Origin of the sequence: Paenibacillus sp. E194 (genome assembly GCF_000935845.1) — a bacterium.
Lineage (GTDB): Bacteria > Bacillota > Bacilli > Paenibacillales > Paenibacillaceae > Paenibacillus_B > Paenibacillus_B alvei_B.
Genome location: NZ_JMDX01000023.1, coordinates 1 through 40,466, shown reverse-complemented (window position 1 = coordinate 40,466; position 40,466 = coordinate 1). Strand labels below are relative to the sequence as shown.

At 47.6% G+C, this 40,466-nt stretch carries 39 protein-coding genes and 1 pseudogene; 16 read left to right on the top strand and 24 right to left on the bottom strand.

What is annotated here, in order from left to right; genetic code table 11:
* Positions 1 to 31: 31 nt before the first annotated feature.
* The 5 genes from AZ66_RS05260 to AZ66_RS05240 form a co-directional block, all read right to left on the bottom strand.
* Positions 32 to 1,264, bottom strand: a complete 1,233-nt coding sequence (locus tag AZ66_RS05260; protein ID WP_044353881.1) for an aminopeptidase — start codon at positions 1,262 to 1,264, stop codon at positions 32 to 34.
* A gap of 177 nt (positions 1,265 to 1,441) precedes the next feature.
* Complete coding sequence (locus AZ66_RS05255; RefSeq protein WP_044353880.1) at positions 1,442 to 1,654, bottom strand: hypothetical protein; 213 nt, start codon at positions 1,652 to 1,654, stop codon at positions 1,442 to 1,444.
* A gap of 129 nt (positions 1,655 to 1,783) precedes the next feature.
* Entirely contained in the window at positions 1,784 to 3,193 is a 1,410-nt protein-coding gene (locus AZ66_RS05250; RefSeq protein ID WP_044353879.1) for a DUF4179 domain-containing protein, read from the bottom strand.
* A complete protein-coding gene (locus tag AZ66_RS05245; RefSeq protein WP_044353878.1) occupies positions 3,193 to 3,726 on the bottom strand; it encodes an RNA polymerase sigma factor in 534 nt (177 codons plus the stop codon). Before AZ66_RS05245 ends, AZ66_RS05250 begins: the two co-directional genes overlap by 1 nt.
* A gap of 397 nt (positions 3,727 to 4,123) precedes the next feature.
* The gene (locus AZ66_RS05240) at positions 4,124 to 4,867 is read right to left on the bottom strand and encodes a hypothetical protein (protein WP_044353876.1); all 744 of its coding nucleotides are present in this window, start codon (positions 4,865 to 4,867) and stop codon (positions 4,124 to 4,126) included.
* Positions 4,868 to 5,031: 164 nt separating this feature from the next.
* Between AZ66_RS05240 and AZ66_RS05235 the strand changes: the two genes are divergently transcribed.
* Complete coding sequence (locus tag AZ66_RS05235; RefSeq protein ID WP_044353875.1) at positions 5,032 to 5,502, top strand: GNAT family N-acetyltransferase; 471 nt, start codon at positions 5,032 to 5,034, stop codon at positions 5,500 to 5,502.
* A gap of 129 nt (positions 5,503 to 5,631) precedes the next feature.
* On the opposite strand, the gene AZ66_RS05230 is transcribed toward AZ66_RS05235, so the two are convergent.
* Entirely contained in the window at positions 5,632 to 6,669 is a 1,038-nt protein-coding gene (locus AZ66_RS05230; protein WP_044353874.1) for an RluA family pseudouridine synthase, read from the bottom strand.
* Positions 6,670 to 6,937: 268 nt separating this feature from the next.
* Here AZ66_RS05230 and recQ point away from each other — a divergent pair.
* The 4 genes and pseudogenes from recQ (at position 6,938) to AZ66_RS05210 (ending at position 12,695) form a co-directional block, all read left to right on the top strand.
* Positions 6,938 to 8,754: pseudogene (gene recQ / locus AZ66_RS05225) on the top strand (DNA helicase RecQ).
* 77 nt (positions 8,755 to 8,831) lie between these two features.
* The gene (csaA, locus tag AZ66_RS05220) at positions 8,832 to 9,194 is read left to right on the top strand and encodes a chaperone CsaA (protein ID WP_044353888.1); all 363 of its coding nucleotides are present in this window, start codon (positions 8,832 to 8,834) and stop codon (positions 9,192 to 9,194) included.
* Positions 9,195 to 9,688: 494 nt separating this feature from the next.
* Positions 9,689 to 11,494: a B12-binding domain-containing radical SAM protein gene (locus AZ66_RS05215; protein ID WP_044353873.1), complete on the top strand. Its 1,806-nt coding sequence runs from the start codon at positions 9,689 to 9,691 to the stop codon at positions 11,492 to 11,494.
* Positions 11,495 to 11,750: 256 nt separating this feature from the next.
* A complete protein-coding gene (locus tag AZ66_RS05210; RefSeq protein WP_044353887.1) occupies positions 11,751 to 12,695 on the top strand; it encodes a DUF2167 domain-containing protein in 945 nt (314 codons plus the stop codon).
* A gap of 111 nt (positions 12,696 to 12,806) precedes the next feature.
* Here AZ66_RS05210 and AZ66_RS05205 read toward each other — a convergent pair whose 3' ends face one another.
* From AZ66_RS05205 to AZ66_RS05180, 6 genes are all read right to left on the bottom strand, one after another.
* Positions 12,807 to 13,538 carry an ABC transporter permease gene (locus AZ66_RS05205; RefSeq protein ID WP_044353886.1) on the bottom strand — a complete coding sequence of 244 codons (732 nt, stop codon included), beginning with the start codon at positions 13,536 to 13,538 and terminating at the stop codon, positions 12,807 to 12,809.
* Position 13,539: 1 nt separating this feature from the next.
* The gene (locus tag AZ66_RS05200; protein WP_044353872.1) at positions 13,540 to 14,253 is read right to left on the bottom strand and encodes an ABC transporter permease; all 714 of its coding nucleotides are present in this window, start codon (positions 14,251 to 14,253) and stop codon (positions 13,540 to 13,542) included.
* Entirely contained in the window at positions 14,250 to 15,164 is a 915-nt protein-coding gene (locus tag AZ66_RS05195) for an ABC transporter ATP-binding protein (protein ID WP_044353871.1), read from the bottom strand. The genes AZ66_RS05200 and AZ66_RS05195 overlap by 4 nt, the downstream gene beginning before the upstream one ends.
* 251 nt (positions 15,165 to 15,415) lie before the next feature.
* Positions 15,416 to 16,801: a sensor histidine kinase gene (locus AZ66_RS05190; RefSeq protein WP_044353869.1), complete on the bottom strand. Its 1,386-nt coding sequence runs from the start codon at positions 16,799 to 16,801 to the stop codon at positions 15,416 to 15,418.
* Positions 16,798 to 17,472 (bottom strand): response regulator transcription factor, encoded by a 675-nt coding sequence (locus AZ66_RS05185; protein WP_044353868.1) that lies wholly within the window; start codon positions 17,470 to 17,472, stop codon positions 16,798 to 16,800. Before AZ66_RS05185 ends, AZ66_RS05190 begins: the two co-directional genes overlap by 4 nt.
* Before the next feature lie 161 nt (positions 17,473 to 17,633).
* Positions 17,634 to 18,860 carry an MFS transporter gene (locus AZ66_RS05180; protein WP_044353867.1) on the bottom strand — a complete coding sequence of 409 codons (1,227 nt, stop codon included), beginning with the start codon at positions 18,858 to 18,860 and terminating at the stop codon, positions 17,634 to 17,636.
* A gap of 204 nt (positions 18,861 to 19,064) precedes the next feature.
* On the opposite strand from AZ66_RS05180, the gene AZ66_RS05175 reads away from it, so the two are divergent.
* Positions 19,065 to 19,370: an ArsR/SmtB family transcription factor gene (locus AZ66_RS05175; protein ID WP_044353866.1), complete on the top strand. Its 306-nt coding sequence runs from the start codon at positions 19,065 to 19,067 to the stop codon at positions 19,368 to 19,370.
* Positions 19,371 to 19,599: 229 nt separating this feature from the next.
* Here AZ66_RS05175 and AZ66_RS05170 read toward each other — a convergent pair whose 3' ends face one another.
* Positions 19,600 to 20,421, bottom strand: a complete 822-nt coding sequence (locus tag AZ66_RS05170; RefSeq protein ID WP_044353865.1) for a CPBP family intramembrane glutamic endopeptidase — start codon at positions 20,419 to 20,421, stop codon at positions 19,600 to 19,602.
* 187 nt (positions 20,422 to 20,608) lie between these two features.
* Between AZ66_RS05170 and AZ66_RS05165 the strand changes: the two genes are divergently transcribed.
* Positions 20,609 to 22,462, top strand: coding sequence for a helix-turn-helix transcriptional regulator (locus AZ66_RS05165; RefSeq protein ID WP_044353864.1), 1,854 nt, complete (start codon positions 20,609 to 20,611; stop codon positions 22,460 to 22,462).
* A gap of 54 nt (positions 22,463 to 22,516) precedes the next feature.
* Here the strand turns inward: AZ66_RS05165 and AZ66_RS05160 are convergent, their stop codons facing one another.
* The 5 genes from AZ66_RS05160 to AZ66_RS05140 all read right to left on the bottom strand — a co-directional run bounded on the left by AZ66_RS05160 (position 22,517) and on the right by AZ66_RS05140 (position 26,221).
* The gene (locus AZ66_RS05160) at positions 22,517 to 23,029 is read right to left on the bottom strand and encodes an aminoacyl-tRNA deacylase (RefSeq protein ID WP_082061462.1); all 513 of its coding nucleotides are present in this window, start codon (positions 23,027 to 23,029) and stop codon (positions 22,517 to 22,519) included.
* Positions 23,030 to 23,171: 142 nt separating this feature from the next.
* Positions 23,172 to 24,140: a type I phosphomannose isomerase catalytic subunit gene (locus AZ66_RS05155; protein WP_044353863.1), complete on the bottom strand. Its 969-nt coding sequence runs from the start codon at positions 24,138 to 24,140 to the stop codon at positions 23,172 to 23,174.
* Positions 24,141 to 24,161: 21 nt separating this feature from the next.
* Positions 24,162 to 24,557: a VOC family protein gene (locus AZ66_RS05150; protein WP_044353862.1), complete on the bottom strand. Its 396-nt coding sequence runs from the start codon at positions 24,555 to 24,557 to the stop codon at positions 24,162 to 24,164.
* Between the two features lie 106 nt (positions 24,558 to 24,663).
* Positions 24,664 to 25,251 carry a class I SAM-dependent methyltransferase gene (locus AZ66_RS05145; protein ID WP_044353861.1) on the bottom strand — a complete coding sequence of 196 codons (588 nt, stop codon included), beginning with the start codon at positions 25,249 to 25,251 and terminating at the stop codon, positions 24,664 to 24,666.
* Between the two features lies 1 nt (position 25,252).
* Complete coding sequence (locus tag AZ66_RS05140; protein WP_044353860.1) at positions 25,253 to 26,221, bottom strand: TIGR01212 family radical SAM protein; 969 nt, start codon at positions 26,219 to 26,221, stop codon at positions 25,253 to 25,255.
* A gap of 231 nt (positions 26,222 to 26,452) precedes the next feature.
* Here AZ66_RS05140 and trmB point away from each other — a divergent pair, with 231 nt between their 5' ends.
* Complete coding sequence (trmB, locus tag AZ66_RS05135) at positions 26,453 to 27,175, top strand: tRNA (guanosine(46)-N7)-methyltransferase TrmB (RefSeq protein WP_021262110.1); 723 nt, start codon at positions 26,453 to 26,455, stop codon at positions 27,173 to 27,175.
* Between the two features lie 103 nt (positions 27,176 to 27,278).
* Here trmB and AZ66_RS05130 read toward each other — a convergent pair whose 3' ends face one another.
* Both AZ66_RS05130 and AZ66_RS05125 read right to left on the bottom strand, forming a co-directional pair.
* Complete coding sequence (locus AZ66_RS05130) at positions 27,279 to 28,469, bottom strand: UDP-N-acetylglucosamine--LPS N-acetylglucosamine transferase (RefSeq protein ID WP_044353883.1); 1,191 nt, start codon at positions 28,467 to 28,469, stop codon at positions 27,279 to 27,281.
* A gap of 86 nt (positions 28,470 to 28,555) precedes the next feature.
* The gene (locus tag AZ66_RS05125; protein ID WP_021254458.1) at positions 28,556 to 29,089 is read right to left on the bottom strand and encodes a phosphatase PAP2 family protein; all 534 of its coding nucleotides are present in this window, start codon (positions 29,087 to 29,089) and stop codon (positions 28,556 to 28,558) included.
* A gap of 850 nt (positions 29,090 to 29,939) precedes the next feature.
* Here AZ66_RS05125 and AZ66_RS05120 point away from each other — a divergent pair.
* The 4 genes from AZ66_RS05120 (at position 29,940) to rplT (ending at position 32,634) form a co-directional block, all read left to right on the top strand.
* Positions 29,940 to 31,178 carry a glycosyltransferase family 2 protein gene (locus tag AZ66_RS05120; protein WP_021254459.1) on the top strand — a complete coding sequence of 413 codons (1,239 nt, stop codon included), beginning with the start codon at positions 29,940 to 29,942 and terminating at the stop codon, positions 31,176 to 31,178.
* A gap of 286 nt (positions 31,179 to 31,464) precedes the next feature.
* On the top strand, positions 31,465 to 31,965 hold the full coding sequence (gene infC / locus AZ66_RS05115; RefSeq protein WP_044353859.1) for a translation initiation factor IF-3: 501 nt from the start codon (positions 31,465 to 31,467) through the stop codon (positions 31,963 to 31,965).
* A gap of 64 nt (positions 31,966 to 32,029) precedes the next feature.
* Entirely contained in the window at positions 32,030 to 32,230 is a 201-nt protein-coding gene (gene rpmI / locus AZ66_RS05110) for a 50S ribosomal protein L35 (protein ID WP_005548700.1), read from the top strand.
* Between the two features lie 44 nt (positions 32,231 to 32,274).
* Entirely contained in the window at positions 32,275 to 32,634 is a 360-nt protein-coding gene (gene rplT, locus AZ66_RS05105; protein ID WP_021254461.1) for a 50S ribosomal protein L20, read from the top strand.
* A gap of 141 nt (positions 32,635 to 32,775) precedes the next feature.
* Here the strand turns inward: rplT and AZ66_RS05100 are convergent, their stop codons facing one another.
* From AZ66_RS05100 to AZ66_RS30405, 3 genes are all read right to left on the bottom strand, one after another.
* Positions 32,776 to 33,330, bottom strand: coding sequence for an acyl-CoA thioesterase (locus AZ66_RS05100; protein WP_082061460.1), 555 nt, complete (start codon positions 33,328 to 33,330; stop codon positions 32,776 to 32,778).
* A 214-nt stretch (positions 33,331 to 33,544) separates the two neighbouring features.
* Entirely contained in the window at positions 33,545 to 34,708 is a 1,164-nt protein-coding gene (locus AZ66_RS29645; protein ID WP_052648401.1) for an RsiV family protein, read from the bottom strand.
* A 290-nt stretch (positions 34,709 to 34,998) separates the two neighbouring features.
* Positions 34,999 to 35,154 (bottom strand): DUF1540 domain-containing protein, encoded by a 156-nt coding sequence (locus AZ66_RS30405; protein WP_005548696.1) that lies wholly within the window; start codon positions 35,152 to 35,154, stop codon positions 34,999 to 35,001.
* Positions 35,155 to 35,305: 151 nt separating this feature from the next.
* Here AZ66_RS30405 and AZ66_RS05090 point away from each other — a divergent pair, with 151 nt between their 5' ends.
* The 3 genes from AZ66_RS05090 to AZ66_RS05080 all read left to right on the top strand — a co-directional run bounded on the left by AZ66_RS05090 (position 35,306) and on the right by AZ66_RS05080 (position 38,498).
* Entirely contained in the window at positions 35,306 to 36,370 is a 1,065-nt protein-coding gene (locus AZ66_RS05090) for a nucleoid-associated protein (RefSeq protein WP_021262106.1), read from the top strand.
* 276 nt (positions 36,371 to 36,646) lie between these two features.
* Entirely contained in the window at positions 36,647 to 38,071 is a 1,425-nt protein-coding gene (locus AZ66_RS05085) for an extracellular solute-binding protein (protein ID WP_044353857.1), read from the top strand.
* Between the two features lie 94 nt (positions 38,072 to 38,165).
* Positions 38,166 to 38,498 carry a hypothetical protein gene (locus tag AZ66_RS05080; RefSeq protein ID WP_082061458.1) on the top strand — a complete coding sequence of 111 codons (333 nt, stop codon included), beginning with the start codon at positions 38,166 to 38,168 and terminating at the stop codon, positions 38,496 to 38,498.
* A gap of 101 nt (positions 38,499 to 38,599) precedes the next feature.
* Here the strand turns inward: AZ66_RS05080 and AZ66_RS05075 are convergent, their stop codons facing one another.
* Positions 38,600 to 39,037 (bottom strand): GNAT family N-acetyltransferase, encoded by a 438-nt coding sequence (locus AZ66_RS05075; RefSeq protein WP_021262103.1) that lies wholly within the window; start codon positions 39,035 to 39,037, stop codon positions 38,600 to 38,602.
* A 306-nt stretch (positions 39,038 to 39,343) separates the two neighbouring features.
* Between AZ66_RS05075 and AZ66_RS05070 the strand changes: the two genes are divergently transcribed.
* Positions 39,344 to 40,466 (top strand): ABC transporter substrate-binding protein (locus tag AZ66_RS05070; protein WP_044353855.1); only part of this gene is annotated, 1,123 nt, incomplete at its 3' end.

The following is a 40,466-nucleotide window of genomic DNA, read 5'->3' as shown; positions in this document are numbered from 1 at the left end:
ATTATAGGACAGCCCCTTTGCTTGCTCAATATCAGATTGCCCAGTTGCCCTTGCGGAAGATTGGCTCTGTTGTGCCATCCTTAAGAATGCCGTCGATGTCCATGTCCGCAGAGCCGATCATGAAGTCCACGTGCGTAATGCTGCGGTTCACGCCGCTCTCTTCCAGCTCTTCCTGAGACATCTTCGTTCCGCCTTCTACATTGAACGCATAGCCGCTTCCGATTGCCAAGTGGTTGGATGCATTCTCATCGAACAACGTGTTGTAGAACAAGATGTTCGATTCAGAGATTGGGGATTGATGCGGTACAAGCGCCACTTCACCCAAGAAGTGCGAGCCTTTGTCTGTGTCGACGAGCTGCTGCAGAATTTCTTGGCCTTGTTCAGCTTCTACCTTCACGATACGGCCATTTTCGAACGTGATCTTGAAGTTGTCGATCAGGTTGCCACCATAGCTAAGCGGCTTCGTGCTGGACACATAGCCGTTTACGCCCAGCTTATGAGGCACCGTGAATACTTCTTCTGTTGGCATGTTCGCCATGAACGGCACGTCCTTCTCGTTGACGCTGCCAGCGCCTACCCACAGATGCTTCTCAGGCAATTCGATCGTCAAGTCCGTTCCAGGAGCTGTATAGTGCAGCTTGTGGAAGTGCTTGCCGTTCAATACTTCAACTTTCTTATGCAATGTTTCGTTATGTTCCGTCCAAGCTTGAACCGGGTTGTCGGAATTCAGGCGAATGGATTGGAAGATCGCATCCCACAGCTTCTCTACTGCTTCTTCTACAGCTACGCCAGGGAACACTTTGGCAGCCCAATCGCGGGAAGAAGCTGCAACAACTGTCCAGCTTACTTTGTTCGCTTGTACGCAGCGGCGGAAGTGCTCCAGTGCTTGTCCAGATGCCTTTTGGTTATTGCCGATCCGCTGTGGATCCACACCCTTCAGCAAGTCTGGGCTGGAGGAGACGATAGAGATGAATGCAGCACCTTTATCCACGAAGGTATTGCGCTTCAATGCTTCCCATTCCGGGAATTGAGTGAACACGTCGTCTGATGCCTTCTCGAATTTCAAGCGAGTTGTAGCCTCATCCGACCAATCGATATGTACGTTGCGTGCGCCTGCTTCATATGCCTTGCTGGCAACGAGGCGGGCCAGTGGAGCGACTTCGATAGAACTGTTAACGAATACATCTTGATCCTTCTGTACGTTGACGCCGACCTTTACGATAAGTTCAGCATACTTTTCTAATTGCTGCTCGAAATTTACCATGGGTAGCCACCTCTGTTCCTTGAATTCATAAATCTGAAGTCATTCCTCAGTATGTTCTCAATATACCATTATTGGAGGGGTTGCAGCAAAGTTTCCGGTGCAATAGTCTGTAGGCTGTAACATGAAAAAGGGGCTGAACCTCAGAACATGAATTCTGAGATCCCCCCCTCTGCAGGCTTACACACCCATACGCTTGCGTTGATTGTTAATCTTCTTCGTATTCTGGCTCTTCATTGTTGGTTGGCCAGATTCCTGATGCTTGTGCACGCCTTGCGATTTCCCTTGGGCCTGCTTCTTCTGCTGCAGCATGCGCTTCGCGGCATCCGCCAAGCTCACTTTCTTGCTCTCCGCAGCCTCAGCATTCCCCTGGTTCTCCATGTGCTCAGTCATCGTATCACCCCCGTGCGGCAAATAGATCGGTAAGATGTTAACTCCATCTCATCCCCATTATGAATGATTCTAACTGAAATGAATAGTAGGAGTTGTCGAAACTTACTTCTCTTTGTACTTTATCGGATTTTACCGTATTGGGATTTGGAATTCAAGCTCCTTATAAAAGGTCGCTTTGCGGAGCTTGCTTGAATACAGCTTAATAGGTATGTCTTTTTGGAACGGATATTCGCCAACGTACGAATATACGCTGTTGTTCACACGCAGCAGCTTGGAATTGTCGCTAAATACTCGTTTTCCGTCTTGGATGAAATCCATGGCAAGGTTCTGGCCTACAGGGTCGTTGCCGTTCACATCATATTGAATAATGACTCTGTCCTCTTCGAATGCCATGCTGTTCACTGTAACGGAGCCAACCTCTCCCTGCTGCAGCGTCAGTGGAAGCGCATTTGGATTCAGCGTGATCGCTGCATTGCCATACCGTCTCCCGGATTTATAGGGCTTAAATATGAGCGTCTTGGAGCGTTCGGGTATTGGATCATACTTTTTCGTATGTATCATCTCTGCAATATTCGTTTGCATTTGATTGCCTGGCCCGCCTGAACCGCCTGCAGATGAAATAATATATCCGTACTCATCCACAACCATATAGTCGCTGTTGAATCCGCTCCAGCTAGAAGAAGTCGATGGGTAGGCTTCTGCGGTCATGAATCGAATCTCGGTTCCTAGCGGCGAAGTAACGACGGACTGAAGCGTGATGGAGCCAATGCCGTCAGGCGCCTTATTGGTCTTATTAATAGGCATTTTTTTCGTCAGGGACGCATTCCATTTGACGGGAATTTGGAACTTCCAGTTTCCTTCCACATCTCCGACCTTCTTAATCGTGATCGGCAGCGGGAATTCTTTCGATATTTTGGCGTCTCGATCCGGTTCCGTGCCGAGTATCGACTCGAACGATAATATTCCGATGTTTTGCGTTGAGGTTTCCGAGCGCACATTTGACCAAGCATGGGACCAAATATCCAGCGCATGTGTTGGATCCTCCTGAGTCCTGCTCTTCACAATTTCATATCTGTCCGACCGATCCAAAATAATAGGAAGCTTGCTCGTCGAGCTTTCCTGTATGCCAAGCTTAATTTCCACGCCGTCATACAACACCTCGGTAATGGTCAGCGTAATGCCTTGATCCGTTGCGCTCAGATTAACGGGAAGGGACAATCCTTTCCGATTCGCATCCTGCAAGGCTTTATCGCCGAGTGCTTCAAAGATTTGACCGATGAACGGCACCTTTCTGAGCGTCTCAGCCATAGCGGGTGAAATGAATCCGGAAGCTAATGTTCCCCCGATTGCGAGCACGACCGCGGCCGCAACGAACCAAGATTTCCGATGGCGGGAATGAGTCCGATGCTGCATCGGCATTGATTCTGTCTCCAGCAATTGCAGCGTTTGCTCCAAACGTGATCGTACGAGCTCTGGGATTTCGGAGCTGAGATTTCCGGTTAGGTGCGTACGGATTTGTTCGTCGATATTCGAATTCATTAAATCATTAGCTCCTTTCCATTCTCACGTGAGATATGAAGCATGTCCGCGAGCTTGTTTCTGGCGCGGAACAGGCGAGACTTCACGGTGCCGACAGGCTGATCCAGCATATCGGCTACCTCCTTAAGCGGCAAATCCTCAATATAGAACAGTGTTACAACGATTCGAAGGTCTTCTTCTAGCGCATTGACGATTTCCAGTGTTTCGATATGTTCATACTCGCTAGCTTCGGCTTTCGAATGCTGGAGCTCAACGAAGGGTACGGTTTGTTTTTTCTTTCGCAGCAATGTTCGGCATTCATTCACAAGGATGCGGACGAGCCAGGTTTTGAAATATTTCGGCTCGCGCAGCGAATGAATGGAGCGATATGCTTTGAGCACAGCTTCTTGTATGGCATCTGCGCAATCTTCATCGGAATGTACAATCGACTTGGCCACTCTGTATAGGGGGGCTTCATAGGTGCGAATGAGCGTGCCAAATGCGTCCTTGTCCCCTTTGCAAGCTCGTGCTGCGAGTTGTTCTGGCTGCTGCACAGTAATGATCTCCTTTTTTTATAATGGGGCCAAGGCCCATATCATGGTGCGAGATAGAGGTCGTGACACAAACCCTATTTGCTTGATTCATTTGTTCAAGATTCTGTTGGAGCAGTAAGGGACATGCTCCAGAACTTTCCTTTTTGATTGATCTTACCATAGACGCTCGGCTTTCCTTGTTTCGCGAATGTATACTGCTCTTGCTTGACGTGAACCTGGTAGCCTTTCAAGTCTATGCCGAAATATTGCTTGACCATTGGAGCAGCCGCAGCAATGGCTTTGTCACTCGTATAAAAAGGCTTGGCGAAAGCCTTTTTACGTGCTTCTTCTGATGCATAATGGGTAAATTCCTCATAGTTGACAAAGGACGTCAGCTTGCCTGTAGCAGCATTGACTTTTACCAGATAACGGCCGCTTTCATCGGAGAATGAGGCTGTTTTTGGTTTTCTGCTTGCATGTCTATGTACATCTGGACGAAATTGCGAAGCTGCTTGTTTTTGTCTGCTGACAGGGATTGAATTGTTTTCTTGGCTAGCGCACTCCATTTTGAATCGATTTTCGCCAAGGCATAATCCGTTGACACGTACGTTGCTTTGCCTGTGACTGCATCAACCATGCCTGAAATATTGCTGCCGTCGTTGAAGGTCCAATGGTTCATGTCTTTATCGGCTTTGACACGAGTAATTTGCGTAATCTTGAATTTCTGTTGTGTATCCAAGCTTTTCATTGCTTTTTGGATCACGGACTGAAGCGAAGTATCGAGCTCTTGCCATGTGAAGTTGATTTCGCATGCTAAAATATCGCCCTTTGCCTTGCCGATCATGACGCGCGCCCGCTTGTCTTTGTCTTCGATTAACAATCGATCCTCTCCGAGATATTCATAGCCTGCCTCGGCACCACTGTGCAAAGTAGTTAGTTCCATCGTTCTTTTAGGAGCTAGCTCCTGCAGGGCCTTCTTTGCTTTTTCGATCATTGCGGGATCAAGGTTATCCAATGCCGATGCTTCGATTGTAGTTTTTTTTGCAGCTTCGTTTGTCGGCTGTTCCGCCGCATATGCGGTATGAAGCGTAAAGTTAGCTGGTAGGCTTGTGCTGAGCAAGCTTGCAGTGATAGCAGCAAGCATGAATGTATAAGATTTCATAATGAATCCTCCTGAATCGATTGGTTTTGGTTGATGTACCCATTAGATGGCTTGAAGTGGAGGGGAGGTTCACGAGAAATTAAAAAATGATTAATATATAGAATAAAGGTGAACGATGGGATTCTAGTTTTGGTAGACTTGTATCGGAAGGAGTCTGGAAAATCATGCATATACGATCATTTGAAAGAGAAGATATCGCGCAGATTGTCGCCTTATTCTTCGATACGGTACACACCGTGAACGCAAAAGATTATACCGCTGCACAATTACAAGCCTGGGCGCCGGCGGATGAACAGGTAGAGAAGCTGGCACGCTGGGCAGAGTCGTTAAGCCAGCACATGACGTATGTAGCGATTCGGGACGGCGAATTGGTCGGATTTAGTGATATGGATGCTGGCGGGTATTTGGATCGGCTCTATATTCATAAGGATGTTCAGAAGCAAGGTGTTGCAACAGCATTGTTGTCCAAGTTGGAGCAGGAAGCGAGGAAGCTGGGGCTGTCCGAAATAAGAACAGATGCAAGTATTACGGCAGTTCCCTTCTTCGAGCGGCACGGGTTCTGCATCCTTCAAGCTCAGACGGTGCAGCGCAGAGGAGTTGACTTGGTGAATTACAAGATGAGCAAGCGATTGTAACTCAGGTCAACAGAAGAGAAAAGGCCCAACAATTATAGGAAAGAAAATAGCCGCTCCCTTAATTGTAAGGTGAACGGCTATTTGTGTTGTTCGTTTGCGATATTATATCGTAATCTAATTTGAGAAAATTTAGCGGCGATCTTTTCTGATTGGAGCAGAGCCGTCCTGTTGCAATAAGCGGGTAAACGGCTTCGGAATGCCCGTATCGAATCGCATTGGTGAGCCCGTAGTCGGATGGGTAAATGCCAGTATGCGGGCATGCAGGCCAAGTCGTCCTAGTCCTCTTGATTTGGCGCCGTACTTCTTGTCACCTACGATCGGATGACCGAGATCCTCCATGTGAACGCGGATCTGATTTTTCCGCCCTGTTTCGAGATGAACCTCCAGTAGGGAGTAAGCGCTATTCGCTTCCAGTGTTTTGTAGTGCGTAACCGCATGCTGGCCATCGTTCTGATACGGACTGGAATACATTTTCAGTGTTTTCATTTCCTTCAGCCAGGAGGAAATGGTGCCTTCCGGCTGGCGAACCTTGCCTTCAACTAGCGCAACATAGGAACGTTCCTGTACGATCTCTTTCCAATTATTTTGCAGCTGCTGCTTGATGTCTTCCTTCTTAGCGAACATCATGACCCCGGACGTATCCCGATCGAGACGATGCACGACAAATATCCGGTTGCTCGGATGCTGCAAGCGAACATGCGTCGTTAGCTGGTGGTAGGCAGTCAACTCCTTCTCCTGCTCGGAGGCAATAGACAGCAGACCGGCTTCCTTGTTGATGACAATAATATCGTCGTCCTCATGCAGTATCGACAAACCTACAAATGGAGGAGCTTCAATGATTTTCTCCTTCGACAAGCTTACAACTTGTCCAATCTGGAGCGGATGATTATAGGCAGTTACGGCTTGTCCGTTGACAGAGATTTGACCGCGGGCAAGTGTGGATTTGATGGAGTTGCGCCCCATATTTTCTACCGTATTTAGTAAGAAGCTGAGCAGTTCGGCCGGTTCCTGCACCGTATATTCACGAGCCTTCGGCGGTGTCCGATGGGTTGGGGTGGTTGGTTTGACTGACTTGGTTGCTTTAGCTGATTTGGCTGGCTGATAAGCTTTCGTCGGCTGATTCTTCTGCGGGCCTTTTCTCGGTTTATGGTTCTCTCGCTTACGCATTGGTAAGACCTCCTTGATGAGTAGACAACTATACAGAACAGTGCGCTTCACAGATGGCGCTGATGGCGCGCTGTAGGATATGTTTTATGGAATGCTATCACTATAGCAGAAAGTTTGGGCAGATTCTATTCAGATTAGGCGAAAAAACATACATAGGGGTAGGAGACAGTGAAGTGGGAGCTATTACCTCGTGTGAAAAGCCCATGTTATAATGAAGGACAGGAACAATAGGTTGCCGCAAGGGAACGGGGAAAAGGAGTCTACGTACATGTTTACAATGGACCAAGCGCGAAGCGCATTACAGCGAGTATATGGCTACGATGGCTTCCGCGATGGACAACGGAAAATTATCGAACATCTTGCCGAAGGCAAGGACACGGTGGGGATTATGCCGACCGGCGGGGGAAAGTCAATTTGTTATCAGATTCCAGCAATGCTGCTGACTGGGGTAACGCTGGTAATCTCGCCGCTTATTTCATTAATGAAGGATCAGGTGGATGCGCTGCACAGCTTGGGGGTCAAGGCTGGATTCATTAATAGCACGCTTGAGATGGGGAAGCAGGCCGTCTCATGTGGCAGGCGCAGGAAGGGCGCATTAAGCTGCTCTATGTAGCGCCTGAGCGGTTAGAGACAGAATGGTTCCGGGAACGCGCGAAATCCATTCCAATATCGATGATTGCGGTAGACGAAGCCCACTGCGTCTCGCAATGGGGACATGATTTTCGTCCAAGCTATCGGACAATTGCACCTTTCATTCAGGAACTTGTGCAGAGTGGCCGCGAGCGTCCGATTGTGGCGGCATTTACAGCAACAGCAACGCCAGAAGTAACAGAGGATCTCATTCATTCCTTGGAACTGCTGGAACCCGAACTTGTCGTTACGGGATTCAAGCGGGATAATTTGGCGTTTACGGTGCTGCGCGGCGAGGAGCGGAAGGCGTTCACGCTTGATTATGTCCGGCAGCGGTCGAGCGAATCAGGCATTATTTATGCGTCGACGCGGAAGGAAGTCGAGGACATCTATGACATGCTGAGACGTGCAGGAATAGCCGCTGGCCGCTATCATGCTGGACTCGAAGATGAGGAGCGGGCGAAAATGCAGGAAGCCTTCCTCTATGATGATGTGCGTGTCATTGCAGCGACGAACGCGTTCGGCATGGGCATCGACAAATCCAACGTACGGTACGTGCTGCATTACAACATGCCGAAGCATATGGAAGCCTATGTGCAGGAGGCAGGACGCGCGGGACGCGATAGTGAGCCGAGCGAATGCGTGCTATTGTTCCATCCGCAGGATATATTGACGCAGAAGTTCTTCATCGAACAAAGCGAGGCGACTCCAGAACGGAAGGCGCATGAATATAAGAAGCTGCAAGTCATGATTGATTATTGCTATACGACCGGCTGTCTGCAAAATTATATGGTTCGTTATTTTGGAGAAGAGGGAGAGCAGCCATGCGGCGTATGCGGCAACTGCAAGGACGAGCGTGAATCGATTGATATCACGATTGAAGCGCAGAAGATCTTCTCCTGCATTTATCGGATGCGTGAGCGGTTCGGCGTATCTATGGTCGCTTCCGTACTGAAGGGGTCGCGCAACAAGAAGGTCATGCAGTATGGATTTGAGAAGCTGTCTACGCATGGCGAAATGCGGCATTTGGCGGAGAAGGAAATTTCGGATCTCATCTATGTTCTTATAGCCGAGGGATACTTGCAGCTTAGCGAAGGGCAGTATCCGGTCGTTCGGCTGCTGCCGCTGGCAGCGGATGTATTGAAGGGCAAGCGAACCGTTGAACAGCGGGTTGCGAAGTCGTTGAAACCGAAGGCGGGCACTGTCATTGATGAGACGATATTTGAGCAGCTGCGTCTCATTCGGCGCGAGTTGGCAAGCCAAGCTGGAGTACCGCCTTACATTGTGTTTAATGACAGCACGCTGCGGGAATTGGCGGAGCTGCAGCCGACGACCGAAGCGGGCATGCTCCGTATTAAAGGGGTAGGGGAAGCGAAGCTGAAGCAGTTCGGCATGCCGTTCCTTGAATTTTTCCAGCAGCGGGAAGAAGAAGCGGGTCGCTACGATATGGAATAGGGTTAGGGATTGCAGATATAGACGAATGGGCTATGGGAACAACGAATGGATAGCGATGAATAAGGAGCTGAAGCATGATGCACGAGTTGAATCTGGATCAGATCAAGGATGAAGCAAGCATTCAGGATTTTATGAAACTAGATATACGTGTTGGAACGATCGTAGAGGCAGAACCGTTTGACAAGGCGCGCAAGCCCGCGATTAAGCTGTCAATCGATTTTGGGCATCTCGGAACGAAGCGCTCAAGTGCGCAAATCACGGCTCGTTATACACCGGACAAGTTGTTAGGAAGACAGGTCGTTGCTATCGTGAATTTCCCGCCGCGCCGTATCGCCGGCTTCGACTCTGAAGTGCTCGTATTGGGTGGAGTGCCTGGGGAAGGCGATGTTGTTCTACTAAATACAGATGAGATCATTCCGAACGGCACACCAATTGCATAAATGGAGGGATAGATCCGTATCACTACGATACGGAGTATCTCTTGTAATGTAGCAGAGCCTTAATCTTGCTTAGGTTGATTTGAAATACAGAGAAGAGGTACACGATGTTGGGTAATGATCAAGAGCTTGCTCATTTTTTAGTAGATGCGAAGCAGCGCACGTATGCTGCAGCGGATAATAACACATCTGTACAAACGGAATTACCTGGATCCGTATAGTTGGAATACCGCAATGGAGACTGCGTATATCGGGATATTTACTTTGGCCAAGGGAGATCGTAGGGTTTACGAGCTGCGCTATAGTGGTGGTATGATTCGATAACCATTTTCGATTGCACTGACACAGAATAAAGCAAGCTGCCTGCAGCTTGCTTTTCTGTTCAAGGTGGTTTCTTGGATGCATGTCGAGATCTGCCTTTACTTTGGTTATAATGGTAGAGGCTGATCGAGCAGCTCGATCACGTAAGGGTAGTGTCTGATGAGAGGAAGGTTTAGATGAAAGTCGTACTTGCAACATTAAATGCTAAATATATTCATACCTCGCTGGCGATACGCTGCTTGAAGGCGCATTGCGAAGGCGAGTTCGATGTCGACATTGCCGAATATACAATTAAGGATCCGGTGATGAATATCGTCTCGGATCTGTACCAGCGAGAGCCGGATGTGATCGGGTTCTCCTGCTATATATGGAACATCGAGGAGACGATTAAGGTCGTCAACATGCTGCGCAAGGTGCGGCCGGAGATCCGCATCGTACTTGGCGGCCCCGAGGTGTCTTATGACACGAAGGAATGGATGGAGCGGCTGTCGGATGTTGACTTCATCGTCATGGGTGAAGGAGAGGAGACGCTGCTTCATTTGCTGAGGGAGATCGAAGGCGAAGGGAAGTATCATTTCGTATTCGGGGTAGCGTATCGGAAGCAGGGCGAGGTAGTGCTCAATCCGCCACGGCCGAAGCTGGACTTGAATGAGATTCCGTCTCCCCACCGCTTTGCGGAGGATATTCCGAGCCTTGGCAAGCGTGTTGTCTACTTCGAGACAAGCCGTGGCTGTCCGTTCAGCTGCCAATTTTGCTTATCCAGTATCGAGGTTGGCGTTCGCTATTTCGATATTGAACGGACGAAGGCGGACATCTTGTACTTAATCGATAATGGGGCGAAGCTCATTAAGTTCGTCGATCGGACGTTCAACATCAAGCGCGATTACGCAATGGAAATGTTCCAGTTCCTCATTGAGAACCATCGCGGCTGTGTATTCCAATTTGAGATCACGGCGGATATTATGCGTCCAGAGGTGCTTGACTACTTGGCTGAGCATGCACCACCCGGCGTATTCCGCTTTGAGATCGGCGTCCAATCGACGAACGATCCAACGAATGAGCTTGTGAAGCGGCGCCAGAACTTCACGAAGCTGACCCGAACCGTCATGAAGGTGAAGGACAGCGGTAAGATCGATCAACACTTGGATCTAATCGCAGGGCTGCCGCTTGAGGATTACAATACATTCCGCAAAACATTCAACGATGTATTTGCACTGCGTCCAGAGGAATTGCAGCTCGGATTCTTGAAGATGCTGCGTGGTACAGGACTTCGTCTGGATGCTGAGAAGTACGGCTATGTCTTCATGGACCATGCACCGTACGAAATGCTGTCGAATGATGCGCTTCCGTTCCGTGATGTCGTGCGATTGAAGCGTCTGGAAGACGTACTGGAAAAGTATTGGAACGCGCATCGCATGGATCGGACGATGGAGTATTTGATGCATACCGAATTCGACTCACCGTTTGATTTCTTCCAAGCATTCGGCGACTTCTGGGAAGCAAATGGCTGGCAGAAGATTGGACATCAATTAGAAGATTTGTTCGTAAGACTGCATGCCTTTTTAACCGCGCATGGACTCAAAAAGCCGCATGTGGCATTGGGGTTAATGAAGCTCGACTACTTCATGAACCAGAAGTATAAGCCGCGCAAAGTATGGTGGATCAAACAGCTTCAGAAAGAGGAGGCTTCGCGCGTTCTGCAATGGGCGGCAGGACAGGCTGAGCTTGTGTCTGAGCAATTCGCAGCTCTAGGTCTTTCGGAGAAGGACCTGCATAAGCACGCTGTTGTAGAGATGATCCCGCATGAGGCAGTTGTTCGCAGCCGTTCACTCGGAATGTCCCAACATACGGAACATGGTTTCGAGACAACCGACGAGGGGTTAACAGATGAAGTGTACGGCATTTTCTTGTATCAGCAGACAGATGATGAAAAACCGTTGCTATTTACGGTGAACCAATCCCGTATGATCTTAAATAAATAGGACTTTAGGAGCAATCTTGGGTGGTAGACCTAAGATTGCTTTTTTTATCTCTTCTCATCAAGTCCTATCAGCGAAAACTAAATAGTCATGGGGATGATTGGAAATGAAAAACGTACCAAAAGTCTCATGAAAATCACATTTTAACCTCATGTGAATGATGAAGGTAGGCATATGTACTTATTTTCATACATTCTTTCTTCCGGTATAGTTTGTCGAGAGAAAAATAGAGAGAGATTCTAGGAGGTAAAAGATTGTGATGAAATGGTTCAAAAAAACAGCTGTCATAATGGGATGTGCTGCACTTCTTATGACGGGATCGATGCCAGCGCATGCTGAGGGAACTGCGAACTACATTGTTGGTGCAGGACAGGCGGTAGAGCTTGATCAAGGAATTGCGACAGTGACCTTGAAAAAAGGAATGGAATACATAAATGGCACGGAAACGAAAGCCATGATTACGAGAAATGGCGGAAAACCTTCCGGCTCCGAAATCGGTACGGTTATACCAGAAGACGGCCGCTGGTTTTTGTATTTTGAATACACCGATTCCGGACATATCAAAGATAGCGATAAAAATGAGATCGATGCAGATGAACTGCTGAAGAGTTACAAAGACGGACAAGAAGAAGCAAATAAAGAAATGACCCCTGAAAATCATCTATTTGTGGATGGTTGGGACGTAGCTCCTAAATATGATGAAACAGCACGTAGAGTTGTATGGTCGCTATTACTGCATGACAAAGACAATGCCTCAATGGTCAATTATAACGAGCGTATATTGACGCGAGAGGGTTATGTGTCGGCGATCTTGGTCTGTGATCCCAAAAAGGTAGAAGCATCGCGTAAGGAAATGAATGATCTGGTCTTGTCTACGCTGAAAATCAAAGAAGGCAAGCGCTATGAGGATTTCAATGAATCGACGGATAAGGTGGCGGAGTATGGCTTGGCTGGACTTATCCTTGGCGGAGCGGGTGTTGCCGTTGCCAAAAAAGTTGGATTAATCGCATTGGCGCTCGGCTTGTTCAAAAAGTTCTGGATCGTTATTGTGGCTGTCATTGCTGGTGTGTGGAAGCTCTTAACAGGCAAGAAGCGCAACAAGGAGCAGGAAGAAGAGGAAGTGCAATCTGCTGCAGGTGATGAACAATCGGCTTCTCAGCAGTCCTCGCAGCAGCCTCCATCTCAACAGCCGCCAATGTCATAAATTCAAAATGAACAGGATCGTATCCTATATGGAAAGAGGCAGACTAGACGATGATGTCTATCTGCCTCTTTTTTTCTACGTATTTACAAGATGCAGGATGTCCTCATAAAGCTACATGTCTTTGCGGTTGAAATAAATAAGACCACTAAGTAGAAAGAGCAGGAATCCACCGACAATGACGAACAAAAGTGTGCCGAGCGAGACATTGAATGCCCCGTATTTCTCCACGCCGTTCATTGCGAGTGCAGGCTGTGCCCAAGGATACCATGGGCCGTACTTTTCCAAATTGACGATGAGCATATTCGGCAGTGTCAGCATCACGTTAATAGCAAGCGGAGCCGCGAAGCTTGACCATGATACGGACACGAACAGCTGAAGCGCGGCAACAGGCAATGTAGCCAGCCAGCCATTGGAGAAGGCTCTCAGAAGTTCAGTCCAAGGGATAGGTGCTGTATATCCTTTTAATAAGCCGACAGCAATTGCACCTAGCAGGAACAGTACTTGTGTTAGTCCCAGCAGCAGTGTAACATGGGCGAATTTCGCCATGTATAGGCTGGAGCGGGACACAGGCAAGGAAAGCATTTGTTTCCAACCGCCTCCCGCGTGCTCGTACCGGCATATAAATGCAGAGAACACGCCAGCCAACAGCGGTAAGAACAACATCGCGTGCGCGATTGACATCGTCGACCATAAATAGAGCCACTGGATTTCGGGCGGCTGCTGCTCGGAAATGAATAGGCCGACGAGCATGGCCAGCAGAGGACTGATCAGGGTAAGCAGTCCAATATGGGATTTGCCCAACTTTAAACGTTCAGATTGAAATAATCGCAGCCATGTTGCCACATCAATCCACATCCCTTCTAATGAAGTGAACAAGGCTGAACAGAAAGACGACGAAGCCGATCAAGATACCTGCGATGACGGAGTACTCTGGAATATTGGCTTCATTTACAAGCAGCGGCCACTTGTACGGCATCCAATCCGGCATTCTAATCGAATACACGGATACGATCGTGCCTAGAATTCCGCAAGTAAGTGGAATGGCTTGGTTGCTGATAACGGTAGATAACCATAGCTGCAGTGCGAGTATGGGCATAGCCGCTAAGAATGGATAGAAGCTGTTCATGAGCAGCAATGACCAAGGAATATTTGTGCCGAAGCCGAGAAGAAGGCCGAGCAGTACAGATCCGATAGCAAGCAGCAGCGATGCGGTGAACATCATGAACAAGCTCAGGATATATTTAGATGTGAAAATACTGAACCGTGACACAGGAAGCGCGAGCAACTGCTTCCATGAGCTTTGGCGATGCTCGATACTTGCAATTAAAGAAGTAACTAGCGTTATGCCGAACAATAGGGCTAGAACGGCCAATAATTTAATGTCGCTAAGCAGCCCGAACCATACTTGATCTTTCAGCTTGGATACGAGGTAGTCATAACGCAAGCTGTAATTGAGTGCCTGCAGGCTGATAACACCGAATGGGCCTAGGACAATGAGCAGCCATATCCATGTATGGCGTATTTTCACAAAGTCAGATGACAGCAGCTTCCCGATCATCGATTGTTCCCCTCTCCAGTCATTGAGAGGAAGATCTCTTCCAGCGACTGCCGCTGCTCTTCTACTCGATACACGGACAGTTGGTTATGGACGAGCAGATCGACGACGGAGGCAACCTGACTGTCTGGCATGTAGTTCATCAAGACGCGTCCTTCCTGCTGCTCTACAGCACATCCAGATGCAGCGAGCAGATTCGCTGCCTTGACAGGATTCGAGACCGCGAATCGAATACGATGCTGCGCCTGATCCTGTAATACGCTGATGGAATCCTGAAAGACCATACGTCCATGCTGAATAATGCCTACGCGCGTAGCCATCTGTTCAATCTCACTCAATAGATGACTGGATACAAGAACCGTAATGCCGTGCTGATGGGGAAGGCTCTTAATCAGCTCTCTAATTTCCAGAATCCCAGAGGGATCAAGGCCATTGGTCGGCTCATCCAAGATGAGCAGCTCTGGACTGCCCAGCATAGCTGCGGCGATGCCAAGCCGCTGCTTCATGCCAAGTGAATACCCCTTAACTGGGCGATTGGAATCGTTTGTAAGACGAACGATGGCAAGCACTTCATCGATCCGCGACTTCGGCACATCGATAATTCTGCGTATGGCCTCTAGGTTGTCCCGACCAGTCAGATGAGCATAGTACGATGGATATTCAACCAGCGATCCGACCTTGCGCAAGATTTCTAGCCGATGGGAGTGCAAGTTCTTGTTGAATATTTGAATGTTGCCCTTCGTGGGGCGAATAAGTCCAAGCAGCATGCGGATCGTCGTTGTCTTGCCTGCGCCGTTCGGGCCAAGGAAGCCGTATATATCCCCGCGTTTAATCGTAAGCCGAAGCTGATCGACTGCTCGGCGGTCGCCATATGTTTTCGTCAACCCTTCGGTTTGAATGATTGTTTCACTCAACGTATATCACCTCGTCAGTTAACGATACAGGTCGAAGGTTAAAACAAAGGCGGCTGCTTGTTTAAATTCTGTTTAAGAAAGGATCTGTTTAAAAAAGGAGAAGAAGCCCATGAACATGATCGCGTCCATGGGCGTAGTAGGGGATGTACATTTATTCATAAGGATACTTTCGGTTAGTTCGGCTTTCCGCAGTGGAAGTAATTTATGTTGGTCTGGATTCTGGATTCGTTACAGTTGGGTTCAATTGATTCTTATGTTACATAAGGTTTAGCCTTCATAGGCTCTATCCTCATCCTTGTTCCTTCTGAACTGCTCGTTACTTCCCATTGCAGCTGCATTTCTGCGGTCATCAACTCGACAATCGTCAGCCCAAGGCCAACGCCTTTACTAGTGGACGCAGCGCTCATACCGGGTCCGTGATCCTCAATCACAATTGCAGTCTTCTCTCCATGCCCATGAATCGCAATTCCAATATATCGCCCTTCTGCGGCATGGCGCACAATATTTTGAAATAAATTATCGAGGATGCGCGTCATCCACTGTGAATCGACCCTCCAAGTAACGGGCTGCTCCGGGAGCTCAATATGAATCTCAAAGCCTTCTTTCTCCCAAATCGGGTACCAGCTTGCCGCAGAAGTTCGGACAAGCCGCAGCATATCCGTTGCTTCCATCTTCAGCGAATACTTGTGAGCAGACAGCAGCGTGTACGCCAATAAATTATCAACAAGCTGTCCCAAATCATTGACTTTCTTATCGATAAGAACAAGCGACTGTTGACCTTGCTCAGACAATGGCTCTCGTTGGAGCGAGTGGGCATGTCCCCGAATCGTGGTTAGCGGTGTTCGAAGATCATGGGACAAATTAGCGATCAGTTCCTTGCGCAGAGTTTCTTCCTCTTGTTCCCGTTGACGGCTGGAGGTGAGCTGCTTGATCATTTGGTTGAAGGTATGCTCCAATTGACCAATTTCATCCCACTTCGTTATCTCGATTGGCGAAGGCAAGCCATTTGTGTTATCGGGAACCATCGCCTTGCCTAACCGCACAAGCCGACCCCGAAGCCTGTAGAAGAACCACCAAGAGGCAACTGTAAATAGACCAAACACGAGGGTGATGACGATAAGAGCGTGTGTTGTGCTGTATCCCGCTCTATCTGTTACCATCAAATTTCGAGCGATTTGCATAACCATGAATCCTTGCTTCGGATCCTGCCCGATAAAAGCTACGACGGTGAACGGATCTCCATCGTAGCTCTTCTTCATAAAGGTAATGGCGTCCCCAGCATTCCATTGTGCTGGCAGGCTGGGCTGTACAGGAAGCTGAAGGCGAGTAGTACCGCTGTTATCTACCCAGAATAATTTGGCCTCCGGGTACTCCTTCTTCAGCTCATGCAGTCTTTGTTCAATCGCGGCACGGTCGGCTTGCTTGAATTGAGCAGCTTCTTGGTGCCACCGCTCTTCCAAATTAGCTGCTACCGCATAACGATTTTCGACGGGTTCCCCCCCATTCTGCAAGAGAGATACATAATACAGAATTGTAGAGGTTAATGGAAAAATAATTGGCCAGATCATGAGCGCGACAAATACAAGCGTCAAATACCGGATCAGCAGTGATTTGCGAAGTGGAATACGGGAATTCATAGCTTCACCCGATATCCGATGCCGCGAATCGTTTCAATAATTTCTGGCTGGCCTGGATCGTTCTCGATTTTCTCCCGCAGATGTCGAATATGAACCATGAGTGTCTTATCGCCCTCCATGTAGGGTTCGCCCCAGACGCTCTCATAAATTTGTTCCTTCGTTAAGATCTGATTGGCATGACGCAGCATGAAGGTAAATATATGATGCTGCTTGCCTGTCAGTGTGATTTCTTCACCGGTCAAGGCATGCACAATGTGATTATCGTGCAGCGAAATACGCAGATGCTTCAATTCGATGGAAGCAGGGTACTGCTTCTCGAAGCGTCGCAGCAGTACCTCCACTCTTGCAGCAAGCTCATCCGGATGGAACGGCTTCGTTACGTAGTCATCGGCGAATTGCAGCCCCTGAAGCTTGTCGTCAATAGACGTGCGAGCTGACAGCAGCAAGATGGGCGTACTTGGATATTCGCGTTTCAGACGCTGTCCCACCGTAAATCCGTCCAATCCGGGAAGCATCACATCAAGTATGATCAGATCGCTATCAGGTGCGTGCACCAGTGCATGTTCACCGGACAGCAGCCACATCACCTGATAGCCTTTATCTTGCAAATAACTGCTGGCCCATGTCCCGATTTCTTTGTCATCTTCTATGTATAACAGCCGTTGACTCATTATGAACGATCTCTCCCTATCGTGTCTTCGTGTCATTGAACATTATAGCTTAAATGAAACCAGATGATAGAGAAAGAATGCAATAGTTGGACGATAGCCGTGTAGTTCATACTAGATTCATCAGCCCTCGCTACTAGTACCGAATAGGAGGCAGGTAGAATCTATTTCTGCTGCATCGCCGCCTGACTATTAATCGGCTGCGGGTTGTGCAGCAGGCTGCGGAAGATAAACAGGGATGCTGTATAGCACAGCATCGTAACAACTACGATGGAAGCAAACCCTGCAACGCGTACATAGAGAATACCAGCCAGAACGGATCCAAGCATCGTTGCAAAATACATTGTGCTGTTCGCCAGCGCGGATACGGTTCCACGTGCATTCGGCTGATCCTTCTGAAGAGTTCCCATTAAGAGAGGGAACAGCATGCCGCCGCACAAGGCGATCAGCGCATAAGCGATACTAATGAATGCAATAAGTTGGCTGGTCATGACGATCACATACATCGCGATCATGCCAAGGAGTGAATATGTAACAGTTCGCCGAATGCCGAGCGTGCGTTCCACCCTCGAGACGAGAATACTGCCGAACAAATTGCCGATCCCAAAGCCAAGGATGAATAGTCCCGTTTGCTGTACAGTAAGAGAGAAGTCATCAGCGAGCCAATTCCCCAGATAAGAGAAGGTAGAAAAAGTACCTAGTTGATATAAAAAATATCCGAGAAAAGCAAAGGTGGTGCTGCGGCGCGAGAAAAGAGCACGATATTGTCGTCCAAGAGAGCTCAGTGAACTTCGTTGTTTCGTCGCTGATGGGATAGAAGGGAGCTTTAGCGCCAATATGATGGTAATGAGCAGCGCAGTTACTCCGATGGCATAGAAGGGCAGTCTCCAACTGCTCGCGGCAAGCAGGCTGCCAAGAGGTACGCCGAGACATTGCGAGACGGCTAAGCCAGCAGTTGCGGCGCCCATCGCTTTGACGATTTTGTGGGGTGCTACTAATTGAGGGATGGATGCCCATATTTGCGGCGAGGCGATTGCCGCGCTTATTCCCGCCAAGGCGCGGTAGGCGAAGAAGAGGGTGAAGCTTGTTGTTGAACCGCACAGTGCTGTGAACAGAGAGAATCCCAGCATCCCTCCAAGGAGACAAGACTTGCGATCCAGTCCGTCGGATAGCGGTCCGGCGATTAGGGCGAAAAGGGCGTATCCGAGTGCATAAGCAGAAATAAGCCATCCTGATTGTTCGACAGAGATATGTAGAACTTCCCGTAGTGTTGGCAGCATAGGAGAGACGATAAAGGTATCTGTACCGATGATGAACATCGTGGCAAAGAATAAAGACATAATAGTACGGAATGATGATGCGGCAAGCGGTTGATTCATCGTGTTGCTCATTGTAATTGGCCTCCTGTAATGAATACGCGATCTCATGCGGCAATGATGTACGCAAGGGATCGTTTTTAATCGAGATGATTCATAGGTTGCAAATGATAATGAAATAGGTAAGATTCACTGAATATGAAGGTGCGCACCTTTGTTCAATAGTTCGAGTGTAATCGAACTATTGAATGATGTCAATCATTTCGGTACAATAATGACATGAGAACATTATTTCATCCCGATATCGAACATATTGAACTTTCGCAAGTGTTCTATGCGCTCAGCGAGCCGATTCGAATGAGTATCGTGCTGCAATTGATGAGCATTCCGGAGCAAACCTGCGGGGGATTCGATTTATCACTGTCCAAGTCTACCATGTCCCATCATTTCAAAGTACTGCGCGAAGCAGGCATTATTCGAACTAGAATGGAGGGAACACAGCGATTCATCTGTTTGCGCAAGGATGAGCTCGAAGCACGCTTTCCTGGTTTAATGCAAGTAATCCTGACCCAAGCCAAGGTATGACGTCGTAGTTCGGCTAATAGAGGAAGGGAATCGCAAAGTGTTAAAGTTGAAGTGCTGAGCCCCGCATGGGTATGAAAATTCATGAACAAAGACGCCTCCATCCCACAAGTATAGTGGTTTTGGAGGCGTCTTTGTTTATCTGTCATGAACTCTCTTGTTACTACTCTCTTGTTACTACTCTCTTATTAATGCTCCCTTGGAACATCAGCTGTTCAGTTATTTTAGGTGTTTATGATTGAAAATTGGCACCGTGGCGGCGTAAGCGCTGCATGATCCATACCGTAAGCAGCATATAACAGAGAATGACAACGCTGCTGTTGTCTCCTGCTACATATACAGCTATGCCTGAAGTCGGAACCGCAATGCTGCGCAGAACACTCCACATTACATTATGTGCCGAGTGGAAGATAGAAGCTGTCCATACACTGGATGAGCGCAATCGAATATAACCGATGACAGGGCCTAGGAACAGGCAGGATACGACAATGAATAGGCATGCAAGAATCGGATTTTGATCTTGGTGGTAGATGGGAGACAGCAATATAATCGGGATATGCCATAGTCCGTGAATCAGGCCGGTGGCGAATAACGCTTTTCTCTCTCCCAAGCTATTTACAAGAAGCGGAAGCAAATAACCTCTCCAGCCAAGTTCTTCACCAAGTGAGCTTGTAAGTACGGCGCCGACAAATTGTATCGCAACTACGATTGGGAAGGCCGTCCAATCATAGCCTGAATAGTTAGACGGGACCTCGAAGTCTAGTACACCAACGCCCAAGGCGGATCCATAGCTCAGCGCTACAATGACAGATGGAACCGTGATGCAAAGGAGCCACCATTTGAACCCGAATTTTCGTAATCCAAGCGCGGCCCATCCGGATCGCGACCGGCCGTCTTTCGTCACCAAGAGGAGCATAATGAAGGCAGCCACTGTTGGTGTGAGCATGTACAGTAAGAAATTGGTGTTCGGAACGATACTGAAGCCTATAGCGAGAATGAAGACGATTGCTGTGTAAATCAGCGCTTTTGTATGGCTGTGTAAATTTGAAAACATGCTGCATTCCTCCGGTTTCGCTTTTTTTCATGGGCCTATCATATTACAATAAGGATGGTGCTCCCAGTGAGGAACATCTGAAATGCTGTCATATGAATATCCTATTTTGGATGTGTAGAGGTTATCAGGAACATAACTGGCTGAGTGTACAGAGAAGTATGTTACTTACATAGAAAGAGGCAAGTGAATGGAACAACGACAATGGCATTGGATCGACACAGCTCTAATGGGCTTATACATTCTCTGGATTGTATCAGGGGTAGTTTATATTGCCATATCACCGGACTTTAGTACGATTCATACCGGACGTACAGTCGTACCGTTTATATTGTGTTCTGCGCTGCCTTTGTGGTTCTGGAGACCTGGCAGCATTCACCCGTCGAAATTTATTGCCTCGGAAATAATTTTGTCGGGAGGCATTAACATTTCCATGCATTTGTCGATGCCTGTTTATCTCGACAATATGGTGCTGCCCGCACTTCTCATTGGATTTATGACGTCAAGGAAGAATGTATGGTGGGGAGGTTCGCTCGTCGGACTTTTTCCTTTCATTGGTTTATGGAGTGGCAAGTTATCTTGGCTTCAGGCTTTGGACTCGTCTGTAAATCATTTCATATTGTTCGGGATCGGTGTTGGCTTTCATGTGTTCCTGCATTCGCAACGAAGAATGAAGCAGCTGCTTCAAGAGAATGAGCATCAATTCAATATTATTCGTCAATATGCGGAGCAAGTGGAGCGTCTTACCGTTCAGGAGGAGCGCAATCGCGTAGCTGGCGAATTGCATGATACATTAGGTCATTCCCATGCATCGATTGTTATGGGGTTGGAATCGGTCAAGGTTCTTATGGGGGACGACCCTGAACAAGCAAAAAGTAGGCTTGAGAGTGTGATTGTACACGCACGGAGCAGCTTTGAAAAGATACGACATCACATTCATGGTATCGCTCCTTCTGAAGAAGGGGAGAGAACATTGGATGAGGTATTGAAGCACTTGCTGGACACGCTTGGCAATCAAACTGGTATTGCATGTAATCTCAAAACAGAAGGCATCATCTACTCTATTCCTTATGCACACCGTATGGTATTAGAGCGTTGTGTGCAGGAAGCCGCTACAAATGCAGTGCGTCATGGTAGAGCATCATCGATCAAAGTTAACCTTGTCTATGACGAGACAGAAGTATGCTTATCGATTCGGGACAATGGGCTAGGCAATGAGAAGCTAGCCTTTGGCTATGGTCTGTCATCAATGCAGGATCGCCTGCATGCTTATGGTGGACACTTATTGGTGCGTACTTCATTAGGGAACGGCATGGAAATTGTATGCAGGATTCCGCGCAAGTTGCATATAGAGGGTGATCAGCCGATCCGCTTGCTCATTGCTGATGATGAGCAGCTCTTTTGTGAGAGTTTGTGCTATTTATTCAGCCAAGAAGATGATGTCTATGTCATAGGTGCAGCGGTGGATGGGAAGGAAGCGGTTGAATATATGGAGTGCGAGCATCCTGATGTCGTGCTCATGGATATTCGAATGCCGCGAATGGATGGCTTGGCTGCTGTTCGTGTGATGAAGGAGCGATGGCCGGATGTGAAGATCATTCTGCTGACTACGATTGAGGAATCAGATTATGCCGTTCAAGCGATTGATGCGGGAGCGGAAGCGTATCTGCTAAAGTCCATGCATCCGAAGGAGCTGCTTGCCAGCGTCCGTCTTGTACATCAAGGGGGAACGCTCCTATCGCAGCCGATCGCACGATTGATGACCGATCAATTAATGCAAATGGATCACACTGAGGATCGAAGTGAAATGGCAGGGAGTATGGGGCCATGCATGGAAAGCAGTGAAGATCCATTCGGCTTAACTGAACGTGAGAAGCAGGTGCTCTATTATTTGGCACAAGGAAAGAAATACCGTGAAATTGCTCAGATTCTCTATTTGTCCGAAGGAACGATCCGTAATCATATCTCAAGCCTATATGCCAAGATGGGAGTAAACAACCGGATGTCTGCTGCGAATGCAGCACGGAAAGCACGTCTTGTATAAAATGAGAGAAAGCGCTTAGTGAAGTCACTAGGCGCTTATTTGTATATTGGACAGTTATTTTCGTACTCGTGCTACAATGGCTTGATTGACACGCATCATTTCTTGGACGGAGATTCGCGTCAGTGAATAGGGGGAGCCCCCGCCTGTATATACGAATTCCTGTTCCAGAACCTTCGGATCGATAAGAAATGTGGCTGTGAAGCCAAAGGAAGGAATCCCGCCGGCAGGATATCCGGCTAGCTGAAGCATTTCTTGCTCGAGCGCCAAGCGTGGAGGGGGAATAAGCAGTGCCTTGCCAACTCTGCTGGTGCTTGCGCGGTCTTCGCCCTTGACGATGGCTACAAGTAAGTGACCTTCACCATCGATCATGCAGACATTTTTAACAAAATCAGCTTTATCGGCTTGCACCGCTTGAGCAGCATCCTCAACGGAATGGCACAGTTGATGTAGACGCAGATGTTCAGCAGCTATTTGATTCGCGCGGAGATAGGAAATAAGCTTGTTATCATATTCATTTGTTGACTGTGGTGGTTCCGAATTTGCTAGATATTCCTTATTCTCATTCATTTATGTTCCTCCATTCAAAAGGAAAAGAGCTCGTGTAAATGCAAGTGAACGTGTAAGTGAAGTGTAGGTGTAGGTCGCTTGCTAATAAAAAGGCATCCGGTCTCCCCGTAAGGAATCGGATGCCGAGCCAATTATGCGCGCATTAAGGAGCAACAGAGCGCAATACAGTGCAGTTGCCATCAAGCGTATATTCACCAAGGTTGGCAGGAAGCAGGAAGCATTCGCCTGCTTTGAATGCGATCTGCTCGTTAGCAGTTGTGAGTGTACCTGTTCCTTCGCACACAACAAGAATGACGAAGCTCTCTTCAGTTGTAGCGAGCGCCCATGGCTTCTCAACGATGCCTTTTTCTACACGGAAGTACGGAGACTCCGCGAGCACCAGCCACTCATTAGCGACAGTGCCATTTGTAGACATGCGGGTTGCGCCAGCGCCTTCGTACGCAATGACATTCAAGGAATCCTCAATATGCAGTTCACGCGGCTTGCCGTCGAGACCTGGACGATTGTAGTCGTACAGTCGGTAAGTCGTATCGGAGTTCTGTTGGATCTCAGCGACTACGACGCCCGCACATAGTGCGTGAACCGTACCAGCTGGAATGTAGAAGGTGTCTCCGGCTTGTACAGAAACTTCTTGGAGAACCTCCATAATGCGGCCTTCTTCAATCGCCTCTGCCATTGCTACGCGATCAATGCCTTCTTTCAAACCGTAAATGATTTTCGCGCCTGGCTTCGCGTCCAGCACATACCACATCTCTGTCTTGCCCAGTTCGCCTTGCGGCAGACCTTCATACGTGTCAGTAGGGTGTACCTGAACAGAGAGATCATCATTGCAGTCCAACAGCTTGATAAGCAGTGGGAATCGGCCGTTCTTCTCAGAGAAGCCCTTGGAGCCGAACCATTCTTTGTCGTATTGTTCACGTACTTCGTCCAAGCCAAGTCCAGCCAGTTCACCGTTAACGACCTTCGTCGTACCATTCGGATGATCGCCGATCATCCAACCTTCACCAATATGTCCTTCTGGCAAATCCAATCCGAATTGCGTCAGAGCACGGCCGCCCCATACGCGTTCTTTAAATTCTGGTTGAAATTTCAATGGATAAGGTCTTGTCATGTTCTCTCACTCCCGAGTTGTCTAGTATCTAGTTGATTGGAAAAACTCAAGTCTCTCGCCGTCCGGACCCTTAAAGAAAAAATAGCGGCTGCCGTTCGGCAAGGTAACCAGTTCTTCATCAATAAGCTCAACTTGAGGCAGGCTCTTCATTCGAGCCAACTCAGCCTCTATATCGTCAACAGTGAAGGCGATATGGTGAACCCTGCCTTCTTCCGTTAAGCTTCCAGGATAACCTTCTACAAGTTCAACTTCCGTTTCGTCAGCACCGTCCCATCCGAGAAAGGCGAGGCGAATGACACTATTCGTATGGAGAAGGGTTCCTTTCAGCTTCAAGCCGATGACTTCTTCATAGAATCGAATGGATAGTTCTATATTGCGAACCATGATCCCAACGTGCTCCATTTTGCGAACTGCCATTTCACAACAACTCCTTCAATATGGTGAACAGGATGGTGGGACAGATATCGAAGCGGAAGCTGCAATCGCCAATCCAAGTGGGAAAGGCTCTACACGCGATCAGATGTTATTTGCGTTTCTCCACCGCTATGACATATGGTGCATCTGGACGCTGCAGCATTCGATAAATAACGGCTTGCCCAAGACGCGCCGGAAGAGACTCCGCCCAAGCTCGAACTTGTTCGGCTTCGTCATCGCCGCCGCTGTGTCCGGGATAGAGTACAATACTAAGCACTCCGCCAGGCCGCAGCATGGATAAACCGTTGTCGAGTGCTGTAAGTGTCGTCTCAGGGACGGTCATAATGCGCTTATCTGCTTCATTCGTAGGCAAATACCCAAGATTGAACATGATGGCAGCGGTTGTACCGGACCATTCTTCGCCCAGCACCTCATTCATGGCATGATGGCTGGCTTGAAGCAATCTGACATGTGCGTATTCGTCTTCGCCCAGCTCACGATGAAGCCGCTTACGAGTCAGCTCAAGCGCTTCATCCTGAACATCGAAGGCGGCTACTGAGCCGCGCGATCCAGTAAGGCGGGCGAGGAATAGGGTATCTACTCCTGTTCCCATCGTTGCATCAATTACGCGTTCACCGGACTGCACGCGCTCTTTCACTACTTGCTGAGCATAGCCGAGTACGGATAGAAATCCCATCTTATGACTCCCTCCAATACTTGCCCTGCCATGTGTTGCGCCGTTTCAGCTCCGCATCGATGCCATTGAGCACTTCCCATTTTTTCATGCTCCACATCGGACCAATAATTAAGTCCCGCGGTGCGTCACCTGTAACGCGGTGGACGATCATCTCCGGAGGAAGCATTTCAAGCGAATCGACGATAAGCTTGATATACTCATCCATCTCCAGAAAGCGCAGCAATCCAGCTTCATATTGCTTCACCATCGGCGTCTTGCGCATGAGATGTAGCAGATGAAGCTTAATGCCCTGCACACCCATCTGAGCGACAGCTTGGGCCGTCTCGAGCATCATACTATGCGTCTCTTGCGGTAGTCCGTAGATGATGTGGGTGCAGACACGAATATTATGCTTGCGCAGTTTCTCTACGGCTTCGATGTAGCATGCCGTGTCATGCGCGCGGTTAATAAGCTGAGATGTCGATTCATGAATCGTCTGAAGTCCCATCTCGATCCATAAATACGTGCGCTTATTAAGCTCTGCCAAGTATTCGACAACATCGTCCGGCAAACAGTCAGGCCGTGTCGCAATGGACAAGCCGACGACACCAGGCTGCTCAAGAATGACTTCGAAGTAATCTCGCAATACGTCCACTGGTGCATACGTATTCGTATAAGCTTGAAAATAGCCGATATATTTGGCGTTTGGCCATTTCGCATGTTGTCTGTCTCGAATGGTGTTGAATTGAGTGACCAGATCGTCGCGCCGACGACCAGCGAAATCTCCGGAACCACGCGAGCTGCAGAACGTACAGCCGCCAATCGCGATGCTTCCGTCCCGATTCGGACAGGTAAACCCAGCATCGAGCATCACTTTGAATACCTTTTCTCCGAATTGCTCGCGCATCTCATAATTCCATGTATGAAACCGCTTGTCTCCCCACAAGAGGGGGGAAGTCGATTGTGTGTGTATTAAGCCGTCCAATGGCATACAAGCCCTTTCAATTGCAGTGTAAGTTGATTGTTATGCAAAACGTGCGCCGTCCATAACGGAAGCTTATTGATAACAATCCCATTGTATTATTGTAGCAGATTTAGCCGTAAAAGCGAAGACAGCGGGCAGCTCTGTTGTTCTTATTTGCCTGCATCGCCGTCTTTACTTTTTATCGCTGGTCATGCACAATAAGGGCTTGGAGCATAATCAGTATGGAGGAAAGTACACATGCGCTTACGTGGCAAAAGAGGAGCAAAAGAGCTGCTTGCAGAGCAAACCGACTTGGTCGTGCTTGAGCCGGAGCAGTTGAAGGGCAAATGGAGTGAGGCGTTCGGAAATGACCGCCCCATATATGTTGAGCTGGGAATGGGAAAAGGGCAATTCATCAGTAAGATGAGCTTGAAATACCCAGACATCAACTTCATCGGTGTGGATATGTACGATGAGTTGATCGCTCGTGGATGTGAGAAGGCTCGCTTATTTCGAGAAGAAGCAGGAATGCAGGAAGCGTCCAACCTGAGACTAGTGCGCGCGAATGTCGAATTTTTGGAGCAAATTTTCGCAGAAGGCGAACTTGAGCGCGTATACTTGAACTTCAGTGATCCGTGGCCGAAGAAGAAGCACGCACGCCGTCGCTTGACTCATTCGCGTCTTGTTGAGAAGTATCGTTACGCGTTGAGCGATACAGGTGAGATTCATTTCAAAACGGACTCAGAGACATTGTTCGAGTTTTCCTTGAACTCCTTCGCAGAGATGGGGCTTCAAATGCGGAATATCTCCTTGAACCTGCATCGTGATGGTATCAATGAAGAGCATGTCATGACAGAGTACGAAGAGAAATTTATGGGCAAAGGCATGAATATTCATCGTGTCGAGGTGCTCGTTGGGGATCAAGCATACAAGCAGTACCGCTCTTCCTTGCCTCACAATGAGCCTTACAAATCCCGTTAATTCCGGGTCGCAATCATATATGGATGATCAAAAAAGCCGCTATTCTGCATGAATGATGGATGACAGTGCTTCATCATTCGCATGCTTGATAGCGGCTTTACTATTATTCGATTGAAGTAAATGGCACATTCATCATTTGTAGGATTGCTTCCGCACATACCTTAGGATGATAACGTGATGCCTTCTGCTCATGCTCTAAGCGGCGTGCGGAGACCTCATCGTAATGATGTACAAGAAGATTCATCCATTTCGTAATCGTATGTGCAGACTCGATCGACTCGCCATATCCCTTCTCCGTGAAGTAGTGGGCATTCTCTTCCTCTTGGCCGGGAAGCGGCTGATAGAAGAGCATCGGAATCCCCTTGGCCAGCGCCTCGGTACAAGTCATCCCGCCTGGCTTAGTAACAAGCAGGTCGGACACATCCATCAATTGGTCAACTTCCTTGGTGTAACCCATCAGATGAATATTCTCATACTGGAAGCGAGGATTCTCCAGCATACGACGGCGAAGTTTCTCATTATTCCCGATACAAAAAATAAACTGTACATCTTTGCGCCAGCGGGTGAGCAGCTCTGTGGATTGTGTCGAATCCATCATTCCCCAGCCGCCGCCCATGACGAGTACAGTCGGCATGTCTTTCAGCCCGAAGCGAGCGCGGATGGATGATTTGCCCATTCCATCATGCGGCTCCCAGAAATTCGGATGGACAGGAATCCCTGTCACTTGTATGGAATCGCTGCTTACGCCATGCAGTTCTAGCTTCTCCTTCACCTCTGGCGTTGAGACGAAATAGCGATTCACAGCCGGACTCACCCAGGCTGCATGCGCATCATAATCGGTAATGACCGTACAGAGCGGGACATTGAGTCCAAGTCGACGCAATCGGGAAATGACAGCGCTTGGGATCGGATGAGTGCATACGATCATATCAGGCTTAAGCTGGCGCATAACGGACATAGCATGAGTGTAGAATACCCGGTGCAGCGCCATTGTAGTCAGTCGATTTAGCGATCTATTATACTGCGTCTTATACATAAAGCCTACCAGCTTCGGCTGTACAAGCACAGTCTTGCGATATGCTTCTATAATGAGCGGAGCTGTCTTGGGGTTAAGGAAGCTCCCAAGCTCCATCACACGAGTTTGCACATGCGGAGACAGCTTGCGAAGGCTGACAGCAAGTGCATGGGCAGCTTGGGTGTGGCCAGCTCCGAAACGCTCTGACAGCAGCAGGATACGCTTCTTTCCTTCGTGCTCGGCACCAAGAGTGATGCCGGAAGGAAGTGTAAATGTCATTGCTTGATGCACGGTATTTCACCCTTTTAATCGATCTTCTAGATATATCATAATTTCTATTACCCTACTATACCCGATGTCCGCAATTACACAATAGGCCATAAAGCAACGGTGCTTACGGCAGCGCCTGTACCGATGAATGCACCAGCAAGACAGTCGGATGGATAGTGAAGTCCTAAGTACATACGGGACAGTGCGACGATACATGCAATCGGCAGAAGTCCCCATGACAGAGTCGGATTAGCTATTATGAGCGGGACAACGACTGAGAATATGGCTGTCGTATGTCCAGAAGGAAATGAATGGTCAACAAGCGGCTTGCGGAATGTGCGTATATTAGGCAATGCTAAGTGTGGACGCACACGCGGATACCACTTCTTAATTAAGGCGACAGGCAGATGGCTAACGGCAAGTGCAGCAACACATTGCCAGCCAACGATATTCCATGGATTAGGCGCCAGCCAGGCAAGCAGCAAGGTAAAGGCAATCGTAAAGGTTGCCCCGCCCAGATGGGTCAATGTATACAATATAATATTCATGCTCCGGTGATGCAGCCGGTGATTAATCCAAAAGAATAATTGACGCTCACGATTACCCAGCCACGCGATAACACGGGTCATGTCGGTTCCTCCGTTATCCGGTATTTAATAATATGATCGTAACAGCGTAACATTAACAGAAGATGATGGGTTTGTGAATTTTATCTGAAGTCGCTACAAGTTCAAAGAGCATCTTTAATCATATTTTCAAATGCCGAGCATTTCAACAAGTTATTCCTATTTTACCTTGAAGTGATACTGCCTGCAAAATCGCGAATTACGCACGTAGAATGCCTATTTCTTCGATTATCTTCCTGTAGTGCCCTATAATGAAAGGTGTAGCATGTACGGTAGGATTATGCGGTGAATCCGCTATGACAGAGGTTATGGATGGTAATGGTTCTATACATTAGCATCTTTGGCAATGCTGTATGAAGATAATGCCAGAGACATGTTTTCCATATATTCCAAACGGGTAATAAACATTACCTGAAACTTTCTTCCGTTGTAATACGTCCATAATAAAGAGAGGGCATATCCCTAACACAAAAAAAGTAAATTGTTCCATTCTCATTGTCTTTCGGATCCTGGATCAGCTTTGAAAGAACAGCAAATTTTGACGAAAAGGGGGTCAAAAGCCATAATTTCTTAGCATTTGGATGAAAATATAACATAACCTTGCGGGAAAGCATGATTCGATGCGACTTCGCACAGTAACTTCGGCGATAATGTTCATATTCAAGCGTTGAAAGCCAATAAAAGGTTTTGACAAATGAAAGCAAACATTAGAAAATCGTGATCGACCGTTTTCAGCGGGGTAAACCATATATAGAGTTGATGAGCATGCGTTCATACATAAAAAGAGAGCGCCATGTTCGTTGACGCAACAATGAAATTGAAGTAGGGGTTATTTAAAAGGGGGACACCAAGCATGGTGGATACGTTATTTATCGTCTTGCAGGTTCTGCTGGCCGCGATTGGGGTGTACCAGTTTACCTTGTCGCTGTTCGGTATTTACCGCAAAAAAGAGAAAAAAGTATACGAACCGCAAAAATCCTTCGCTGTGCTCGTAGCAGCGCACAATGAAGAAGCCGTTATTGGAGCATTGGTTGAAAATCTGAAGGCGTTGGATTATCCGAGAGAAATGTACGACGTGTTTGTCATCTGTGACAATTGCACGGACGGTACAGCCGATATCGTAAGAGAGCATGGCGTATATGCTTGCGAACGGCATAATCCGCATCAACGAGGCAAGGGTCATGCCATCGAATGGATGTTGAAGAATCTGTGGGAAATGCCGCGTCAATACGATGCAGTTGTTATGCTTGACGCTGACAACTTGGTAAGCAAAGACTTTTTGACTGAAATGAACAACGATCTGTGCTCGGGGGCACGCGTTATTCAAGGATACATCGATACGAAGAATCCAGAGGATTCTTGGATTACAGCCGCATATGGCGTAACATACTGGTACTGCAACCGTCTATGGCAGTTGTCCCGTAAGAACTTGAACATGGCTAACTTCCTCGGCGGTACAGGAATGTGCTTCGAGAGCAAGCTGCTGAAGGAAATGGGCTGGGGTGCAACGAGCTTGGTTGAGGACTTGGAGTTCACTGCCCGCTGTGTGAAAAACGGCATCAACCCAGTGCTGAACTACAATGCACGCGTGTTTGATGAAAAGCCGCTTACGTTCAAGGCATCGGCTCGTCAGCGTTTGCGCTGGATGCAAGGTCACTTTACCGTAGCGCGTCGTTATTTCTTCCCGCTGCTGTGGCAGAGCATCAAGGAGCGTAACTTGGCGAAATTCGATATGGCGCTATACACAATTACGGTGTATACAGTCTTGGTTACTTTCCTCATGACGGCGTTCATGTGGGTAGATGCAGCATTCTTCAATGGGCCAAACGTGGCAACGTTCTTCCAGTACCTGCCTGAGTGGGTTCCGGTTGTGTCACTTGTGCTGTCCTGTGCTGTATTCGTACTGGCGTTAATTTTGGAAGGTGTCAAGTCTTGGCGCATCTATGCATCTCTGATTACATTCCCAGTATTCTTGCTGTCCTGGTGGCCGATTACGTTCTACGCATTCTTCACTCAGAACAACAAGGTATGGAGCCACACTGAGCATACACGAGTTGTGCGCTTGGAAGAGATGCAAGGCAAGCAAGTGTAAGGCGTAAAAAAATAATAACAGTGGCTTGACTTGGTCCAGTTCATTGTGATATATTATTCAAGTATTTGAAACACATATTGCAATTGGAAAGAAGAAGCCCACGCTTCTCACCTGACCGACATGTTGTTGGCTGGTTATGACTCGCACTGCCTTGGCAGTGCTCACTAGATTAGAATGTCTATGTGAGGGATGTGGGCTCGATGAGCTTGCATCCCTTTTTTATGCGATAACCAGTTAGATGCAGGAAATTCGATTATGGAGGTGGCACACCATTAGCAAGGATCATTTGATTAACGAGGACATTCGTGCAAGAGAGGTTCGCTTAGTTGGTGCAGCTGGAGAGCAGATCGGCATTACGCCGTTCCGCGAAGCGCTGCAAATGGCTTACGACGCTAACTTGGACTTGGTAAACGTGGCTCCGCAGGCAAAACCGCCTGTATGTCGTATCATGGACTACGGAAAGTTCCGTTACGAGCAACAGAAGAAAGAGAAGGAAGCGCGTAAGAACCAGAAGATCGTCGATGTGAAGGAAGTATGGTTCCGCGCCAATATCGAGGAGCATGATTTCAATACGAAGCTCCGCAATGTCTTGAAGTTTCTGGGTGACGGAGATAAAGTGAAATGCTCTGTTCGCTTCCGCGGACGTGAAATCACGCATGCTGATATCGGGAAGAAAGTGTTGGAGCGCGTTCTGAAAGAAGCTACTGAGCTTTGCATCGTAGAGCGCACACCGAAGCTGGAAGGCCGCAGCATGATTATGATTTTGGCGCCGAAGACGAACAGCTAATTCGGCCCGCCGCGCAGGAGAAGGCGGCGGATAAGAGAATACCGAACTTGAGGAGGAAACGATAATGCCTAAAATGAAAACGCACAGCAGCTTGAAAGGCCGCTTCAAAATTACGGGTACAGGTAAAGTACGCCGCTACAAAGCGTACCGCAATCACTTGCTTTCCCACAAATCGAACCGCACGAAGCGCGTTCTTGCTACTAGCCCAGTAATGGCAGCAGGCGACGTTCGTCGTATGAAGCAACAATTGGCTAACTTGAAATAAGCAATTATACGGAAACATCGAATCGATTGGGAGGTTAATACGAAATGGCTCGAGTAAAAGGCGGATTTACGACACGTCGTCGTCATAAAAAAGTATTAAAATTGGCAAAAGGGTACTTCGGTTCCAAACACAGATTGTTCAAAACAGCTAACGAGCAAGTGATGAAATCCTTGCTGTACGCTTACCGCGATCGTCGCGTTAAGAAGCGTGACTTCCGCAAATTGTGGATCGCTCGTATCAACGCAGCGGCTCGCATGAACGGCTTGTCCTACAGCAAATTCATGCACGGCTTGAAATTGGCTGGTGTTGAAGTGAACCGCAAAATGTTGGCTGATTTGGCAGTGAACGATATCAACGCGTTCAACTCCTTGGCTACAGTTGCAAAAGAAAAAGTTAACGCGTAAGAGTGCGTTGATATAAGAAAAGCAGCGATTTCGAAACTAATTCGAAACGCTGCTTTTTTTCATATAGAGAATAGAAAACATCATTTGCAGATCATTTGCTTTCTATTCTCGTTATGGAAATGAGTAAAGGTGTTATGTTGTTTACTCCCAGTACTTGCTCGTCGTTAGCTTATCCGCCAACTGTTTGCTAGCTACACGTCTTACCTTGCGCAGCTCTGCTCGCTCTGTGGCCGATTCATGAAGCAGCTTCTCTTCCTCCGTATCGGGAATAACAGGGGGCACAAGCGCTGCTGAGCCGTCCTCATGACGTGCTACGAAGGTTAAGAAGGAGGTAGCAGCTACAACGCGCTCGCCGGTATATAGCTGTTCTGCAATGACCTTGACGAACACTTCAATGCTAGTCTTGCCTGTCCAAGTGACGAAGGACTCTAGGCAGACGGAATCTGTGGGACGAATCGGCCGTAGAAAATCTACGGAATCCGTGGATGCAGTCACGACATTATGACGGCAGTGCCGCATCGCAGAGATGGATGCTGTCTCGTCAATAAGACTCATCAGCTTACCGCCGAACAGCGTCTGATGGTTATTGACATCGTTGGGGAATACACGACCGGTCTTGAAGACGCGGGATTCCTTGCAGTGTTTGGGTGCAGGAAGTGAAGTTGTTGTTGATTGTTGTTCTGACATAGCCTTCATTACGCCCTTTCTAAGAAGTCATAGGTATATTATAAAGGGTTCACTCTCATTCATGCGGAAGAAAAAAATGACATTCGGGCATGAAAAGAAAAGGACTGACACAAGGAATGCCAGTCCAACAAAATTTGCGGTTAGAGTATGCTTATTGCTGCTAATTGCTGCTTGTTCGTGTGCTCGATTGGCTGATGCGGCGTTATGCCTTCTTAAGCCCTCATTAAGCCTTCAGTGCCTGCTTGAAAGAGTCAGACAGCTTCGATTGAATCGAAGCAAGCTGGATTTTGAAGTTTTGCGGTCCATCTGCTCCAGGAGCAATTTCATAACGGTCGAACGTCAGCACGAGGTAACCGTTCGATACATAGAAGTTTTGTGTTTCTTTAATTTGTTCGAAATTAAAATCAGCTTTGTTCTTCTTCAGAGCAATTTGATTGCGAACGACATTGCCAAGCAGGGATTTATAATCGGTATCCTTGTTGAACAGATCGCCAAGCTGCAGGGCATGCGCATTCTCTTCATTCAGGAAGGTATATGTGTCTGTACGGCTGGCGCCGTTAGCCTCTGCGCTCGTGATTTTGTACGTGTCGGCAATCAGGGACATGACATTGCCGCTCTTCACGAAGCGGAATTCAGAATTCAACACAGCCGGTTCGAAGGAAGCTTTCTGTTTTTTCGCAGCTTCAGCGGCTTTTTTGGAAGCTTCATAAACTTCAGCTTTTTCCTTCGTTGCATGACGCATCAAAATATCATTTAACTGCTCTTCGTATTTGCTGTCTTTCAAGCCCGATAGAACAGGTACACTCATATTGACATGCACAAATTTATTTGTGGCTTTAATTGGCTGTTTTGCTGCCTTTGGCGTTGGAATTGCGGATATGTACATTTCGGACAATTTGCCGAAGCCTTGCAGATCAAAGAATACGTTGTTCGTTTTCCAGTGTGCCGTATAATCGGAAGGTGCCGATTTATCCAGAGCAGGCTCAAAAGCTTTGCCCAGCTCTTTGGAAATTTGAGGTGCTAATTGTTTCGCCATTTCATTGTCGAATACGAGCGTTACTTGGTACACCTTGTTGTTATCGTCCAGTATGTACTGTGCAGTAACTGGATTTTTCAAATTGAACCATTTTTCTTTGAACTCGATCATCGTTGCTTTTTTGCCTGTATATTCGATTTTCCCTTTGCCTTTGCTTTGCTGCAATTGTTTCAAGGTAAGACCAAGACCAACTTTGTTTGTTGTATATGTATTGTTCAATGGAGTCGCTGTTGTTTGAGTAGGAGTAACTGCTTTGCCTGCAGCGGGGGCCGCGTAAGCTGCTGCGCCCATGTTCGCGATCATTGTGCAGGAGAGTGCAAGTGTAACAACTGTTTTTTTCGTTTTTTTCATCGATGTTTCAATCCCTTCGTGTGTACGATCTTCTGTGATGACTGCTCTAATAGTATATTCCTTGGAGAGATCGAAGAGTTTACAGCAGAATAACAATCGAACGGGAAAAAGAAACAATCTTTTCATTGAAAGCGGCTTATGTATGACGATGTATTCATGATTGAGAGGAATGAGGGGAGAAAGAAGGGGAAGAGGTGATGTGTGTATAAACGCATCCATAGTTGAGAATAATTATCACTGTAAGCAATTCGTGCGTTAGCAAGGGCGGCGTGACGGCCGCCCCATTCTACTTACAGCTTTGGTTCGAATGTCTTGCAGTCCGTGTCACCGGAATCTCCAGCTTGCTTGCCACGATTGTTCACTACATAGATAGAAGTCGCAGCACATTTGTTACCTGCTGCCCAGTACTTGCAGGAGTTTACTTCACATAGTACGTCCTTAGCCATGGTCGATTCACCTCCTCTCCTTACTAACTTCGCCAGTGGGCACCTCTTTTTATACATCTAGGAGAAGTTTCTATCATTTTGTAGTTTCCGAATCCTATCCTTTTTCGTTACAATAGAGGAATGTGACTTCGAGAAGAGGAGTGGGAATTACATGATCGATCTATCCAAGGTGGACATTCACCAGATGGTGATTCATAAGGTGGGCAACCAATCCAAAGATGAAGGAGTTCGTGTATCGAACGAACTGTACCATATACCGAATGACGACATACGCGAGACGCTGCTTAAATATTTTATCTCCAGCTTTAAGTTTGACATGCATTATACGTTCCAGCATGAAGCTGAGTTACCCTTGAATGAAATGTATACCTATGCGAGCCGCACATTCCAGCAGGCGGGCTCGTTCCATGAACAGTCTGTTCATATGCTGAATCATTTGTATGAGCAATCCTCGCATCCGCAAATTAAGGCTGGCGAGCTGTACGTTGTGCACCTGAATAATATTTTGTACAACAATTTCAGTATTGATGCGATCGGGATCTTTAAGTCCGAAAATAAGGATGTATATATGCGAATTGATGAGCTAGCATCCGATGACTTGGGTCTTCAGGTGGAGCAGGGCATTAATATTCGCAAGCTCGACAAGGGCTGCATTATTTTGAACGTGCATGCGGACTCTGGTTACGTATTGGGCGTCGTTGACACGTCAGCGGGCAAAGGCGGAGAGGCAGCACAATATTGGATGGAGGACTTCCTCAATGTGAAGCTGCTTGAGGATGAGCATTATTTAACGGACAAGGCAATCGATATGTGCACGCAATTCTATGAAGATGTCATCGTTCCGGCTGCGGAAGAGCGCCCTGAGAAGAAGGACAAGCTGATGTTCATTAATAGTACGATGGAGTACTTTGCGAAGCATGAGCAATTCGAGGAGGAAGCATTCGCAGAAGAGGTTATCGGGCAGCCTGAGCTTGTACCGTTGTTCAAGGCATATAAGGAAACATTTGAGGAGGCCAATGAGCTGCCTCCGATTACGGAAATCCCCATTTCGCAGCCTGCATTGAAGAAGGCCAAGCGCTCTCATAAGAACAATATCCGTACAGACACGGGGATCGATATGAAGCTCAAGCCAGAGAGCTTTCCATTCATTGAAAAGGGCTATGATGAAGAACGCGGCATGCATTATTACAAAGTTTTCTTTCATGAAGAAGAATAGAGTGAATATGATTCAATCCACTACATCCATACCAGAATTGGTATGGATTTTTGTTTGATTGCATGGATATTTGTAGTTTTAGAACAAAAAGCCGAATTTATTGCAATATATTTAAAATGTTAATTTCACAGATTGAATATAATGTAACCCTAGGAAGCAGCAGAGATCGCAATTCAAAACAATAGGTGCGAATGTAGTATCAAGTCATGTCATCGATGATTTTTTCCTTGAAGTGGGCAGACAGGAAGGGAAAGAATAAGAGGAGGGCTTGAGTTTATGAGAAAATTGAAAACGCTGTCAATTATGCTGGTCACGCTATCGATGCTGCTCTTATCTGCGTGCGGCGGAGCGGGAGGAACAACAGAAGGAGCGAAGCAGCCGGAGAAGCAGGAGGCGCAGAGCCAAGGGAATGACGAGAAGAAAGGGGAGACAAAGAAGGAAGAGACACCAGCCGTTCAAGAGCCAGAGAAGAAAGAGCTCCCCGCTTTTGATATGGGTGGTGAACCCGTCAAGTTTATGGCTTGGGGAGGATTGCCGAAGGAAGGCGAATCCAATGCGGGCGATGAGCGTCTGAAGCGAATGAAGGAGATTGAGCAGAAATACAACACGAAGATTGAGTGGATCGTTGTTCCATGGGGCGAGGGACAGAGCAAAATTGCTGCTGGCGCATTGTCTGGTGAGGCTCCGGCAGACTTCGTGCTGATGAACATGTACTTGGCCTTCCCAAGCTTAGCGGAAAAAGGGTACTTGCGTACAGTCGATGATGTATTCAACTTCGACGATCCGAAATGGCCGTCCTCGCTGCGCAGCTCTGGCGCTTATAAGGATAAAGTATATGGAGTTGTCGAGAATATTGATTCCGGTGCAGGGATGTATTATAACCGAACGATGCTGAAAAAGCTTGGTCTGACCGATCCTCATGAACTCGTGAAGAAGGATGAATGGAACTGGGATCATTTTAAGGAAATGGCCAAAAAGGCGACACAGGATTTAAATGGGGACGGAAAAACCGATCAATGGGGAATCGTATCCTATGCGCCAATTTTCACCCGTCAGGCCATCTATTCGAATAACGGCAGCATCGTGGAGACGATGGACGACAAGCTTACTTTTACAATGGGTGAGCCAAATGCGATGGAAGCGCTGCGTTTCGTTTATGATTTGTTTGCAACAGACAAGGTTATTATGCCCAACAAAAACGGCAGCATGGCAGACTATGAGGATACCCAGGCGATGTTCAATACTGGTAAGGCGCTATTCGTGACCGGAGAAATTTGGGAGGCATGGGGCCGCAAGGAAATGGCCGATGAATTTGGCTATGTTTATTTCCCGAAAGGTCCAAAAGGAACTGATTACACAAGTCCCAACCCAGGCATGGCGATGTGGTTCATGCCGGCGAATGTGAAGAAGGCGAAGGAGAAAGCACAAATTTATGAGGATTGGATTTTGTGGGATAAATTGAAGGACAACCAAAGAGAAAGCAATGAGTTGGTGTTCCAGACACCTGAGGATGTGGATGTTGCTATGGATATCCCTACGAAAAATATTACACTCTATCATGATGGCATTGGTGATGTAGGGAAAATGTACAACGAAGCCATCGTGTCATTTACGAAAGGGAAGGATACGCCTGAATCGGCAGTGGAGAAAATGAAAAAGCCCGCGCAAAATATTATCGATTCCGTGGTCAATACGAAGTAAAGTGACACAGATTCATAGATTCAAGGCCAATATCCAATCCGTATGTTCGTAACGGACATACCATGTAGGGTACACCGGTGAAGGAGGGAGTATTATGCGTGGTGTGACGAAAGAACAGGCTAGAAGCTTAATCGGCCAGAAAATCTATGTTCAGCATAAAGACGGTAGCGTCGTAAGCGGCAAGCTGCTTGAGGTGAAGGGCAACCGGCTTGTGCTGGAACAAGGCAAAGGGAAAAAAGTAAAGACGAAAGCGATTATCCCGCTTGTCTTATTTGACTTGCTGGCAATCGGCACGGCGCCTTTTGCATTTGGCGGCTATGGAGGCTATGGTAGCGGATATCCGTATGGTGGCGGCTATGGATATTCCGGGTACGGAGGACCAGGGTCATATGGCGGATTTTACGGAGGATATGGATACTATAGATAACATGCGGACATAAGGAAGATCTGCAAATAGAAGAGCGTAGTTACCTGCTAAGCATAGAAGAGTCGACAGTGAGCCCGGGCAAATGCCCGGGCTACTCGCTCTTACAATTTCTTTCCCATCTCATGGCACACCACGGCGGGAACAAAGCGAATGAATCGATACCCTCTGCGTTCATAGAATCGTTCTGCCCGCACATTACCGTAATCGACCATCATGCGTGCTTGGGCGCATCGCTTGTATTTCCCGTATTGCTCAGCTTTTCTCATTAGTTGCCTTCCGATGCCTCGATGCTGCGAATCTTGAGCAACGGCCAGCATATCGATAATGAGCGTACCTTCTCTTACATATACATGAACAAATCCTATCGTTCGATTGTGACGATCAACGGCGACATACGTGGGCCCTACCTTCAACCGTTCAGGAATTTCCTTCAATAATTGCTCATGGCTTGCGCTCAGATGGGAGTGTGGGAGCAGCTCCCGCTTCACAAGCTGTATAATTGCTTCATCGTCTAGTACAGGCCGTCGAAGTCGGATCATAGGCATTACCTCTGTTCCGTTTGTTTTTCTTAGTTTATGACTTTATTGATCGAGCGGTGATCATCGATTATTTTTTCATGAGATTTCGGAAAAAAAGCCGACTACTGTGAACTATAGTCAAAATGCTTCCAGAGATAAAAGCATATAATGTGAATAACCTTAAGGGGGATACATCCAAAATTTACAGACATTATGGATGATCATTCTAAATAGAGAGAAGCTGTCCGGGATGAATCGAGGCTAGCGGTTATTGTCTATCGCTATCTAGCAGATGAATAGGGTTCATAATAAGCAGGGGGGATACCAATGAAACCTAAAATGAAAGCGTTCGCAATCATGCTTGTTGCACTAACGATGCTGCTCGTCACCGCTTGCTCAGGCTCTGGGGGGAATACAGCTCAGTCGCCGCAGGAACAGCCCAAAACAGAGGCTCCGAAGGAAGAACCCAAAAAAGAGGAACCAAAGGAAGAACCTAAATCGGAGAAAAAGGAGCTGCCCGCGTTTGATATGGGTGGAGAGCCAGTGCGATTCCTGACATGGGGCAAAGGGCTAGAGGAAGGCAAATCGAATGCTGAAGATATTCGCTATAAGCGGATGAAAGAAATAGAGAAGAAATACAATACGAAAATTGAATGGATTACGATACCGTGGGGCGAAGGAGCAGAGAAGATTGCACAAGGCGCACTATCGGGAGAAGCGCCGGCGGACTTTGTTATCCTCGATTTATATTTGGCATTTCCTAACCTGCCGAACAAAGGCTATTTGCTGCCGGTAGACGATTTATTCGACTATAACGATCCGAAATGGCCGAAGCGAATTAAGGAGTTCTCCTCGTTTGCAGGCAAATCCTACGGGATCTTAGAAGATTCAGGAGCAGGAGCAGGCATATTCTTCAATCGCTCCATGCTGAAGCGCGAAGGTCTGGAAGATCCGCAAGAGCTTGCGAAGAAGGGCGAGTGGACATGGGATAAATATTTGGAAATGGCCAAGAAAGCAACTAAGGATACGAATGGAGACGGTGCAACCGATCAATGGGGGATTGTATCCTACGCGCCGGTGCAAGCCCGTCAAGCGGTGTACTCGAATGCAGGAAGTATTATTGATTACAAGGACGGCAAGCTGCAATTTACACTCGGTGAGCCGAATGCAATGGAAGCGCTCCGATTCCTAGGCGATTTATACACGACACATAAGGTGGCAATGCCGAACCGCAATGGCAACTTCGAAGATTACAACGAATCGCAGAAAGTGTTCAACAGCGGGAAAGCGTTATTCGTGCCGGGAGAGATCTGGGAAGGCTCTACACGCCAAGATATGACGGATGAATATGGATTTGTATATTATCCGAAAGGGCCGAAGGCAACCGATTATGCGAACCCGATTACAAACTTCACGATGTGGTTCATGCCGGCTAACGTGAAGAAGGCCA

Coding starts and splice junctions, on each gene's coding strand:
- AZ66_RS05075 (WP_021262103.1), bottom strand. CDS start 39,037: ATGATCCGACTTCGACGGCCTGTACTAGACGATGAAGCAATTATACAG.
- AZ66_RS05235 (WP_044353875.1), top strand. CDS start 5,032: ATGCATATACGATCATTTGAAAGAGAAGATATCGCGCAGATTGTCGCC.
- AZ66_RS05210 (WP_044353887.1), top strand. CDS start 11,751: ATGAAATGGTTCAAAAAAACAGCTGTCATAATGGGATGTGCTGCACTT.
- AZ66_RS05165 (WP_044353864.1), top strand. CDS start 20,609: ATGGAACAACGACAATGGCATTGGATCGACACAGCTCTAATGGGCTTA.
- AZ66_RS30405 (WP_005548696.1), bottom strand. CDS start 35,154: ATGGCTAAGGACGTACTATGTGAAGTAAACTCCTGCAAGTACTGGGCA.
- AZ66_RS05240 (WP_044353876.1), bottom strand. CDS start 4,867: ATGAAATCTTATACATTCATGCTTGCTGCTATCACTGCAAGCTTGCTC.
- AZ66_RS05145 (WP_044353861.1), bottom strand. CDS start 25,251: ATGGGATTTCTATCCGTACTCGGCTATGCTCAGCAAGTAGTGAAAGAG.
- AZ66_RS05170 (WP_044353865.1), bottom strand. CDS start 20,421: ATGTTTTCAAATTTACACAGCCATACAAAAGCGCTGATTTACACAGCA.
- AZ66_RS05155 (WP_044353863.1), bottom strand. CDS start 24,140: ATGACAAGACCTTATCCATTGAAATTTCAACCAGAATTTAAAGAACGC.
- AZ66_RS05085 (WP_044353857.1), top strand. CDS start 36,647: ATGAGAAAATTGAAAACGCTGTCAATTATGCTGGTCACGCTATCGATG.
- AZ66_RS05180 (WP_044353867.1), bottom strand. CDS start 18,860: ATGAGCAACACGATGAATCAACCGCTTGCCGCATCATCATTCCGTACT.
- AZ66_RS05130 (WP_044353883.1), bottom strand. CDS start 28,469: ATGACATTTACACTTCCTTCCGGCATCACTCTTGGTGCCGAGCACGAA.
- AZ66_RS29645 (WP_052648401.1), bottom strand. CDS start 34,708: ATGAAAAAAACGAAAAAAACAGTTGTTACACTTGCACTCTCCTGCACA.
- AZ66_RS05090 (WP_021262106.1), top strand. CDS start 35,306: ATGATCGATCTATCCAAGGTGGACATTCACCAGATGGTGATTCATAAG.
- AZ66_RS05160 (WP_082061462.1), bottom strand. CDS start 23,029: ATGAATGAGAATAAGGAATATCTAGCAAATTCGGAACCACCACAGTCA.
- AZ66_RS05080 (WP_082061458.1), top strand. CDS start 38,166: ATGCGTGGTGTGACGAAAGAACAGGCTAGAAGCTTAATCGGCCAGAAA.
- AZ66_RS05230 (WP_044353874.1), bottom strand. CDS start 6,669: ATGCGTAAGCGAGAGAACCATAAACCGAGAAAAGGCCCGCAGAAGAAT.
- AZ66_RS05215 (WP_044353873.1), top strand. CDS start 9,689: ATGAAAGTCGTACTTGCAACATTAAATGCTAAATATATTCATACCTCG.
- AZ66_RS05255 (WP_044353880.1), bottom strand. CDS start 1,654: ATGACTGAGCACATGGAGAACCAGGGGAATGCTGAGGCTGCGGAGAGC.
- AZ66_RS05185 (WP_044353868.1), bottom strand. CDS start 17,472: ATGAGTCAACGGCTGTTATACATAGAAGATGACAAAGAAATCGGGACA.
- AZ66_RS05125 (WP_021254458.1), bottom strand. CDS start 29,089: ATGACCCGTGTTATCGCGTGGCTGGGTAATCGTGAGCGTCAATTATTC.
- AZ66_RS05150 (WP_044353862.1), bottom strand. CDS start 24,557: ATGGCAGTTCGCAAAATGGAGCACGTTGGGATCATGGTTCGCAATATA.
- AZ66_RS05140 (WP_044353860.1), bottom strand. CDS start 26,221: ATGCCATTGGACGGCTTAATACACACACAATCGACTTCCCCCCTCTTG.
- AZ66_RS05200 (WP_044353872.1), bottom strand. CDS start 14,253: ATGATCGGGAAGCTGCTGTCATCTGACTTTGTGAAAATACGCCATACA.
- rpmI (WP_005548700.1), top strand. CDS start 32,030: ATGCCTAAAATGAAAACGCACAGCAGCTTGAAAGGCCGCTTCAAAATT.
- AZ66_RS05175 (WP_044353866.1), top strand. CDS start 19,065: ATGAGAACATTATTTCATCCCGATATCGAACATATTGAACTTTCGCAA.
- AZ66_RS05190 (WP_044353869.1), bottom strand. CDS start 16,801: ATGAATTCCCGTATTCCACTTCGCAAATCACTGCTGATCCGGTATTTG.
- AZ66_RS05250 (WP_044353879.1), bottom strand. CDS start 3,193: ATGAATTCGAATATCGACGAACAAATCCGTACGCACCTAACCGGAAAT.
- csaA (WP_044353888.1), top strand. CDS start 8,832: ATGCACGAGTTGAATCTGGATCAGATCAAGGATGAAGCAAGCATTCAG.
- AZ66_RS05260 (WP_044353881.1), bottom strand. CDS start 1,264: ATGGTAAATTTCGAGCAGCAATTAGAAAAGTATGCTGAACTTATCGTA.
- AZ66_RS05100 (WP_082061460.1), bottom strand. CDS start 33,330: ATGAAGGCTATGTCAGAACAACAATCAACAACAACTTCACTTCCTGCA.
- AZ66_RS05120 (WP_021254459.1), top strand. CDS start 29,940: ATGGTGGATACGTTATTTATCGTCTTGCAGGTTCTGCTGGCCGCGATT.
- rplT (WP_021254461.1), top strand. CDS start 32,275: ATGGCTCGAGTAAAAGGCGGATTTACGACACGTCGTCGTCATAAAAAA.
- trmB (WP_021262110.1), top strand. CDS start 26,453: ATGCGCTTACGTGGCAAAAGAGGAGCAAAAGAGCTGCTTGCAGAGCAA.